Here is a 56,410-nt window from a genome sequence, read left to right as displayed (position 1 = left end):
GCTGCAGCATCGCCGGGTGGTGAGCCCGTACGGCCACACCTTCGTCACCGGCGAGCAGGGCCTGGGTCACGTGGTCCTCACCACCACCGACGACGCGCGGGCGCTGACGTTCTACCGGGACGTTCTGGGCTTCCGGCTCCGCGATTCGATGCGGCTCCCGCCGCAGGTGGTCGGGCGTCAGGAGGGTGAGGAGCCGGCGTGGCTGCGGTTCTTCGGCTGCAACCCCCGGCACCACTCGCTGGCGTTCCTGCCGATCCCGAACAGCACCGGCATCGTGCATCTGATGGTCGAGGTCGAGAACTCCGACGACGTCGGCCTGGCCCACGACCGCGCGCTGCGCAGGAAGGTGCCGATGTCGGCCACGCTCGGTCGCCACGTGAACGACCTGATGCTCTCGTTCTACATGAAGACGCCCGGCGGCTTCGACGTCGAGTTCGGTTGCGAGGGCAGGCAGGTGGACGACACCGACTGGATCGCCCGCGAATCGACGGCGGTCAGCCTCTGGGGTCACGATTTCACGATCGGTATGAAGTAGGTCCGAGCCCGTTCCGCCGGTCGAGCGAGCGGAGTGAGTCGATTGCCCACTCCGTCCGCTCGGCCCGATCATCCGGCCGCACTGCACCCGACCCACTGCATCCGACCCCACCGAAGGGAAACCGACATGACTCCGCACTCCCCGTACGGGACCGACGACTTCGACTCCCGGCAGTTCCGGACCGCGATGGGCCAGTTCTGCACCGGGGTCACGGTGATCACCACGCTCGACGAGGAGGAGAAGCCGGTCGGCTTCGCCTGTCAGTCGTTCGCGGCGCTGTCGCTGGACCCGCCGCTGGTCCTGTTCTGTCCGCAGAAGACGTCGCGAACCTGGCCGGTGATCGAGGCGCGGGGGCAGTTCTGCGTCAACGTGCTGTCGAACCGGCAGCAGGATGTCAGCGCGACCTTCGGCGCGCCGGGGGCCGACAAGTTCAAGTCGATCACCTGGGATCCGTCGCCCGCGGGGCTGCCGGTGCTGCGGCACAGTCTCACCTGGGTGGAGTGCTCGGTGGACTCGGTCACCGACGGGGGCGACCACTGGATCGTCATCGGGCGGGCTCAGATCCTCGGCGACGTGCTGCAGGACAAGCCTCTGCTGTTCTATCGCGGCGGCTACCTGTCCACCGAGCATCCGCGGGTGACGCCGGCTCAGGCCGAACTCGACAACTTCCTCACCTGGACCGGAGGCGACACGTGGCTGTGACCGAGCCCGCGGAGTCGGTCACCGGGCCGTTCACCGCGGCGATCGCCGAAGCCGAGGCGCTGGTGCGCAGTGCGGACTTCGCCGAGACCGACGCCGAGCGCGCGGAGGGTCTCGACTATCTGGCGGGCGGCATCTCGTCGATTCTCCAGGTGGCACGCGCGGGGGAGAAGACGCATCCCTATTTCGTGACTTCCACGGGGCCGTACTCCAAGATGGGGCTCGACAACCCGGACACGCTCTATTACCACGCGACGGTGGTCCCCGAGGCCACGTACGTGGTGCGGGGCGTGCGTGGCACCACCGCTGATCTGGCCTTTCAGGTGATCCGGGGCAATTACACGGCGGATGAGGTCCCCGGCGGAGAGACCGCCTTCGACGATCGCGTGATCCCGATCGCCGACGACGGGAGTTTCGAGATCACGTTCGGGCCGGAGCGGCCGGGAGTGCCCGACGGCACCCACTTCGTGCTGGGTGAGGGCGCGACCATGCTCTCGGTCCGGGAGGTGTACAGCGACTGGGCCGCCGAGCAGAAGGGTTCGATCACCATTGAGCGGGTGGACACCGTCGGACTTCCACCCGCGGAACTCTCCACCGACCGGATCGCCAAGCGCTACGCCGTGGCGGCGAAGATGCTGACCTCGCGCGTGAACACATGGTTCAACTTCCCCAAGTGGTTCTACCTCGATGAGCCGGTCAACACCTTCACGGCGCCGCGCACCACGCCGGGCGGGTTGGCGACTCAGTACTCGTCGGTCGGTCACTTCGATCTGCCCGCGGGCCGGTCGATGGTGGTGACCGTGCCGTGCTCCGATGCGCCCTACCAGGGCTTTCAGCTCGGCAGCATGTGGTACATCTCGCTCGACTATGTGAATCATCAGACGTCGCTGAACTCGGCTCAGGCTCAGGTGGACCCGGACGGAATGATCCGGATGGTGATTGCGGCGAACGATCCGGGAATCGCGAACTGGGTGGAGACCACCGGCCGGCGGCGCGGCATCCTGCAGTTCCGGTGGCAGCGGACCGATGCGCCGATCACTGCCGAGCAGGGTCCCACGGCAGTGGTGGTGGACGATGCCGACGTTCCCTCGCATCTGCCGTACTACCGGGACAACCGGATCGACGCCGCCGGCTGGGCAGAGCGGATCGCGGTCCGGCAACGGGCATTCGCCCGCCGGATGCTCGGATAGACAGGCTCGGATAGACAGGACGGGTAATGGCAGGTCTTCTCGACGGAAAGATCGTCGTCGTCTCCGGAGTGGGTCCGGCGCTGGGCCGTGCGGTGTGCGTGCGTTCCGCGGCCCAGGGGGCTCGCGTGGTGCTCGCGGCACGGACCGAGTCGCGGCTCGCGGAGATCGCGGCCGAGATCCGGCAGGCGGGCGGCGAGGCGCTGACCGTCCCCACCGACATCACCGACGATTCCGCGGTGGCGAACCTCGTCGATCGCACCGTGGCCGAGTTCGGCGGGGTCGACGTCCTGGTCAACAACGCCTTCGCGGTCCCGTCGATGAAGCCGCTGGGCCGCACCGACTTCGACCAGATCACTTCCGGTCTCGACCTCACCGTGCTCGGCACACTCCGAGTCATCAAGGCGTTCACCCCCGCGTTGAGCGAGGCGAACGGGTCGATCGTGAACGTCAACTCCATGGTGATCCGGCATTCGGAGCCGCGTTACGGCAGCTACAAGATCGCTAAGTCGGCGCTGCTGTCGATGTCGCAGACACTGGCCACCGAGCTCGGCGGCGAGGGGATTCGGGTCAACAGCGTCGCGCCCGGATACATCTGGGACGACCAGCTGAAGTGGTACTTCGGCGAGGTCGCGAAGAAGTACGGGATCACCCCGGAGCAGGTCTACGAGCAGACCGCGTCGCGCAGCGATCTGAAACGGCTGCCGGAGCCCGCGGAGATCGCAGACGCGGTGCTGTTCCTCGCCTCGGACCTCGCGCGGGCGATCACCGGACACACCCTCGACGTGAACTGCGGTGAATACCATGACTGAGTCCCGAACCACTGTCGGCACGGTCGACGAACTGCACGAGGCGGCGATCCGCGCCGTCGGCCTCGAGGACTTCGGCGACACGGACTACCTCGAAGGTCTCGAGGTGCTGCTGTCGTCGTACGCGCAGTCCGCCGATCTGGAACCGTTGGGCAGCAAGATGTTCCGCTACTTCCTCAAGGGCGCGCTGATCGCACGGCTGCTCAGCGAGGCGGGGTGGAAGAACAACCCGGACTACGTGCGGGTGCCGGTGGAACGGCCGGTGTTCGTCACCGGACTGCCGCGGACCGGCACCACCGCGTTGCACAGGCTGCTGGCCGCCGACCCCGCCCATCAGGGGCTGGAGATGTGGCTGACGGAGTTCCCGCAGCCGCGGCCTCCGCGCGAGACATGGGACGCGAACCCGGTCTTTCAGCAGATAGACGCCGGGTTGTCGCAGCATCACGTGGAGAACCCGGAGTTCATGGGGCTGCACTACATGGGCGCGGCCGAGGTGGAGGAGTGCTGGCAACTGCTGAGGCAGTCGCTGATGTCGATCTCGTACGAATCGCTCGCGCACATTCCCGAGTACTCGGAGTGGCTCGCGCAGCAGGATTGGACGCCCGCCTACGAGCGCCACCGGCGCAATCTCCAGCTCATCGGCGGCAACGACGTCGATCGGCGCTGGGTGCTGAAGAACCCGAGCCATCTCTTCGCGCTCGACGCGATCATGGAGGTGTATCCCGACGCTGTCATCGTGCAGACGCATCGTGCGCCGGAGACGATCATCGGATCCATGTGCAGCCTCGCGGAGCAGGCGACGGCGGGCTACTCGCGTGCGTTCACCAGGGACCGGATCGGGCAGACGCAACTCGATCTGTGGTCGCGCGGTCTGCACGCGTTCTCTCGGGCGCGCGAGAAGTACGACCCGGCGCAGTTCGTCGACGTCGACTTCACCGATCTGAGGGCGGACCCGTTCGGAACCGTGGAGCGCGTGTACGACGCGATCGGTGCCGAGTTCACCGACGCCGCCAAAGGGGCGATGACCGCGCTCGACGAGGATTCCAAGTCGGGCGACCGCCGGCCGCAGCACAAGTACGCGCTCGAGGACTACGGGCTCACCGCAGATCAGGTGCGCAAGGCGTTCGCGTAGGAGCGGTCCACGCTCAGATCCTCGGGGCGCGCGGTGCTCCGCCGGTCAGGCGGCGATGAGGCGGGCGAGGTAGGCCTCGCCGCGGGAGTCGCCCGGTGCGGGCGGGGCGTGCGGACCCTGATCGGGCAGGAGTTCGGCGTGGTGGATCTGGTTGACCCTCCACCCTTTCCGAGGGTACCGAGCAGCGACGGGTCGCCACGCGATGCGCCCGGCGTGTGGACCGTCGATGAGAAGCATCGTCTCCCAGTCGCCGAGGGCCTTGCCCACTGAGCGATTGTGACGGCCGCACGCGGCCCCGAGGTGGTCGACATCGGTGGGGCCGCCGTCCGCGTAATCGGGGAAGTGGTGGGCCTGGGTGCGGGAGAACGGGGCTGCGCAGCCGGGGGCGGTGCAGCCGCGGTCGCGGGCGAAGAGCATCAGCCGCTGGGCTTTCGACGCGAGGCGTCGTCCCCGACCCAGGTAGAGGGCCTGGCCGGTGTGGTGAGAGAACACCGCCAAATGCGGAGTCGCGTCGGCAGCGACTTCGATCAACTCAGCGACGGGCAGCCGAGTACCCGTCGCGGTCAAGGCGACACCCGCGTGCTCGCGCAGTTCTTTGTCTGTGACGGTGACGACGATCTGCGACGACAGCCGGCCGTTCCCGGTGGTTGCGGCGGCGGTCAGTGCGCGTTCGGCGTCGAGCAGCGCGACGAGGGCGTCGTGGCCGCGTTGTCCGGCGGTGCGGTCGTCGCGCTCGGCCGCAGCGGCGACCGCGGCGGGGTCGGCGACTTCGCACGCCCCGCGTGGAGACTCCGGATCTGCCGGGTTGTTCATGCCGGGTGCGGCCCACGAACCCAACAGGAGTTCGAAGCGGGCCCGCAGCGCCGGGGTCAGGGACGCAGTCACTTTGCTCATCAGCCGCCGGTCCTGCGGCATCAAGGCGAACTTGCGGTGCCGCTTGCGGTCCCGCTCGTCGGTCAGTGATCCGTCGGGGTCCAGGTGCGCTAGCAGCCGGATCCCGGCGGCTCGGACGCCGTCCGGGGTCAGCTCCCGCGCCACAGCAGCCAACTGGGCCTCGGCCTGTTCACGCGTCAGTGGGTCGACGGCGGCCGGGATCCTGTCCATGATCGCATCGATCTCCCGGACGTGGGCCGCACCGATGACCCCGTCGGTGACCGCATCGGCGGTGGCCGGGCGCGACGGTGGGAGGGTTTGGCCCTGTAGTCCGGTGAAGCGGCCGATCGCGGCAACGCTGGTCCGTCGGCGGCGGGCCTCACCGTCGCCCAGACGCAGTCCCGAGGACAGGTACTGATGCAGTGACAGGTAGCCGTCCTTGCGGTAGGCGCCGCGGTCGGAGACCTCCACCAGCAGCGCGGCGTCGACGGCGTCGAGCCGGCGGTGCACTCGCTCGAGAACCTCGGCGATCTCGAGGAGCTGTTCCTCGGTGGCGGCGGTGAACCGGGCAGCGGCGAGTGCAACCGTCGCCCCCTCGATCATGGCGACCAGGGCGGCCGGATCTGTTGGCAGCGCCGTTGACGGCTCGGCTTCCGTCTGATCTGCATCCATCCGACTCACCCCCTATCCGTGTCGTCGATCACTCACTATCCGATTGTATGTACGAAGCCTATCGCGGGGGTACGACAAGGCCTGGGTTACAAACCGCTACGGTCCAGGAATCCCTCGATCGCCGCGGCGAAGACCTCGTTGTCGTCTCCGGCAACCATGTGGCCTGCGCCGCTGACGTCGGCGGTCTCCGCGTGGGGGATCAATGCGCGCATGTGGTGCACGCCGGCGTCGCTCACAACATCCGACTTCCCGCCGCGGACGATGAGCGTCGGAACGGTGACGTTCCGGGCGGCCTCGGCCAGGCGTTCGGGATCGGTGTGCCGGCGCGGTTCGTCGCCGTCGCCCGATCGGATGAACTGCGGGTCCCAGTGCCAGTACCAGCGTCCGTCGTCGCGGCGTCGCACGTTCTTGCGCAGTCCGTCCAGGGTCGCCGGACGTGTTCGTGCCGGGTTGTACGCCGCCACCGCGTCGGCCACCTCCTCCAGGCTCGCGAATCCGTCGACGTGATCGGTCATGAACGCCTTGATGCGGTCGATGCCCGTCTGCTCCACGTTCACCACGATGTCCACCAGCACGAGCGCCGCCGCGGCCGACTGGTCCTCGCCCGCGGTGCAGAGGCCGGTGATGCCGCCGAGTGACGCACCGACGATCACGGGGGCGCCAGACAGTGTCGGCAACACGCCGCGCAGGTCGGAGACGAACGCCTCCAACCCGTAGTCGTGGTCACGCGCCCAGTCGCTGTCGCCGTGTCCGCGCAGATCGATGGTGTAGACATCGCGTCCGCGCGAGACCAGGGCGGAGGCGGTGCGGTCCCACGAATGGCGGGTCTGCCCTCCGCCGTGCAGCAGCAGCGCGGGAGCGGCCGCGGGGCCGGAACCGTTCGCGCGCCAGTGGTCGCCGCGCAGTGTGAGGTCGCCGATTTCGACAGCGAAGGACTGCGGGACTGTGACGGTCATGATGGCGGCCTTCCGATGCAACGATTTCCTCTCTTGTGGGTACTACATATCGGAATCGTCCGCGTGGGTGGGGTGTCGTGCGCGCCGGAATCGAGCAGGTGACGACGTCATTGGTGAGCATCCGCACATTAGAGTTCGGTTGACCGAATTATTGCTGAACGCCTAGCCTCATTACATGCTTCGCACAAGGGGTTCGGGGACTCGTCTGCGCGCCGTGGGCCTGCTGGGACCGGCGTTCGTCGCGGCGATCGCCTACGTCGATCCCGGCAATGTCGCGGCCAACATCACCGCCGGCGCGAAGTACGGGTATCTCCTCGTCTGGGTACTGGTCGTCGCCAACGTGATGGCGGTGATGGTGCAGTATCAGTCGGCCAAACTCGGGGTGGTGACCGGGAAGACGCTGCCCGAGACGTTGGGGCGGCGCCTGTCGCGGCGGTCGCGTCTGCTGTTCTGGGCCCAGGCCGAACTCGTGGCGGGAGCCACCGACATCGCCGAGGTGATCGGCGGTGCGATCGCCCTCAACCTGCTCTTCGGACTGCCGTTGCCGATCGGCGGAGTGATCGTCGGCCTGGTGTCGATGGCGATCCTCTCGATGGCCGATCGACGCCGACAGCGGCGATTCGAAACTGCGATCGTGGCGCTGTTGGCCGTGATCGTCTTCGGTTTCCTGGCCGGACTGCTCGTGAATCCGCCCGACGCCGGCGGGATCATCAACGGCATGGTTCCCCGGCTCGACGGCGCCGAGACTGTGCTGCTCGCGGCATCGATGCTGGGGGCGACGGTGATGCCCCACGCGATCTATCTGCATTCGTCCCTGGTGATCGACCGGCATGGTCAGCCGATCGGCGCCGGCCGCACGCGCAGGCTGCTCGCGATCACGCGGATCGACGTCGTCATCGCGCTCGTGATCGCGGGCACTGTGAACATCGCGCTCCTGGTCCTCGCTGCGTCGAGTCTGTATGGACGCGAGGGCACCGACAGCATCGAGGGGGCGCACGATGCGGTACGCGATGCGCTCGGGCCGGTGGTGGCGGCGGTGTTCGCCGTCGGTCTGCTCGCGTCCGGTATCGCTTCGACGTCGGTCGGCGCGTACGCCGGTGGCGCGATCATGGGAGGGCTGCTCAAGCGGCGGATTCCGATTCTCGTACGCCGCGCGGTGACGCTGATCCCGGCGGTCGTCGTCCTGGCGCTGGGTGTGAATCCGACGATGGCGCTGGTCATCTCGCAGGTGGTGCTCAGCTTCGGGATCCCGTTCGCGATCGTTCCCCTGCGTCGCTACACCGCGGACCGGGCCTTGATGGGCGAGTTCGCCGACGGCCGCCCGTTGCGCTGGGCCTCCGCTGTCGCCGCAGTCGCCATCGTCGTGCTCAACGTGGTGCTGATCGGTCTGACGTTCGTGTAGGTGCGCTGTCTGGGCGGGTCTGCGCGCGGTGGTTGGGGACGCTCGCCGTCGTCCCCAGGCTCGTCGAGTAGGAGTGTGAGCGTAGCGAGCGCGTCGTATCGAGACATGGTGCGCGCGGTTGGTTTCGACTCGCTTCGCTCGCTCAACGAGCCTGGAGGGGGCGCTCGCCGTCGTTCCGAGGTTTGTCGAGTAGGCGTGTGAGCGTAGCGAGCGCGTCGTGTCGAGACATGGTGTGCGTTGTGGTTTCGACTCGCTTCGCTCGCTCAACGAGCCTGGGGGGGCTCGCTCAACCGGCCTGGAGGGGGCGCTCGCCTTCGTTCCGAGGTTTGTCGAGTAGGCGTGTGAGCGTAGCGAGTGCGGCGTATCGAGACATGGTGTGTGCGGTTGGTTTCGTCTCGCTTCGCTCGCTCAACGAGCCTGGGGGGTCGCTCAACGAGCCTGAGAGGGGCGCTCGTCGTCGTTCCGAGGTTTGTCGAGTAGGCGTGTGAGCGTAGCGAGCGCGTCGTATCGAGACATGGTGTGTGCGTTGTGGTTTCGACTCGCTTCGCTCGCTCAACGAGCCTGGGGGCTCGCTCAACCAGCCTGGGGAGGTGCCTCAACCGGCCTGGGAAGGTTCGCTCAGACTCACCCGGGCCAGCGCGTGATGCGGCTGGCCGAACAGCTGTGCGTCGGCCTGGGCACGTTTGAAGAACATGCCGATGTCGTGTTCCCAGGTGATGCCGATGCCGCCGTGCAACTGGACGGCGGAGCCGGTGACCGACATGTAACCCTCCGAGCAGTAGACGTGAGCGGCGGCGGCGAGTTCGGCCGCGTCGTCGCGTCCCTGGACGAGGGCATCGATCGCCGCGGCGGACATCGACCGCATCGCCTCCACCTTCACGTACATGTCGGCCATCGCGTGCTTGAGCGCCTGGAACGAGGCGAGCGCCCGCCCGAACTGCTTGCGCGAGGTGGTGTGCTCCACCGTCAGTTCGAGGGCCCGGGCGGCGCCGCCAACCTGCTCGGCCGACAACATCGCCCAAGCCAGGGTGCGGATACGCTCGGCGACGTCCGGTGGCGACGCGAGGGTCGTAGACGACACCTCGTCGAAACTGACGCGAGCCAGCGGTCGCGTGGGATCGAGCAGCGGCAGCGGGGTGACGGTGACGCCCTCGGTATTCGCGTCCACCTCGTGCAGTGTCTGCGCGGCCCCGGCCTCGCCCGGCCGACCGGCCACCACCAGGAAGACATCGGCCGACTCGCCGTCGATCACGTATTCGGCGGTCCCACTGAGCAGGCCCGCCTCGGCGACCACACCGGGCGTCGACCACCCTGCGGCGTCGGCCCAGCACAGGGCGCCGATGCGTTCGCCCGAAGCCAATCCAGGTAGCAGCCGGGCGGCTGCGTCGTCGTCGCCGGAGGCGAGGACGGCACCCGCGGCCAGAACCGCGGACGAGAACACGGGCACCGGAGCGAGTGCGGCGCCCACCTCCTCGACGGCCAAGGCGGTCTCGGTGAGGGCGGCGCCGGCACCGTCGTACTGCTCGGGGACGGCGAGGGCCGCGACTCCCACCTCGGTGCAGAGTGTCTCCCACACGGCGCGGTCCATGCGGCCCTGCGTGCGGATGGCGGCGCGGACCGAGGCGGAATCGGATCGGCGGCGCAGCACGTCGCGGATCGACTCGGCCAAGGCTGCGCGGTCTTCGGCGCTGATGCTCTCGTGAGTGCTCACAGGGTCTCCAGGATCAGGGCGCGGTGCTCGGCGGGAGTGCCCCACGCCGACACGAGCGCACGGGTCTTGGTCAGGTACAGCGAGAGATCGTGCTCGGCGGTGTATCCGATGGCGCCGAGCACCTGCAGACTCCGGCGTGAGGCGAGGTACGCTGCATCCGCCGCGGCGACCTTCGCAGCGGAGACGTCGCGCGCCACATCGGTGTCCGCCGGCGCGTTTCCATCGAGACCCACCGCTGCACCGTGGACCAGGGGCCGGGCCATCTCGATGGCGATGGCGACGTCGGCCAGGTGGTGTTTGACGGCCTGGTACGAGCCGATGGCGCGGTTGAACTGTTTGCGCGCCTTGGCGTATTCCGAAGCGATGTCGAGCATCGCACCGCCCAGTCCGATCAGCTGCGCGGCCGTCGCCAGCGCGCCGAGATGCGCGACCGCCCTCTCGTCCGCGGTCCCGAGCGCGGCTCCGGCTTCGACGTCGGCCACCGTCCGGGTCGGATCGACCGACGGGTGCTCGGCGACGACGGTCCCCGAAGAGAGGGCCCCGTCGCGCAGGACGTAGACGTCCGCGTCGACCGGCGCGGCGGCGCGACGGGCGGTGGCCGACGTCGCGATGGTGGCCGGACGGCCGTTCAGCAGCGCCGCCAGCGCATCGGACGCGCCCGCGGCCGCGAGCGCGCAGGGGACGGCGGCGAAGGTCTCGGCGACCGGGCCGGGCAGCGCGAACCGGCCGATCTGCTCTGCGGCGACCACCATCTCAGTGGCACCGGCACCCGAGCCGCCCAGATCGTCGTCGACGAGCAGACCGGTGATTCCGGCCTCGGCGAGCCGGCCGTAGACGGTGAGGGCGGGGGTGCGGTCGCCCTCCGACCATGCGCGTGCGACCGCTGCTCCGCCTGCCTTCTCGCCGATGGCGGCGACGGTCGACGCGAGGTCGGTGTGGATGTCGTTGAGGAGGAAGTCCATGGTCTATCGGTCTCCGCGGGGCAGGCCGAGGAGTCGCTCGGCGATCACGTTTCGCTGGATCTCGTTGGTGCCGGCGTAAATCGGTCCCGACAGCGAGAAGAGGTAGCCGTCCATCCAGGGGTCGGCGAGTTCGGCGTCGGCGCCCTGCAGGTCGAGTGCGGTCTCGTGGGCGGCGATGTCCCACTGCGACCAGAACACCTTGTTGATCGACGACTCCATGCCGAGCTGTCCGCCGGCCGCCAGCCGGCTGACCGTCTGATACGTCGACAGTTCGTAGGCGCGTGCGCCGATCCAGGCGTCGGCGACGCCCTTGTCGGTGGCGGCGGTCGACGGTGCGTCGGCGCCGCGTTCCTTCCACAGTCTCACCAGACGATCGGTGGCAGCGAGGAACCGGCCCGGCGACCGCAACGACAGTCCGCGTTCGTTGGCCGCGGTGCTCATCGCGACCTTCCACCCGTTGTTCACCTGGCCGATGACGCCCGAGTGGGCTGGGTCGTCGGGGTCGTCGGGCACGAAGACGTTCTCCAGGAAGAGTTCGGCGAACCCCGCCTCGCCGTCGAGCTGAGCGATCGGGCGCACGGTCACGCCCTCGCTGCGCAGGTCGAACATGAAGTACGTGATGTTCCTGTGCCGGCCCGATTTCGCCCCGCTCGCTTCGCTCCCGGCGGCGGGCGCCTCCGGGTCGGTGCGGAACAATCCGAACCCCCAGTCGGCGAAACTCGACCGGGAGCTCCAGGTCTTCTGCCCGTTCAGCAGCCAGCCGCCGTCGGTGCGGGTGGCGGTGGACCGCAGCGACGCGAGGTCGGACCCGGCCTCCGGCTCACTCCATGCCTGCCCCCAGATGTCGTCCGCACGCGCCATGCGCGGCATGATGCGGGCGAGCTGTTCCGGACTCGCGTGCTCGAAGAGGGTCGGGGCGAGCAGGAAGATGCCGTTCTGACTCACACGGCCAGGCGCCCCCGATCGGTAGTACTCCTCTTCGAAGATCAGCCAGTGCAGCAGCGGCTCGTCGCGCCCGCCGAATTCCTCGGGCCAACTGACCACCGACATCCGGTCGGCCGCCATCTCGGCCTCCCACGCGCGGTGCGCTTCGAAACCTTCGGCGGTGTCCATCGAAGGCAGCGGGTCGGCGGGCACGTGCTCGGCCAGCCAGGCGCGGACCTCGGCGCGGAACCTCTGGGCGGCGTCGTCGAACAGCAGGTCCATCAGGCCTCACCCTTCTGCGCGGCGTCGCGCATGCTGCGCGCGTCCATGCCGCCGAGCGAGTCCCCCGAATCGGCGTCGTTGGCCGCGTGTGCGAAGTGATGCCAGCCGAACACCGAGTCCATGGCATTGCGCATCCCCATCTGGTCTTCGCAGATGTTGACGGCCTTTTTGCTCAGGAACAGTCCCTGCATCGGCATCTCGGTCATCTGCGCGCAGAGCTCGTCGACCTTGGCGCTCAGACCCTCGCGCGGAACGACGTGGTTCACCATTCCCCAGTCCAGCGCCTGTGCCGCGGTGAAGCGCTGGCCGGTGAACAGGATCTCCTTGGCACGCCGCGCCCCGAGGACGTACGCGTGCGCGAAGTACTCGACGCCGGGAATGCCCATCCGGGCGACGGGGTCGGAGAAGAAGGCGTCGTCGGAGGCGACGATGAAGTCGGCCGACCACGCGAGCATCAGGCCTCCGGCGATGCACGCGCCGTGCACCTGAGCGATGACGGGCTTCGGGATCTCCCGCCAGCGGCGGCACATCCCCATGTACACCTCGATCTCGCGGGCCAGTCGCTGGTTGCTGTCGAGCGGCTCGCCGTCGCCGCGCGTGTGATCCCAGTGCAGCGTCGCCACATTGGGATAGAACGTGTCGAAGTCGCGTTCGGGGGTGCCGATGTCGTGGCCCGCGGAGAAGTGCTTTCCGTTGGCGCGCAGCACGATCACCTTGATCTCGGTGTCGTCGACGGCTTTCCGGAACGCCGCGTCCAGCGAGTACGTCATCACCGAGTTCTGCGCGTTGCGGTAATCGGGACGGTTCAGCGTGACATAGGCGACGGCGCCGGCGGTCTCGTATGCGACGGGCGACGTGTCGGGGCCGAGGTCGTCGGGCCCCAACGGGGGAGGGATGACGGCGTTGCTCATACCTACAGACTCTAACCTAGCAAGTGCTTGGTTGGTAGGCCGGGCGCCGGCGCGGGCCGTCAGCGGGAGGCGAGAACCATCCCGATGGGCACGCTCACGATGAGGACGGTCAGGACCGCGAGGTAGGCGTACGCCGCCGGCGCCTTCGACCCCAGAAGGCGCAGGCCGGCCCGCCACGTGGCGGCCAGGACGACGAGCAGCAGGATCGACCCGACGTCGACCACGGCCGGTGTGTCGGTCAGCGAGCCGGCGATCACCAGGGCGTTCGCCGCGATCCACCCCGTCAGCTGTGATGCGTGGAAGCGCGCGCTCATCGGCTGCGGGGCACGTTGCTGTGCGATGCCGATCGCGATGAGGGCGACGCCGCAGACGAGCACCAGGTAGGCCGCCAGCCAACTGCCCTTCGCCAGATCGAGCGGGCGCGCCACGGCGGCCACCAAGCCGCCGGCGATGACAGCGGCCGACCCCGTCGCAGTGAAGAGGTCGATCTCCACGCTCAACCGGCTCACTGGCGGCCTCCCGCCAGGACCGCCAAGCAGTGGTCGCCGTCGACGAAGGCGTCCAGCCGCTCGAGGCGGAGGTCGGTGTGGTGCCTGCTGAGCACGCCCTGCACTATGCCCCGGTGCACCGAGCAGGTCAGCGCCGGCTGTCGTCGGGCGAGTTCGAGGAACGGGCAGCGGTTCAGGCGGATCCGGTCGCCCGCCGCTTCGGGTGCGAAACCGAGATCGTCGAGTACGGCGACCAGATCTTCGACCGGTTCGTCGGAACCCGAGCTGCCGGCCGCCCCCCATTCGCGACCGGCGGCCACCGCACGCGCGGGCGCGTCCGGCGTGTCGGCCAGTGTTCGGAGCAACACATCGGCCAGGACCCCGTAATTGCGAGGGCCGGACGGGTCCATCGCGGGGCGCGCCCGATAGAGGAGCCGAGGCCGCCCCGGCCCGTCGTGGGCGGCGGTGTCGACGACGATCAGCCCGTCCGCGGTGAGTGCGCGCAGATGAAAGCGGACGGTGGTCTGCGGAATGTCGGTCGCCTCCGCCACTTCGGCGACGGTCATCGGCGCGGCCGCCGCGCGGAGGGTGTCCAGGATCGTGGTGCGCATGGCGGTCAGTGGTCGGTGCCCTGCGGCGGGAGGGAGGCCACCAGCGGTGCGTCGGCCCCGGTGGGCCCGAGCTTCATCGCGCCGCCGGGTGAGCCCAGCGGTGCGTCGCGGCCGGGCAGGGTCTCGACGAAGAAGTCCGCGTTGTCGGTGATGTACGGCGTCCATTCGTCGGGGACGTCGTCCTCGTAGAAGATGGCCTCCACCGGGCACACCGGCTCGCAGGCGCCGCAGTCGACGCATTCGTCGGGGTGGATGTAGAGGCTGCGGCCGCCTTCGTAGATGCAGTCGACGGGACATTCCTCCACGCACGCCCGGTCCATCACATCGACGCAGGGGAGCGCGATCACGTAGGCCACGACGTCACCGCCCGGTGCCGAGCGGCTCGATCGTGAGCGTGGGCTCGCGGTGGGTGTGGACGGTGAGATAGCTCAGCCCGTCGGGACCGGCGGTGAACGATCGCTCCGACCGCCGCGGCAACCAGAGCAGATCGCCCGCGGACACCGCCACATCGCCGGTCTCGGTGCCGACGGTGCCCGACCCCGCGACCACGTGGATCAGGACGTCCACCTCCGCTCCCCGGTGCGTGTCGATACCGCCGCCCGGGGCCAGCCGGATCAGGTTGGAATCGAGCCCGCGGCCGTCGAAGTCGAGCTTCCACGCCACACCGGCGGCGTCGACCGGTCCGTCGGTGAGTTCGGCGGTGTTGCCGAGCAGGCGGGGCGGCGGGGCCGCGGTTGTCTTGCTGATGCGGATGCGGTAGTCGCGCTTCTCGCGCACCAGATAGTCCCAGCCGTATCCGCCGGGCAGTCGCTCGTCGAACTCGTCGTGCAGATGCCGCGGATCGTGGTCGTTGATCAGGATGATCGCCTCGCCGACGTCGAGTGAGTCGAAGATGCCGAAGATCTTGGGGTGGCGCTGGGGCTTGGGGATCTCGCGGACATCCAGGGTGACGTCGGGCATGACCAGTCCTCCTAATAAAAACAATGAAGTCTTGTAAAAAATCTAGCGCGATTCGTGACGTGGGGCAACGCCTGGGTTCAGCGGCGGACGGCGGCGCTCACCGCGTCGGCGGCCGCACGGGTCGCGGTACCGAGCCCTGCGACCTCGTCCGCGGGCATCGTCGAATCGGGGCAGGAGACGATCGCGCCGATCGCGGTTCCGTCGGCGTCGAAGATGGGGGCGCCGACGCTCACCGCACCCACCTCGCCGGTCAATTCCGCGGGCAGGTAATCGATCGCCGACAGTTCCGACACGAGTTCCGACATCCGCGATCGCAACTGGGCGGGCATTTCGTCGAGATTGCCCAGGGTGTCGATGATGGCGCGGTGGTGTCCGGTGATCCGCTCGATCGAATAGCCCCGATCGCGGATCGCGTCGAGGACGGCGGCGAGGCGGGCGCGCTGGTCCGCGGACGCCTCGGCCAGCCAGTCGGTGCGCTCGGGCTCGTCCGACCATGCGATGAACTCGCGGCACAGCGGCGGTCGGAGGTGGACGCGGCGCAACGGCGGCACCCAGGAATCGGGAGCGGTCTGCGGGACGACCTGATCGGCCACGGTCACCAGATCGCCGGTGCGGCGCGCGAGGAACGCCGGCACTCCGGTCTCTTCGACGAGGGTCTGCATCGCGGGGATCGCGCTCGCCGCCACCAGGTCCAGACGTGCGGCGCGCCGGGACACGGTGAGGAACTCGGGGCCGAGTGAGAAGGAGTTGTCCCGCCGCCTGGACAGCCAGCCGAGTTCGCACAGCTGAGTGGCGATCGCGTGTGCGGTCCCGCGGGGGATGCCGGTCACTCGCACGACCTCCGCGAGCGTGAGGGAATCGCCCGCGCGCTCGACGAGGAGCGACATCACGTCCACCACGCGGCGCGTCGGCGGGGACGATTGACGCTCGGGGCGTCCGTCACCTACCGTTGCTGTCATATTGCCAACACTAAGTGTCGAATATTCGACAAGTCAAGGAAAGTGGCGTCGATGATCACATCGCCCGACGGGACCCGTCCGGCCGCCCCGGCCGGAACCGGCCGACGGTACGAGCTGACGACTCTCGAGGAACTGGAGGCCGAGTCCGTCCACATCTTCCGCGAAGTGGGCGCCACTTTCGAGCGCCCCGCCATGCTCTTCTCCGGGGGCAAGGACTCGGTGGTGATGTTCCATCTGGCGCGCAAGGCGTTCTGGCCGGCGCCGGTCCCATTTCCGCTCATGCACGTCGACACCGGACACAACTTCGACGAAGTGATCGAGTACCGCGACCGGGTGGTCGAGCAGACCGGGGTGTCGCTGATCGTCAGCAGCGTGCAGGACGACATCGACGCCGGCCGGGTGGTCGAGCAGACCGGGCCGGGCACATCGCGCAATCGGCTGCAGACAGCGGCGCTGCTGAGGGGGATCGCGGAGCATCGGTTCGACGCGGTGTTCGGCGGTGCGCGACGTGACGAGGAGAAGGCACGCGCCAAGGAACGGTTCTTCAGTTTCCGCGACTCGTTCGGAGCATGGGACCCGCGCAACCAGCGGCCCGAACTGTGGAACCTGTACAACGGCCACTGCGCGCGGGGTGAGCACATCCGAGTGTTCCCGTTGAGCAACTGGACCGAGCTCGACATCTGGAACTACATCGCCCAGGAGGGCATCGAACTCCCGTCGATCTACTACGCGCACGAGCGTGAGGTGGTGCCCCGTGACGGCATGCTCCTGGCGAAGACGCGCTTCCTGGAGACCTATCCGGGTGAGACCGCACACGTCGAGCGCGTTCGTTTCCGCACGGTCGGCGATGCCACCTGCACCGGTTGTGTCCGAAGCGAGGCCGACACCCCGGAGAAGGTGATCGCCGAAGTCGCCGCCACTCGGGTCACCGAGCGGGGCGCCACGCGAGCGGACGACCGGATCTCCGAAGCCGGCATGGAAGACCGCAAGAAAGAGGGCTACTTCTGATGCGCACCGACAACCGTGCGGCCGGCCCGGCCGACACCGAGGTGATCGCTCCGGCGGAACTGCTCAGGATCGCCACCGCGGGCAGCGTGGACGACGGCAAGTCGACTCTGATCGGCCGGCTCCTCTACGACTCGAAGTCGATCCTCACCGACCAGCTCGAAGCGATCGAGCGCACCAGCGCCCAGCGCGGAGACGAGTACGCCGATCTGGCGCTGCTCACCGACGGGCTGCGCGCCGAGCGCGAGCAGGGGATCACCATCGACGTGGCGTACCGCTACTTCGCGACCCAGAACCGGAAGTTCATCATCGCGGATTCGCCGGGACACGTGCAGTACACCCGCAACATGGTCACCGGCGCGTCCACCGCCGACCTCGCGATCATCCTGATCGACGCTCGCAAGGGCGTGGTCGAGCAGACTCGCCGCCATGCCTTCCTATCGTCGCTCCTGGGGATCCCGCACTTGACGGTCTGCGTCAACAAGATGGATCTCGTCGACTACTCGCGGGAGCGGTTCGAGGAGATCTGCGACGAAGTGGTCGCGTTCGCGGCCAAGCTCAACGTCGGCGACATGAGTTTCATCCCGATCTCGGCTCTGCGCGGTGACAATGTCGTCGACCGGTCCGAGGCGATGCCCTGGTACACCGGCCGACCGCTGCTCAGCCATCTGGAGAACGTGTACATCGCCTCCGACCGCAACCTGCGCGACGCGCGGTTCCCGGTGCAGTATGTGATCCGACCGCAGCGCAGCGACGGCCTCGACCACCGCGCCTTCGCCGGCACCGTCGCCGGAGGGACGTTCGCGGTGGGCGACAAGGTCGTCGCGCTGCCCGGCGGATTCGGGACCACGGTGAAGCAGATCTGGGGACCCGGCGGCGTCGAACTCCAGGAGGCGTTCGCCTCCCAGGCGGTCTCGATCGCGTTGGACGACGAGATCGACATCGTGCGCGGCGACATGCTGGTGCGGCCCAACAATCGCCCGCACGTGGGACGTGAACTGGACGCGATGGTCTGCTGGTTCTCCGCGAGCACCGCTCTCGCTCCAGGCAACACCTACGTGATGCTCTGCGGAACCCGGGAGACGCGCGTGCGCGTGCAGGGACTCAACTACCGGCTCGACGTCAACACTCTCCATCGGGACGAGGACGCGACGGCCCTCACGCTCAACGAGATCGGCCGGCTGTCGTTGCACGCGCAGCATCCGGTGATGTTCGACGAGTACCGCCGCAACCGCGCCACCGGCAGTTTCATTCTGATCGACGAGACCACCAACGCGACAGTGGCCGCGGGCATGATCAGTGCACCGCTCGCACACGACAGCCACGTGGTGTGGCAGTCGAGCAAGGTGACGCGCGCAGGACGGTCGCATCGCGGCGCGACCGTATGGCTCACCGGGCTCTCGGGGTCCGGTAAATCGACCATCGCCACCGAGTTGGAGCGGCGGATCGTCGCCGAAGGCAGGCCCGCCTACCTGCTCGACGGCGACAATCTGCGTCACGGGCTCAACGGCGACCTCGGCTTCAGCGACGACGACCGGCGCGAGAACATCCGCCGGACCGCGGAGGTCGCGTCGCTGTTCGCCGATTCCGGAGCGATCGCGTTGGTGTCGCTGATCAGCCCGTTCGCCGCAGAGCGGCAGCGGGCCAGGGAGATTCACGAAGCGGCTGATCTGCCGTTCTATGAGATCTTCGTCGACACTCCGCTCGACGACTGCGAGGCACGTGACCCCAAAGGCCTCTACGCGAAAGCCCGGGCCGGCGAGATCACCCAGTTCACCGGCATCGACTCTCCGTACGAAGTGCCCGAGAGCCCAGACCTGGTGGTGCGCCCGGGCGATGGGTCACCGAAGCAGATCGTCGACCGGATCATGCGCGAACTGGGGCTGTAGCCGGTGCGAGCAGCCCCAGCGCCGCTCCGTACAATTTCAGCCGGCGGGAGATTACGCAGTCCGTAACCAGGGGGAGTCGGCGAATGCGCGGTCAGCGACCACACCAGACGATGTCTGGGCACGATACGGCGGTCTGGCACACCGTACGGATCAACGATCTCATCGATCGTGGGAACATCGATGAATGCCCGCGGGTGACAACGACATTCGCGCCGATGGATGCGAGCGAACACGTCTTCGCTCAAGGCCCGTTCGGATTGTTCAACTTCGAAGCGATGGGTGACGGTTCGTACGTCCACAGCAGCGGCGCGGTTTTCGCGACGGGTGGAGCCGCTGCGGCTTTCGCCGGCGCATTCACCATCGCGCAGGCGCTGGGGAACAGACAGCGGAAGCGCGTGGTCAGAGCGGCCGCCCAGCCGCGTTGGAGACAGATCGACGCGGGTTCGTTGTGGGTCAGCAGTCATGGCGTGCATTTCGCCACTGCGATGAAGTACTACTCCTGGGCGTACTCGGCGATCGATGCCTTGGAACTCATTTCTCCCGGGACCATCCGTTTCGAAGGCAGGTCTCTCAACGGACCGATCTCATGGGTTCTCGAGTCAGATTGGGCTGAACTCGCTTTTACGTTGTGGGCGAGGTCCAGACACCCGAATCATCCCCAGTTCGTCAGTCGGGCATGGGTGCCGGCGGGTTGGCGGGAGCGAGTCATCGCAGGCGGATACGCTCTCCCCTGATTTGGATTCGGGGCTGTGAGCGTACTTCGTCGCGGCCTGGTCATTCGGGCCTGCCTCGGTGCAACTGGGAGATCGCCGCGCGGACATCGGCGCCGGTCACGGTCATCAGATCCGATTCGGTCAGCATCGCGAGCTCGGCGGTCCGGGCGAGCCGCAGCTCGCGTTCCTCCTCGGCGGCTTCGACGACGTTGCGCACGAAACGGGCGTTGCCCGCGGTATCGGATGCGCGGCGGCCCTCACGGATCAGGCCGTAGAGGTCGGCGAACTCTGTTTCGAGCATCGCCGTCGCCTCCGCCGACAGCCGGGCGTCCCGGTGCTGAGCGATCGATTCGGCGATCCGGATCAGCTCACCCGGTGTGTACGAGGTGAATCGGATCCGGCGGGCGAAGCGGGACGCCAGACCCTCGTTCGCGGCCAGGAGTCGGTCGATGTCGTCGTCGTAGCCTGCGATGATCACGACCAGGCGGTCCCGGTCGTTCTCCATGCGAGCGAGCAGCGTGTCGACGGCTTCGCGGCCGAAGGCGTCGCCGCCGGCGAGCCCCTCCTGAACGAGGGTGTACGCCTCGTCGATGAACAGCACACCGTCGAGGGCGGAGTCCACGACCGCTGACGTCTTCGGTGCCGTGGCGCCCAGGTGCTGTCCGACGAGGTCTTTTCGACTGACTTCGACGACCGTGTCCGTCGACAGCAGACCGAGCGCACGGTACAGCCGCGCGACCAGACGAGCGATCGTGGTCTTACCGGTCCCAGGCGGTCCGGTGAAGGCGAGGTGCAGACTGCGCGACTGTGTGCGCAGTCCCTTCTCCGATCGCAACTGTGCGAGGGTGACCGCCGCGCGCAGCCGCTCGACTTGTTCTTTGACCGGCGCCAGCCCGATCTGAGCGGCGAGTTCCTCGGACACCTCCCGCAGGGCGAGTTCGTCGACGCCGCGCCCCCGTTCGGCGCGAGGGCCGCCGGCGGGTTCGACCGCGCGATCGACCGTCAGCTGCAGCGACGGATCGGCGAGCGCGCGGGCGGCGTCGGTGAGCCGTGAGTCCAGGGCGTAGGCCTCTTCGAACGCAGACCGGGCAGCGGACTCGTCGCCCTGTGCGCGCAGGGCCAGCCCCATCGTGAAGAGGGCCTGCGGCCGGCAATTGGTGAGCACCGAGTCCCCGGCGCTCGACAGTCTGCGCAGCCCCTCCTCGAACAGGCCCAACTGCACACAGGCCGTTCCGATCATGAAGTCGGCTGCGGCGCAGAGATACTCGTCGTTCCACGTGCTTGAGACGGAGAGTGTCCGCAGGACATCGCGCCAACGGCGCTTGCGTAGCTCGACAATGCCGCGGCAGAAGTCGGCGGTCGAGCCGGCGTGCTCGATCTCGGCCAGTACGCCCTCGGCGCCGGCCACGTCTCCGCCGGCCAGCAGGGACGCCGCATATGCCGCGGCGGCGTCCGCCGGTCCGGTGATCGGCAGGTCGATGAACATCCCGCTCGGCAGATGCCCGGCCAGCACACCGGTCGGAAGTCCCAAGCGGCGTTGCTCGGCGCCGATCGAATCGCGCGCTCGGTACAGCCCCAGCAGCACCGGACCCGATCGATCGCCGACGGCGACCCGTCCCAGCCAGGCGTCGCCGAGTGCGCCGTCGAGCTCGGTGGCGCGGGTGAAGGCCGCCTCGGCTCGTTTCGGATCGGGCGGCCCGCCGCCGGTCAGGAATCCGGCAGCCGTGAGCCCGGCGATGAAGTACTCGCGGGCAGGCGACTTGCCGTCTGCCGCTCCGCGCGTGGATAGAGCGCGCGTGGATAGAATCTGCCCCTCGGCCATGTGGTCCCCCCGAACCTGGTGTGCGCAAACTGTATCCATACCCTCCGACAAGCGGGGCCGGACCGCGCGAACTCCCAGCAGAGGGCACCCGCGCGCCGCATCCCGGTGGTGCTCGCGCACCCCGGCCGGAGGCGTGGCCGTCCACCCACGTGACCTCGCATAGAATGGTCGCCGTGAGCGCCCAGGTCGATACCGTTTCCCACGCCGCTGATACCCCCGATCAGCCGCAGCCCTATGCCGAGCTCGGTCTCAAGGACGACGAATACGCCCGGATCCGGGAGATCCTCGGCCGCCGTCCCACCGACGCCGAACTCGCCATGTACTCGGTGATGTGGTCTGAACACTGCAGCTACAAGTCGTCGAAGGTGCACCTGCGCTACTTCGGCGAGACGACCACCGAGGAGATGCGGGCGGGAATGCTCGCCGGCATCGGCGAGAACGCGGGCGTGGTCGATGTCGGCGACGGATGGGCCGTCACGTTCAAGGTCGAGTCGCACAACCACCCGAGCTACGTCGAGCCCTACCAGGGCGCGGCGACCGGCGTCGGCGGCATCGTCCGCGACATCATGGCGATGGGCGCGCGGCCGATCGCGGTCATGGACCAGCTCCGATTCGGTGCGGCCGATGCGCCCGACACCCGGCGCGTGGTCGACGGCGTGGTCCGCGGCATCGGCGGCTACGGCAACTCCCTCGGCCTGCCCAACATCGGCGGCGAGACGGTGTTCGACCCCAGCTACCAGGGCAATCCGCTGGTGAACGCGCTGTGCGCCGGCGTGCTGCGCGTGGAGGACCTGCATCTGGCATTCGCATCGGGCACGGGCAACAAGATCATCCTGTTCGGCGCCCGCACCGGACTCGACGGTATCGGCGGCGTCTCGGTCCTGGCGTCGGAGACCTTCGACGACGACGGCGGCAACGGCCCGAGCCGCAAGAAGCTGCCGAGCGTGCAGGTCGGCGACCCGTTCACCGAGAAGGTGCTGATCGAGTGCTGCCTGGACCTGTACAAGGCAGGTCTCGTCGTCGGCATCCAGGACCTGGGCGGTGCCGGACTCTCCTGTGCCACCAGCGAATTGGCAGCGGCAGGCGACGGCGGCATGCACATCGAGCTCGAGAAGGTGCCGATGCGAGCCGAGGGCATGACCCCGGCGGAGGTGCTCTCGTCGGAGTCGCAGGAGCGCATGTGCGCGGTCGTGACCCCGGAGAACGTCGACGCCTTCATGGAGGTGTGCCGCAAATGGGACGTCCTCGCCACGGTGATCGGCGAGGTCACCGACGGCGAGCACCTGGAGGTGACGTGGCACGGTGAGACCGTGGTCGACGTGCCGCCGCGCACCGTCGCCCACGAGGGACCGGTTTACGAACGACCCGTCGCACGCCCCGACTGGCAGGACGACGTGGTCGCCTCGACCACCGAGGGTCTGGCGCGCCCGCAGACCTCCGACGAACTGCGCGCCACGTTCCTCAAGTTGCTCGCGAGCCCGGCGCTGTGCAGCCGAAAGTTCATCACCGAGCAGTACGACCGCTACGTGCGCGGCAACACCGTCCTGGCCGAGCACGCGGACTCGGGCATGATCCGGATCGACGAGGAGACCGGTCGCGGCATCGCGATCGCCACCGACACGTCGGGTCGCTACACCTATCTCGATCCCTACGCCGGCGCCCAGCTGGCACTGGCCGAGGCCTACCGCAACGTGGTGGTCTCCGGTGCCGGCCCGCGCGCCGTCACCAACTGTCTCAACTTCGGTTCTCCCGAGGACCCCGCCGTGATGTGGCAGTTCAGCCAGGCCGTTCGCGGTCTCGCAGACGGCTGTGCGCAGCTCGGCATCCCGGTGACCGGAGGCAACGTCAGCTTCTACAACCAGACCGGTTCCACCGCGATCCTCCCGACACCGGTCGTCGGCGTGCTCGGTGTGATCGACGACGTCCGCCGGCGCATCCCGACCGACATCGGCACCGAGCCGGGCGAGACGTTGATCCTGCTCGGCGACACCCGTGACGAGTTCGACGGCTCGATCTGGGCACAGGTGGAGCACGATCATCTCGGCGGCGTGCCGCCGAAGGTCGACCTCGAACGCGAGCGTCTGCTCGGCGAGATCCTGGTCGCCGCATCGCGTGACGGTCTCGTCTCCGCAGCGCACGACGTCTCCGAGGGCGGTCTGATCCAGACCGTCGCCGAAGCCGCACTGGCGGGCGAGACCGGCTGCCGCATTCTGCTGCCCGAGGGCGCCGACCCGTTCGTGACGCTGTTCTCGGAATCGGCGGGGCGCGTCCTGGTGGCCGTGCCGCGCACCGAGGAGTCGAGGTTCTGCGCGATGCTCGACGCCCGGCAGATGCCGTGGACGCGCATCGGTGTCGTGGATCAGGGCAGCGACGCGCTGGAGGTCCAGGATCACTTCGAGGTCAAGCTCGACGAACTGCGCGAGGTGCACGAGGGAACGCTGCCCCGGTTGTTCGGGTAGCCGTTGGGTCACGATGAGCGACTGACGAAGGCGGCGCCGCGGAGAACTCCGCGCGCCGCCGTTCGTCATTCGTCGATGTGGTTCGGATCGGCGGTGACCCGGACGATGCGGGTACTACGCATCGACGCGCCGGGGCTGGCGATCGGGACCGTCTTCTACATCTGGTCGCTGACGCCCTCGCTGCTTCCTCGGCTCTGGGCGTTTCAGGGTCTCATCGGCGGAATCGCCGCGGCGACCGGCTACGCGGTCGGCTCGCTGCTGGCCTTCGCGATCGGGCGGCTGGTTCTCTCACGCGTCGCCTGGTGGCCGCCGCCGGCCCGCGTTCGTCGCGTTTTGCGCATCGGCGTCCCCATCCTGTGCGCGGTGGCCTCGACGGTCGCTCTGTACTACGGCGTGCGGTCGCAGGCCCAGCTCGCCGACCTGATGGGAACCGACCCTCCGTCGTACCTCGGCTATCTGCGGGCGATGGCGTTGAGCCTGGTGATCGCGGTCGCGATCGTCGCGGTGTTCCGGGTGCTTCGGGACGTCGGCCGGTGGCTGGCGCGCACCATCAACCGGATCTTCCGCATCCCGCGGCGGGTGGCGGGGGTGATCTCGCTCATCGTGATGCTGGTCGTGACGTACACGCTGATCGACGGCGTCGCGCTGCGCGGCAGTTACGCGGCGATGAACGCCGTCTTCAGCGCCACCAACGACACCACGCGCGACGGCGCGGTGCAGCCCGCCCTGGCCGAGAAGTCGGGAAGCCCTCAGTCCGCGGCACGGTGGGAGACCCTCGGATTCGAGGGCCGGAACTTCGTCTCCGGAGGCATTCGAGCGGCCGAACTGGCGAAGTACAACGGCCGGCCCGCGAAGGAGCCGATCCGCGTCTACGCCGGTCTGGAGTCGGCGGACGGCCCGGACGCGCAGATGAAGCTGGTAGTCGACGAATTGGAGCGGACCGGCGCCTTCGATCGTCAGACGCTCGTGATCATTCCGACCACCGGCACCGGCTGGGTCAATCCGACCGCCGCGCAGACTTTCGAACTCGTCGCGAACGGCGACAGTGCGTTGGTCGCGGCACAGTACTCGTACCTGCCGAGCTGGGTCTCGTTCCTCGCCGACCGCGAGAAAGCCGCGGAGGCCGGACGCCGCCTGGTGACGGCGGTGCACGACAGGTGGCTGACCAAGCCGCCCGGTCACCGGCCGAAACTGTTCGTCTACGGCGAGAGCCTCGGCACGCAGGCGGGTGAGGGGGCGTTCGACGATCTGAATGCGATCCGCTCGACGGTCGACGGTGTGCTGTGGGTCGGGCCGCCCGACTCGAATCCGTTGTGGCGCGCGCTCGTCGACCGTCGTGACCCGGGCACCCCGGAGGCGGAGCCGACTTACGCGAACGGGCTGGTGGTCCGCTTCGCCAACGACGCGGCGGCCATCGGCCGCAATCCGGATCCCTGGCTCGCGCCGCGGGTGCTGTACATCCAGCACCCGTCCGATCCCGTGGTCTGGTGGTCGCCCGAGTTGCTCTACCAGAAGCCGGACTGGCTTTCCGAGCCCGCCGCCGGCGACCGCAGTCCCGCGATGCGGTGGTACCCGATTGTCACGTTCTGGCAGGTCAGCGCGGACCTGGGCAATGCAGCCGGAGTACCCGACGGACACGGACACAATTACGGCACCGTCATCCTCGACGGTTGGATCGCAGTGACCCAGCCCGCGGGCTGGACCGATGCGGACACCGCGCGGGTGCGGTCCGCGCTGCTCGATCTGCGAGGCCACGACGGTCCGGAGAAGTGAAGGCGGACAGGCGAGTCGGGCGATTACGGCAGTAGGTCGTTCGGTCGACACGGTTGTGTTGTGGTCGTACCGCCGGGCTATCGTTCGGTGATCGAAAATCCACTGAGAGGAAGCGCGACCACATGACGAACCCGAACGAGTCCCCCGACAACAATGCCGGTGGGCAACCCTTCGGTGCGCCGCAGTATGGGAACGACCCTCAGTACCCGGCGAATCCCCAGTACGGCGCTTCCCAGTACGGATCGCCCCAGTACGGATCGGCCCAGTACGGATCGCCCCAGTACGGCGCCGCACCCGGGTACGGCGCGCCCCAGTACGGGTACCAGGGCGGCGCACCGGGTGTGGAGCCGGACAACAACCTGGTCTGGGCGATTCTCAGCACGGTGCTGTGCTGTCTGCCCCTCGGCATCGTCTCGATCGTCAAGGCGACCTCGGTCAGCAAGCTGTGGGCGATCGGTGACTACGCCGGCGCGCAGCGGGCGGCCGACGATGCGAAGAAGTTCGCGATCTGGAGCGCCGTCGCCTCGGTCGTCGTCTGGGTGATCCTCGTGATCGTGTACGTCGTGATCATCGCCGCCGCCGTCAGCACGTCGACGACGACCACTCCCTAGGCCGCGATCCGCGCACCGACTCGATGAACAAGCGATGACTCGGATCGACACCGACAGCGCGACGTCGACGCCCGCCCACAGGTGGGCGTCGACGGTCGTGCGGCATCGTGTCTATACGCCGCTCGCCGCTCTCACCGGCGCGGCGGCGGTGTGCGTCGCGGTCTGGTTCGGTGATCCCACCACGCCCGGCGGGTATCTGCCTCCGTGCCCGACCAAACTGCTGCTCCACATCGACTGTCCGGGATGCGGTTCCACACGCGCGCTGTACTGCCTGCTGCATGGCGACATACCTGCGGCGTTGCATTACAACGCCGTCGGCGTCCTCGCTTTCGTGCTCATCGCGGCAGCGTTCGTCAGTTACACGATCGGGTTGTGGAAGGGCAGACGCATCCGCAGCTGGCAGCACTGGAGGTACGCGCCGGTGGTGACGCTGGTCGTCGTGGCCGCGTGGTTCGTCGTCCGCAACATTCCGATCGCCCCGTTCGACAGTCTGAAAGTGTGAGGCCCGGCAGTGACCGATGCGCAGAAACCGGAACCGACCCCCGAGGCGGACGGAACCACGCCGATAGAGAACCCGACGACGCCGATCGCCGACGACGAATGGTCGGCGTACGCCCAGACGCAGATTCGTGGCGTGGCACCCCACCCGGCCGAGAACCCTTTCGAACACGGTGCCTTCCCGGCGCAGCCGCCGTACGAGAACGCGGCTCCGCCGCCTCAGCCGTCACCGGTTCAGCCGGCGCAGGCATACGGCTACGGGTACGGATACGGGTATCCGGTGGCCGGTGGGGCGCCGGCTTCTCCGCAGTACCCCGCCGTGCCCGGCTACCAGTCCCCGTATACGCAGGGGCCGCCGCCGGAGTCGAGCGCCACATCGGCGATCCTCGCCACCGTGTTCGCCGGCCTCTTGCTCGTGAGTTGCTATGGATCTCTCATCGGCATCGCTCCGCTGATCTTCGGAATCATCGGCATCAACAAGAGCAACGCGGTGGCCAAGCACTGGTACGTGGGTCAGCGCGAGGCCGCCTACGCGGCTGTCGAATCCGCCCGCAAGATGTCGATGTGGGCCTGGATCAGCATGGGAATCGGATTCCTGGTCGAACTCGTCGCGGTCCTGGTGATCGTCGCAGTAGCTGTCAATGCCGGCTGACGAGGGCCTCGCCCGGCGTCGCGGTGAACCCGCGCCGCAGACGATGTCCCCCGATCGTCCGCTTGGGGCAGATTGTGACATGATCGCCGGATGACGGGTTTCGGGAGTGAGTCACAGTACGGGCACGGCGCGCAGGGCTATCCGCCCCATATGGGCGCCGCACCGCAAGTGAATCCGTATGCGGGGGCTCCGCAGGCGCCGTACCAGCAGGGATGGTACCCGCAGCCCGGCCCGTACCCCGGCGCTCCGGGCGGACCCGTCTCGCCGCAGATGATGCCGCACGATCAGCGAATGAATCCGGTCGTGCCTGCGATGTTCGTCGGTGGTGCGCCCTACGGGATCGATCCCGCGACGGGGATCCCGTACTCCGACAAGTCGAAGGTGGCTGCCGGGCTGCTGCAGTTGTTCTTGGGCGGGTTCGGCATCGGACGCTGGTACATCGGCACCCACGGCGTCGCCGCGGGACAACTCGTGCTGTGGTTCCTGGCGTTTGTGACGTCATTCATCTTCGGTATCGGACTGGTGCTCTTCGTCGGTCTCGGAATCTGGGTGTTGGTCGACGCGATCATGATCTTCACCGGGTCCGTTCGCGACGGCGACGGGCGAGTGCTCCGATAGCGGAAGCCCCATTTCGGCGCGCAGCCGCCGTTCCTTCCGCGGTCAGCCGTCGGCCATCCGCGCCATCGCGGCGTCCAACGCCCGCTCGGCCTCTTCCCGCGGCGTCCCGCCACCCACGGCGAGCGAGATCAGCGCGCCTCGGGCGACGAGATCGTGCGCGCCGGTCAGGTGCCCGGCGATCGACAACATCGCGAGGCCGTGCACGGTGCTCCAGGCGACGCCGGATCGGATGAGAAGCGCGGCGTCGTCGGTCTCCGGGGTCGCGACCCGCCGGATCGTCTCGGCCATCACCCCGAATGCCGCGCGCCCCATCGGGGAGTCGGTTGGATTCCCGTGCTGCAGCAGCGCCTTCCGTTGCGAGGCCGCCCACTCGGGCGAGGAGTACTGGAACATCAGGGTGTAGAGCAGCGGATGGTCGGTGGCGAACTGCAAATAGGCCAGACCTTGGCACATGAGGTCGGTCAGCGGTTCGTCGGTGCGGCCGGCGGCCGAGAGCGCATCGCCGAACTCCGCGAATCCGCGCTCGCAGACCTCGGCGGCGACGGCCCCGATGCTGCCGAACCGCGAGTACACGGCCATCGTCGAGGTGCCTGCCTCCTGGGCGAGTCTGCGCACGGTCAAGGCTTCGACACCCTGTTCTGTCACCAGTCGGTAGGCGGCCGCGGACAGAGTCTCGCGCACGGGATCGGGACGTGCCTCTTCACTATTGCTCATAACAGCGTTATTATCGCCGTATAACAATGTTATAGGCAACCTGGAGGTGACGGGAATGACCACGAACCGATTTCTCGACGGCGAGTACGCACCGGTCCGCGCCGAGCTGACCGAGCACGCGCTCCCGGTGACGGGAACGCTGCCGGACTGGCTCGACGGCCGGTACCTGCGCAACGGTCCCAACCCGATCGCGGACGTCGACCCCGACACGTACAACTGGTTCACCGGTGACGGAATGGTGCACGGCGTCCGGCTCAGCGGCGGCGACGCTCTCTGGTACCGGAACCGCTGGGTCGATTCGCCCGCCACCGAACGCAGACTGAGCAGGCCCGCACCCGACTCGGCCGGCCGGGCCTTTCTGCACGGCCTCGGCGCGAACACCAACGTGATCGGGTTTCAGGGGCACACCCTGGCGCTCGTGGAGGCGGGGCTGCCGTGCGCGGAACTGTCCGAAGAACTCGACACTCTCGGTGTCTGGGACTTCGACGGCACGGTCCGCAGCGGCTACACCGCGCACCCGCTCGAAGATCCGGCGACCGGAGAACTGCATTCGGTCAGCTATCACTTCGGGCTCGGGAACAAGGTCCGATACTCGGTGATCGGGGTCGACGGTCGCGAACGCCGCCGCGTCGACATCACCGTCGGCGGCAGCCCGATGATGCACGCGTTCTCGTTGACCGAGTCGACGGTGGTGATCTACGACCTTCCGGTCACCTTCGACGTGGAGACGGCGGCCTCGTCCGCCGTTCCGCGCAGGCTCCGGCCGATCGCCGAACTCGCGATGTCGGCAGTCGTGGGGCGAGTGCCGATGCCCCACCTGCTGTCGGAGCGTCTGCCGCGGAATCGGGCAGGGTCTCTGCCGTACAGCTGGGACCCCGACTACCGACCTCGGGTAGGGCTGATGCCGCGCGAGGGCGGCGACGCCGACGTCGTCTGGATCGACGTCGACCCGTGCTTCGTGTATCACCCCATGAACGCGCACGAGGAGAACGGTGCCGTGGTGATCGACCTCGCGGTGCACGACCGCACCTTCGATCGGGACCGCACCGGGCCCATCGACGGCGGGCACCGCATGGAGCGGTGGACCCTCGACCCGCTGCGCCGGACCTGCCGTCGGGAGCAGCTGTGGGACGCCGCCGTCGAGTTCCCCCGAGTGGACGACCGCTTCGTGGGCCGGGCCCACGACTGCGGGTGGGTCGTCGGAGACGAGGGCGGCGGGCTCTTCGGTTCGCTGTTGGCCCGGATGGGCGGCAGGCTCGGCGAGCCCGTCGTGCGCAGGTTCGGCGACGGCGTGTTCGCCGGCGAATTCACCTTCGTGCCCCGGAGTTCCGACGCCGCACAGGGCGACGGTGCCGTCATCGGACTGGTGACCGACATGGCGAACGAATCGACACGGCTCGCCGTCCTCGACGCGCAGACACTCGAGGACATCGCGTACGTGGACCTGCCGCAACGCGTGCCCGCGGGCTTCCACGGGAACTGGCTGCCCACCGCGTCTTCCTGAACGGGGTCCGCGCGGCCGGGCCGCCGCCTATCCTGGCGCGCATGGCATTGCGAGTCGTGGAATGGTCGACCGGAACCGTGGGCAGGCACGCGATCGCCGGCATCGACGCGCATCCGGACCTGGAACTGGTAGGTGTGTGGGTGTCGGACCCGGCCAAGGTCGGAGTGGACGCCGGGCGGCTGGCCGGTCTCGACCGCGACCTCGGAGTCGTCGCGACCTCGGATCGTGACGCGCTGCTGGCGCTGCGTCCCGATGCGATCGTCCATACGGCGATGACCGACGATCGGGTGGCCGAGGCGATCGCCGACCTCACCGCCTTCGTGGCCGCCGGAATCAACGTCGTCTCCTCCGGGCCGGTGATCCTGCAGTACCCGTACGGTGTCCTGCCCGATGCGATGGTGCAGTCGGTGGTCGACGCCGCCCGGACCGGCGGCGCGAGCCTGCACGTCAACGGCATCGATCCCGGATTCGCGAACGACGTCCTGCCGCTGTCACTCACCAGTCTGTCGCAGGAGATCGACGAAGTCCGATGCCTGGAGATCGCCGACTACTCCACGTACCGGCAGCCGGTGGTGATGGGGGAGTTGTTCGGCTTCGGCAAGCCGATGGACGATCAGCCGATGCTGTTGACGCCCGGAGTGCTGTCCCTCGGCTGGGGCAGCGTGGTCCGGCAGATCGCCGCGGGCCTGGGACTGACGCTCGACGAGCCGCTCGTCGAACGCCATGAGCGGATCGCCGCCGACCGAGACTACGAGACGGTGTCGGTGCCGATTCCGGCGGGCACGATGGCCGCCCTGCACTTCGAGGTGATCGGTCAGGTGGACGGCGTCGACCGAGTCGTCCTCGAGCACTACACGCGCACGCATCCCGAACAGTGTCCGGACTGGCCGCGTCCGGCCGACGGCGACGGCTGCTACCGCATCGTGGTGAGCGGCGAGCCGGAGATGAGGGTGGAAGTCGCGCATCACGCGCGCCACGGCGACCACAACGTCTCCGGCATGATCGTGACCGCCATGCGGTTGGTGAACTCGGTACCCGCCGTGGTGGCCGCCGAGCCGGGGCTCGTCACGGCGCTCGACATGCCGCTGGTGACCGGACGAGGGCTGGTGAGCCGGGGCTGAGCGGGCGTCACACCGGCCAGTTGTGCACCGGCTCGCCCTCGTGCATCAGCGTCGCGTAGTCGCGGACCATTCCGCGCAGAGCGGCCGAGCGCGACTCGCCGGCGTCCTCGCGGGCCCGGACCGCCGCTCGTTGCCAGACCGATCCGGACTGACGTGTGGCGGCGCGCCCCTCGATCACTCCCAGATAGCGTCGCCTGGCCCGATCGGAGACCCCGTAGGCGATGAGTCCGCGTTCCGCGATCGGCAACAGGCGACGCAGGACCAGTTCGTCGGGTCGTACCCATCCGATGTTCGGCCAGTACAGCTGTGCGCCCAATCCCCAACGCGCTCCGGCCGCGAGGTTCTCCCTGGCGGCGTCGAAGGACATCTGTGACCACACCGGCAGTTCGCTCTCGACGAGTCCGCGCACCAGACCGTAGTAGAACGCGGCGTTGGCCATCACGTCGACGACGGTCGGACCGGCCGGCAGCACCCGGTTCTCGACGCGTAGGTGCGCGCGGCCGTCGATGACGTCGTAGACCGGCCGGTTCCAGCGGTACACGGTGCCGTTGTGCAGGCGGAGCTCCTCGAGTTCCGGAATGCGGCCGGCGTCGAGTTCGACGAGCGGATCGACGTCGGTGGACACCGGGAGCAGAGCGGGGAAGTATCTCGTGTTCTCGGCGAACAGGTCGAAGATGGTGTTGATCCAGCGTTCTCCGAACCACACCCGCGGCCGGACCCCCTGGTTCCTGAGTTCGAGGGGCCGGGTGTCGGTCGCCTGCTCGAAGACCGGGATGCGCGTCTCGTGCCAGAGCGCCTTCCCGTCGAGGAACGGTGCGTTGCCCGCGATCGCCACCTGCACGCCCGCGATCGCCTGCGCGGCGTTCCAATGGGTGGCGAAGTCCTCGGGCGCCACCCGCAGGTGCAGTTGCAGAGAAGTGCACGCGGCCTCGGGGAGGATCGAGTCGCTGGTGGTGGCCAGGCGTTCGGCGGGTCCGCCGATCACCATCGGGACGCCGGTGATGTCGAGCTCCAGATCCTCTCCGCGTGCGGCGAAGATCTGCTCGTTCAGCAGGCTGTAGCGCGGGTTGGTGGAGATCCACTGGTGCGCGAAGTGCTCGCGGCCGAGAGTCGGCAGCATGCCGACCATCAGGAGATGATTGCCGGTCGAGGCCGCGCGTGCCTCCGCGCGGTTCAGCGATGCGCGCAGCCCCTGCTCCAGCCCCACCGTGTCGGCGCCGACGAAGGGCCGGGGCGAGACGTTGATCTCGATGTTGAACTGGCCGAGTTCGGTCTGATAATCCGGATCGGCGATCGCATCGAGCACCTCGGCGTTCGCCATCGCGGGCTCGGCGTTCTCGTCGATCAGATTGAGCTCCACCTCCATGCCGAGCAGCGGCTCGGGTGGCCGGCCGTGATCGGTGAACAATCCGTCGGTCAGCATCCGCGCGATGGCCTCGGTCCCCCGGGACACCTGCGACCGGAAGCGCACGCGATCGGCTCCACTGAACTTCTGATGGCTCACTTCGGCGCCCATGCGGCAATCGTGCCGGAGACGGCCCCGGTGCGCGAGGGTTCGGGCCATTCGACCGCTGACTACAGTGTTCGCATGGCACCCGAGATGACCGCCGACCTGCACACCCACACCGCGTTCTCCGACGGCACCGACACTCCGGAGGAACTGCTCGCGGCCGCACGGGAGGCGGGCCTGCGGACGATCGCACTGACCGACCACGACACGGCGGCCGGCTGGGACGAGATCGCGGCCCGGGTTCGGTCGGGGATGCGCGTGCTGCCGGGCGCGGAGTTCTCGACCAAGCATCCGCGCGAGGACGGGAGCCTGGTGTCGGTGCATCTGCTCGGCTACCTCTTCGATCGCGACGACGCGGGGGTCGCCGGCGAGTGGCAGCGGATGAAGGACGAGCGCGCGGGCCGCGGTGCGCGGATCGTGGAGAACCTCGTGACCGCCGGTTACCCCATCACGCTGGCGCGCGTGCGGGAGATCGCCGGAGTCGGCAGTATCAGCCGCCCGCACATCGCGAGGGCGTTGATGGAGGCGGGAGTCGTCGCGTCGGTCGGGGAGGCCTTCGATGAACTCCTGCACGACGGCAGTCCGCACTACACCGCGCTGCGGTCGACCTCCCTGGTGGAGGGAGTCGAGATGATCGCCGCGGCGGGCGGTGTCCCGGTGATCGCTCATCCGCGTGCCCGGGCCGCGGCGACGGTGTTGACCGCCGACGTGATCGAGTCGCTGGTCGCGGTCGGACTCGCCGGCCTCGAGGTCCGCCATCCCGACCACGACGATGCGGCGCGCGCCGAACTGGCCGACATCGCGTCGAACCTGGGACTGCTGGCGACGGGCTCGAGCGACTACCACGGCGCCAACAAGACCCTGCGGATCGGTCAGGAGCGGACCGACGACGAGGTGGTGGAGCAGATCGTGGAGCGCGGAACGGTGGCACCCTTCACCGCGTGACGGCGCCGTTCACCGTGTGACGGGGGCCGCGGGCGGGCGGTCCGGGGAATGGTCGCCGGCTCGTCGGCGTTGGTGATGCCGTGGCACCACGAGACAGAGCTGATCCGGCGCAGACACGCGCGGCCGTCCTCGCCGTCGCGGACTGGCTGCGCGACGAGACCGCGCCCGCGCCGGGGCGGTCGGCGCTGGCCGCGGCCGTGCGGCTCACTGCGAGGACCGTCGCGCAGGAGGCTCCCGGCAACTCGGTGGAACTGCGCGTTCCTCCGTTCGTCGCGGTCCAGTGCATCGAAGGGGTGCGGCACACCCGCGGCACCCCGCCGAACGTGGTCGAGTCGTCGCCGCGCGAATGGCTGCTGCTGGCCACCGGACTCCTCGACTTCGACGACGCGCTCGCCGCGCACCGGATCAGCGTCTCCGGACACCGCGCCGGCGACGTCGCGAGCAGACTGCCGGTGGTCCCGCTGAACTAGCGGCTCCCAGCGCGGCGCTGCAGCGCGCGCCGCGCTGGATTTCGAGTTGTCCCGAGCGAAGCCGTAGACTGTGGTAACGGTAACGCCCGCCCAGCCCACGAAACCGGAGCGTATTACGTGACCGAGATGTCGATTCACTCTCCGAACCTGCTGAATCAGACCGGATGTGGCGGACCGTCGCACCCGAGCCCCGATGCGGATCAGCCCGAGAACGAGCCCCGCGAGGAATGCGGTGTCTTCGGTGTCTGGGCACCCGGGGAAGACGTCGCGAAGCTGACGTACTACGGCCTCTACGCTCTTCAGCACCGCGGTCAGGAAGCAGCCGGCATCTCCGTCGGAGACGGCTCGCAGGTACTGGTCTTCAAAGACCTCGGGCTGGTGAGTCAGGTCTTCGACGAGCAGACCCTTGCCTCGATGGTCGGTCACGTCGCCGTCGGTCACTGTCGGTACTCGACCACCGGATCGACGACGTGGGAGAACTCCCAGCCGATCTTCCGCAACACCGCGGCCGGCAGTGCCGTGGCGCTCGGTCACAACGGCAACCTCGTGAACACGGCCGAACTCGCCGAACGGGCACGGGAGTTCGGCATCTACGGCAGCGGGCCGCACGGCACGGCCACCTCCGACTCCGACATCCTCGGCGCATTGCTCGCGCACGGCGCGACCGACAAGACGCTCGAGCAGTCGGCGATGGAACTGCTGCCGACTGTCAAGGGCGCGTTCTGCCTCACCTTCCAGGACGAGAACACGCTGTACGCGGCACGCGACCCGCACGGGGTGCGGCCGCTCTCGCTCGGCCGCCTCGACCGCGGGTGGGTCGTCGCCTCCGAAACCGCGGCGCTGGACATCGTGGGAGCTTCCTTCGTCCGCGACATCGAGCCGGGCGAACTCCTGGCCATCGACGCCGACGGCGTCCGCAGCCGGCGCTTCGCAGAGCCGACCCCTGCCGGATGCGTTTTCGAGTACGTCTACCTGGCCCGGCCCGACAGCGTCATCCACGGACGTTCGGTGCATTCGACGCGAGTGGAGATCGGACGCCGGCTGGCCCGGGAACGTCCGGCCGAGGGCGACCTGGTAATCCCGGTCCCCGAGTCGGGTACGCCCGCGGCCGTCGGTTACGCGCAGGAGTCGGGCATCCCCTACGGGCAGGGCCTGATGAAGAACGCCTACGTGGGACGCACCTTCATCCAGCCCTCGCAGACCATCCGCCAGCTGGGCATCCGCCTGAAGCTGAACCCGTTGCGCGAAGTGATCCGGGGTAAGCGGCTCGTCGTGGTCGACGATTCGATCGTGCGCGGCAACACCCAGCGCGCGCTCATCCGGATGCTGCGCGAGGCCGGCGCCGCCGAAGTCCACGTGCGCATCGCCTCTGCGCCGGTCAAATGGCCGTGCTTCTACGGGATCGACTTCGCCTCGCCCGCGGAACTGATCGCCAACGGCTCGGACTCCAAGGAAGCGATGGTCGAGAGCGTCCGCCAGGCCATCGACGCCGACTCGCTCGGGTACATCAGCATCGACGAGATGATCAACGCCACGGAACAGCCGCGTGCCCAGCTCTGCGCCGCGTGTTTCGACGGCCGCTACCCGATCGCGCTGCCGCAGGAGACGACGATGGGCAAGGCCGTGCTGGAGAGCATGCTCAAGGGCTCGATGAACGGCGCCGATCCGCTGACGGCGTCGAATGACAACGTCAGCGCAGTGATGCGGCCCTGACCTTCGGCGCCTCGCAGCGCTCCCGGATCCCCTCTGCACTCAGGTACCGTGAGTGCGTCCCACCGCCCGAACGGCTGACTGTCAGCTGCAGAATTTCAGGAGAATCAAGAATATGACCGACGGGTCTGTCGACAAGCCGACGGCCGGCGCATCTTATGCGGCAGCGGGCGTGGACATCGATGCCGGCGAACGCGCCGTCGAACTCTTCGCACCTCACGCGAAGCGCGCGACCCGTCCCGAGGTCCTCGGCGGGCTGGGCGGCTTCGCCGGCCTGTTCTCCCTGAAGGGCGACTACCGCGAGCCCGTTCTCGCGGCCTCGAGCGACGGCGTGGGGACCAAGCTGGTCATCGCACAGGCCATGGACAAGCACGACACCGTCGGGCGCGATCTGGTCGCGATGGTCGTCGACGACCTCGTGGTCTGCGGCGCCGAACCGCTGTTCCTGCAGGACTACATCGCCGTCGGCAAGGTGATCCCCGAGATGGTCGCCGACATCGTCAAGGGCATCGCCGACGGCTGCGTCGACGCCGGATGTGCGCTGCTCGGCGGCGAGACCGCGGAGCACCCGGGTGTGATGGAGGACGGTCACTACGACATCTCCGCCACCGGCGTCGGTGTGGTCGAGGCCGATTCCATCCTGGGGCCGGATCGTGTCCGCGCGGGTGACGTGGTGATCGCGATGGGTTCGTCCGGCCTGCACTCGAACGGCTATTCGCTGGCGCGGAAGGTGCTGCTCGACTGGGGGCACATGGATCTGGCCGGTCACGTCGAGGAGTTCGGTCGGAGTCTCGGTGACGAATTGCTCGAGCCGACCCGCATCTACGCCAAGGACTGCCTGGCACTGGCTGCCGAGAGCGACGTCCGCACGTTCGCGCACGTCACCGGCGGCGGCCTCGCCGACAATCTGGCACGCGTGCTTCCGGCGGGCCTGTCCGCTGAGCTGGAGCGCAACACGTGGAGCCCGGCCCCGATCTTCTCGTTGATCGCCCAGCGCGGCCGAGTGGAGCGGGCCGAGATGGAACGCACCTTCAACATGGGCGTCGGCATGGTCGCCATCGTCGCTCCCGAGGACACCGACCGTGCGCAGGCGATCCTCACCGCACGTCATGTGGACAACTGGGTGCTCGGCACCGTCAAGCGCGGCGAACCCGGGGCTCGCGGCTCGGTGGCTCTGGTCGGCGATCACCCGAGGTTCTGAACCCGGCGCCGGTCCGGCGGATGGTTGTGAGGAACGGCACTTCATATGTTGACGCCGTTAACCTAGCGGGTTAGTCTCGCGTTGTCAGTGTAAACATCTTCTGGTGTTCCCCCGTGCCGTCGGTGTCGATCGCAGGCGGTGCTGCGCTGACGGGATCCGCACGCACTCGACCGTCAACAGATGGAGATCGACGATGCCCGACCTTCCCCAGAACCGCCGATTCGACCTGGTGCTCTTCGGCGCCACCGGATTCACCGGTGAACTCACCGCGGAGTACCTCGCGGAGCATCTGCCGGACGGGGCGCGGTGGGCGCTCGCCGGCCGGAACCGGGACAGACTCGATGCCGTCCGAACCCGCTTGGCGGCGATCGCTCCCGCGGCCGCCGAGCTCGAACTGCTCATCGCCGACACCACCGACCCCGAATCGTTGCGCGCGGTGGCCGAATCGGCTCGGGTCGTCATCACCACCGTCGGCCCCTACCTCCAGCACGGTGCGCCGCTCGTCGCAGCGTGCGCGGCCGCCGGTACCGACTACGTCGACCTCGCCGGTGAATCCGAATTCCTCGATCGGATGTACATCGCTCATCACGCCACGGCGGTCCGGACCGGTGCCCGTCTGGTGCACGCCTGCGGATTCGACTCCATCCCGCACGATCTCGGTGCATTCTTCACGGCCAAGCAACTGCCCGACTCCGCGCCCGCGGCCGTCCGCGGTGTGGTCCGCAGCAATGCGATGATCTCCGGCGGGACGCTGCACTCCGGACTCGGTCAGATCGCGCGGCCGCGGCAGATCCGTCGGGCCGCGGCCGACCGTGCCAGGCTAGAACCGCCGACGGTCGGGCGCCGCGCACGGGTGCGGGCCGGCGCTCCCCGCAGGGACGGCGTGCTCGGCCTCTGGCTCCTGCCACTCCCGACGATCGATCCCCAGATCGTCAAGCGTTCGGCCGGTGCGCGCGATGAATACGGGCCCGACTTCACGTACTCTCACTACGCGGGTTTCCGCAGGCTGGTGATGCTCGCGGCCGCGGCCCTCGGCGTCGCGACAGTCGCCGTCGCCGCGCAGATCCCGCCGCTGCGCCGCCTCATCGGCGCCTGCCTTCCCCAGGGCAGCGGACCGTCGCCGGCTCGCCGCGCACGCTCCTGGTTCTCCGTCGACTTCATCGGTGAAGGCGGTGGCCGGACGGTTCACACGCAGGTGCGGGGCGGCGACCCCGGCTACGGTGAGACCGCGAAGATGCTGGCCGAATCGGCCATGTGCCTGGCCTTCGACGACAATCCGAAGGTGAGCGGCCAGGTCACCACGGCCGCGGCGATGGGCGACAACTTGGTGCGGCGCCTGACCGATGCCGGGATGACCTTCGCCGTTCTGGACACCGACGGCGCACCGGTCGACGGGGTGCGATCGTGAGCTGGTCGACCGCGGACATCCCGTCTCAGTCCGGTCGGGTCGCGGTGATCACCGGGGCCAACGGCGGACTCGGGCTGGCCACCGCTCGAGCGCTGGCCGGGAAGGGCGCCCATATCGTGATGGCAGCCCGCAACCAGAGCAAGGCGCGCGACGCCGAGGAGACGATCCGGCGAGCCGCACCCGGTGCGTCGGTGGAGATCGTTCCCCTCGACCTCGCGTCGCAGGCGTCGGTGAAGCAAGCCGCCGAGACGGTCCTGGCCGGTCACGACCGCATCGATCTGTTGATCAACAACGCCGGAGTGATGGCGACACCGGAAGGCCGGACGGCCGACGGTTTCGAGACCCAGCTGGGCACGAATCATCTCGGACACTGGACGTGGACCGCGCTTCTGCTCCCCGCGGTGCGCCAGGCTCCGGCCGGGCGGGTCGTGACGCTCACCAGCATCGCCCAGCACCAGGGCGGCAACCTGGACCCGGCCGATCCGCATCTGCACCGCCGCTACCGTCCGTGGAAGGCGTACGGCAACTCCAAGCTTGCGAATCTGCACTTCGCGATCGGCCTCGACCGCAGGCTGCGCGCCTCCGGCGACCGGGCAATCGCGCTGTCGGCGCATCCGGGTCTCACCGACTCCGAACTGCAGTCCACCACCCATGCCTCGGGAGGCGGGGGAATCGCTGGGTGGCTCGGTGATGTGGGAGCCGACCTGGTCGGGATGACGACCGACCGCGGTGCGCTCAGTCAGTTGCGGGCCGCCACCGATCCGACGGCGCGCGGCGGAACCCTCTACGGTCCGGCCTTCGTCTCCTTCGGTCCGCCCGTGCGCAAACCGCTCTTCCCGTTCGGCGTCGACGCCGGGATCCGCGCACTGTGGGAGATCTCGGAACGCGAGACCGGGGTGCCGATCCGGCTGTGAGGCCGGTCGACACTCCGGCGGGTCCACTCACACCGGTCGCCGTGACCGAGGGTCTGCGCCGACGGTCAGCCCCATCTCGGCTCCCGCGGCGAGGATCGTCTCGAGGCCGAATGCTTCGACCGGTCCGACGACGCCCGGCTGCTCGCCGTGGCCCGAAGCGAGACGGTCGGCCGCCCACGCCATCAGCTCAGCGGTGAGGTCGTAGACGTTCGGGCCAGTGGCGTGGACCTCGGCCAGCACGGCGCCGCCGCGGTCGCGCGCCACCGCGACGGTGTGCGCGCCGCTGCGGGAACGCTCGGCGGCGTCCGGACCGCCGGGCGCTCCGCCGGAGCGGCCGGTCACGGCGGCGACGAGTCGTCGGCCGGGTTCGATGCGGACCGCGGTGTTCACGACGGCGGACAGCAGGCTCATGGCCCGGCTGAGCTCGGGGAACCAGCCGTTGTACACCTCGACGGATTCGAGGTGCGGAAACGCCGGAGGCAGGAACAGCACCTCGGTGCCGGTGGCGAGCATCGCCGCCTTGCGGCGAGCGCCGGCGTCGAAGGTCAGCACCCGGCTCGCGGCCCGCTGGTCCTCCAGCCGCCCGTTCTTCCAGACGGTGACCGGCAGCGTGATGGCGTCCGACATCGTGGCGCGGGTGCCGGAACTGAGACCGCGCCCGCGGCGCAGTGAGCCGTCGACGAAGTAGCCGATGTCGAGCGACCGCGCGGAGTCGCCGGCCTCCCGGGCGGCGACGGCTCCGGCCAGGACCCCCGGTACGTAGTCGTTGCCGAAGGCCGGAACCATGACGGCGCCGGTCTTGCGGGCCACGGCGTCGTGACGTTCGTGGATCGCGCGCACGAATCCCACTTCGCCAGTGGAGTCGACGTAGTGGGCACCCTGCTCGGCTGCCGCACGTGCGGCAGCGAATCCGAGCCGCTCGAACGGTCCGACGGTGGTCACGAGCACGTCACCCGGTTCCACCAGAGCCCGCACGCTGTCGAAGTCGGTGACGTCGGCGACCTGGGTGTCGAGTCCGCCGAAGCGTTCGGCGGTGGCGGCCAGCGCCTGCGGCCGCAGGCCGGCGATCACGGGTCGGGCGCCGCGGCGGACGAGCGCCTCCACCGCCAGCCCGCCGGCATAGCCGGTGGCGCCGAGTACAACGATTCTTCCGGTCATGTGAGCCCTCCTCGGGGGGATGGTAGGTCGCGGTCATCCGCCGGCGCGGGTGAACCGGTCAACGAACGCCGATTCTCTTGAGGGTCTTCAGTGCGACCGTCAGCATCGTCGCCCACGCCCGGTGAGAGATGCCACGCGGGGGAGTGAAACCCAGAACTCGCTGGTGAGCGATGGTTTGCGCTTCGGTGTACTTGAGCAGGCCCTCGGATCCGTGCCTGCGCCCTACGCCGGAGTCACCCATGCCGCCCATCGGCGAGTCGATGCTTCCCCATGCCGCGGCGAAGGCATCGTTGACGTTCACGGTGCCGGCGTGCAGGCGTGACGCGACGGCATGGCCGCGGGCCGCATCGCGGCTCCAAACGCTGGCGTTGAGTCCGTACGGTGTGGCGTTCGCGCGCGCGATCGCCTCCTCGACGTCGCTGAAGGAGTAGATCGAGACGACCGGACCGAAGGTCTCGTGATCGTAGAGCGTCATCTCCGAGGTGACGTCGGTCAGAATAGTCGGCTCGTAGAACAGCGGTCCGAGATCCGGGCGGGCCCGGCCGCCGGCGAGGACCGTCGCGCCTTTCGCGACCGCGTCTTCGACGTGCGTTGCGACGGTCTCGAGCTGCGACTGCGTGGTGAGGCAGCCGACGTCGCTCCGGAAGTCGTAGTGTCCGCTGAGTTGCAGTGCGCGGGTGCGCTCGACGAATGCGGCGACGAATTCGTCGCGGACGCTTTCGGCGACGTAGAGGCGTTCCACCGACACGCACAGCTGACCCGTGGATGGGAAGCAGGCGCTGACGGCACCGTCGGCGGCACGGGCGATGTCGGCGTCGTCGAGCACGAGCATCGCGTTCTTCCCGCCGAGTTCCAGCGACGCTCCGATCAGTCGCTCGCCGGCCTCTCGCGCGATGTGCCGGCCTGCGGCGGTGGAACCGGTGAACATCATGTAGTCGGCGTTGCGCATCAGTGAGTCGCCGATGGAGCTGCCGCGTCCGACCACCATCTGCCAGAGGTCGTCGGGCAAGCCGGCCTGATGCATCAGATCGAGGGCCCACAGCGCCGTGAGCGCTGTCTGGGTGTCCGGCTTCTGCACGACGGCGTTGCCTGCGAGCAGTGCCGGGATCGCGTCTCCCGCGGCCATGCTGAGCGGGTAGTTCCAGGGCGAGATGATGGTGACCACGCCCTTGGGATGGCGGAGTTCGGTGGTCCGGGTCAGCAGGGGGATCGCGCCACGACGACGCGCGGGTGCGAGCAGTCGGCTCGCGCTTCGCGCGTAGTACCGGGCGGCGATGGCGATGTCGGTGACTTCGAGGAAGGCGTCGCGCCTGGTCTTGCCGCTCTCGGCTTGGATGAGGTCCATGACCTCGTTCCGACGGTCGAGGACGAGGTCATGGAAGCGCAGGAGAATTCGCTTGCGTTCGCTGACGGGAGTCGCGGCCCACGATGCCTGGGCGTGCCGGCCGCGGGTGAAGGCCTCGTCGACATCGGACGGCGTGGAGACCGGCAGGTCGGCGAGGGGCGCGCCGGTGTAGGGGATCGTCGTACCGACGCGCGCGGCTGTCGGAGCCGCCGCGATACGGCTCGTCAGGTGCGCGATGCGGGGCGGCGTCAGCGATGCGGGCAGTCCGGAACTGCGGGTTCGGACGTCGAAGGGGAAGATGAACGGACTGTCATCGGTGGGCTCCCATGAAGGTTATCGGTGTTAACATACGAGGGTAGCGATGGATGTTAGCACTGTCAACAAGGAGGGTGGGGCTGTGGCTGCTCCGGCGTGGAGAAGTCTGCGGCGCGGCACGTCGGGCGGCGTCGCGAGTCTGGTGGAACTCGGTGAGGGTCATGGGCTCGATCCGGCTGACTGTCTGCAGGGAAGCGGACTGCGAGAGAGTGACCTGCGTGTCGACGGGGCGGTGGTCCTGGCGGAGCAGGAACTGGCAGTGATCGCCAACATCGTCTCGCTGCTGAACGACCCGCCCGGTCTCGGCATCGAGGCCGGGCGGATGGTGAATCTGGGAAATCTCGGCATCTTCGTGTTCGCGATGCTCTCCAGCGAGACGCTCGGGGACGCGGTGGAGGTGGCGACGAGGTTCGCGAGTCTGACCAATACCTACTCCGACCTGTCGGTGACCTACGACGAGAGCGGCTCGGACGTCCGGCTCGAATGCTCGTTCGGCGACGTGCACGACGACGTCCGGCCCTTCATCCTCGAGCGTGATCTGACGGTCATCGCCGGTCTGGTGCCGATGGTGCTCGGCGACGTCGTCCTGCCGCGGGTGGAGGCGGAGGTCGATCGGGCGCGTGGGGCTCTCCTCGCCTCGGTGCTGCCGACGGAGGAACTCGTCTGCGACGCGGGACGCACGGCGCTCGTCGTGCCGCGCGAATGGATGAGCCGCGGCCTTCCCCACGCGGACGCCGAGACCGCACGCCGGTGCATCGCCCAGTGCGAGCAACAGCTCGAGCAGCGCCGCCTCGGTGCGCGATCGCTCGTGTGGGCGAGGCTGCACGCCAGTGACGAGCCGGTGCAGTCGCTGACCCGACTGGCCGGCGAACTGCACGTCGATCGCCGGACCCTGCAGCGCCGTCTCGCTCGCGAGGGCACCACGTTCCGGGCGTTGCTCGAGGAGTCCAGACGGATCCGCGCCGCCGAGGCGTTGACCGGCACCGACCGTCCGGTGGCGGAGATCGCGGCTGGGCTCGGAGACGCCGAGACCGCGGCCTTCACCCGCGCCTTCACCCGGTGGTACGGCGTCACGCCGACCCGCTACCGGGCGCGGAACGCGTGAGCTCGCCCGCGGAACCTGCGGGCCGGACCGCGGTGTGACGATCGGGGAGCACTTCGCGGACCATGAAGAACGCCGCCCGGACCACGGCTCGCATCGTCGTCGTCACGACGGGCCGCGGCTTCGGCAGGCCGAGCGCCTCGAGTACGTGGTCGTCGTGCAGAGAAAGAATGAGAGGCTTTGCGAGCCAACGGAACCCGCGCGGGAAGACCCGTTCGCCGAACTGTGCGACGAGGGTCTCGCTCACCCGGTGGCCGGCTTCGGAGGGAGCGAACCAGGCGGGGTCGGCCTCGTAGGCCCGCATCGCCCGGATCATGCCGTCCCATGTCTCGGGCATGTCTCGGACGCCCAGATACTCGCCGATCGTCCGCCAATGCCGCACCTGAGCTTCCTTCTCCACGTCGGTGAACCCGGGCGCGCCGACGATCTCGGTGAGGCATTCGATCTGCACGGTGAAGTAGGCGATGGTGTGGATGAAGGTCTCGTTCGACATCGAGTAGTGCCGCGCGTAGCTGTCGTGGATGCGCTTGATCTCGGCGGCGGAGCTGCGGGCCTGCGGGCTCCCCGCACCGTCGTACATCCATCCGGTGAGATAGCGGATGGTGTCGTCGGTGCGCCGGTCGCCGTGGTGATAGACCTTTCCCTTCCCGTCGCGATCGACGGCGGCGGCTCCTTCGAGCTCACCCATCACCCGCATGAGGGACACGGTGAACAGCAATTCGAGGAAGACCCGTTCACCGACGGGCGGAAGCAGCGACTCGAGCGTCAGTCGGACGATCCGTTCGCTGTCGGCGACCGGGTCGAGGGTCGCGATCTCGCGGCGTATCCATTTGCGGGGAACTGCTCGGCGGGTGTTCGTCATGTCAGTCGACGCTAGTGGCGGCCGGGGCGGCACTGAAGGCTGCGAGGCGACCGATATTTGATACTTTGCGACACTTCGTGACGCTCGCGGCGGTGCCACGGCCTGCGGTGGCCGGGTCAGGCACAGACGAGTCGAGACCGCGGCGATTGTTAGGGTTGTTGACTGTGCCGACCTCGTACCACCACGGTGACCTGCCCGCAGCGCTCGTCCGGGCGGCGGTGGAGATTCTGGAGGAGGGCGGTGCAGGCGACCTCTCGCTCCGCGCGGCGGCACGGCGCGCCGGCGTGTCGAACGCGGCACCGTACCGTCATTTCGCCGATCGGCGCGCCCTTCTGTCCGCCGTGGCCGCGGTGGGATACCGGGACCTGGCGATCGAACTGGCCGCAGTTCATCCCGCGCCCGCATCCGCGGACGATCTGGCCGACGTCGGGATCGCATACGTACGGTTCGCGCTGTCGCGGCCGGGCCTGTTCCGGGTGATGTTCGCCGAGCCGTGCGACCCGGCCGATGAGGAACGGACCTCGGCCGCCGAGACCATCAACGCGTACGTCGAATCCATCGTGGCGCGGGTCTTCCCCGATGCCGAGCCTGAGCCGATGGCCGTCGCAGTGTGGGCGCTCGTGCACGGCCTGGCGTTCCTGTATCTCGACGGCAAGTTCGATTCCGGAACGCCGGGCGACGTGGACGAGCGAGTGCGCGCGGCGGTTCACGCGGTGCTCTCGGCGACCCCGCGGACATGACGACCGCGCGGGTCGGCGCGACGCGAGAAACCCCGCGTCGCAGGACGACGCGGGGCTCTACGAATGTCAGGCCATCAGTCTGGGCATGAGCGCCCGGGCTGACCGCCCGTACGAGCGGGTGCGTGCGACAGCGCCGTCAGGCGTGTCGCCACTCCTCTTCACTGTTCCAGCTCTCGCTGTCCGACCACGAGTCGTGGGACTCTTTCCTGCCACCAGAGAGTTCACGCTGGAGACTATCGAAGTCGGTACTCGGAGCGGAGTACTTCAGCTGACGTGCAACCTTCGTCTGCTTTGCCTTTGCCCGGCCGCGGCCCATGTGGGACCCCCTCGCACAGTGACGGGGCGGCCATCGGTGTGGCGGCCCCGTTCTATTCGTTAATAGTTTTCGTACCGACAGTCTAGCGCGGAGTACGGATTAAGTCTCATCGCCTGACCGTCGAACATCGAAAACGCTCGAACCAGCGGCTTCCCGTGGCCGCACGTGTCAGCCGCGGCCCCGCAGACGGTCGACGGCGGCGCGGCCGGGCGGCACTTGGTCGTCGGGCGTGTACAGCACGGGGTCGATGCGGGCGGTCGCGGAGGTGTCGGGCGAGGCGGCATCGCCGACGACGAGTTCGGCGTCGGCCGGAACGTTGCGCTTCACCAGCGCGAGCGCGATGGGACCGTTCTCGAAGTGATCGACGACGGTGCCGACCCGGCCCACGGTCCGGCCGCCGGCGCTGACCTGATCGCCCGTCGCCGGGCGGTACGCGGAGCTGCCGTCCAGATGCAGCAGCACCAGCCGCCGCGGCGGGCGTCCCAGGTTGGCGACGCGGGCGACCGTCTCCTGACCGCGGTAACAGCCTTTGTCCAGATGCACGGCGCCGGCCTCGTCGGGGCCGCCGATCCAGTCCACCTCATGCGGAATCGTCCGCTCGTCGGTGTCGATGTGCAGGCGCGGTCGCAGGGCGTTCACCCGCAGCGCTTCGTAGGCCCACATGCCGGCCGGCGCGGCGCCCGCCTCGGTCAGCAGTCGCCACCACTCTCGGAGATCGGGTTCGGGGACGATGAGATCGACCACAGGTGTCGAGCCGTTCTCGCCGATCCGCGGCATCACGCGCCAGAAGCCGAGCGGCTCGTCGTCGTGACGGAGCTCGGGCAGGTCGCCGGCCTGGTAACGCTCGGCGTCGGGCGGGAGCGCGATCGCCTCGGCGACCGGGCCGGTGAGGATGTCGGGACCCAGCAGGGTCAGCACCGCCATGTCGGGGCGCGCCGTCGGCGTCACCTTGGCCCAGAAGACCATTCTGGTCAGGAATTCGGTGAGCGCCTGACCTCGCGCGGCCTCGGTGTCGATCCATGTGGTCTCGTCGATGTCGGTGAGGACGAAGTGGTCCTCCACCCGTCCGTTGCCGTCGAGCGAGAGGTCCTCGGCACTGCGCCGATCGCCGAGCGCGGTCAGATGCTGCGAGGAGATGGTGTGCAGCCAGGTGAGCCGCTCCGGGCCCGACAGTTCGATCACGGCGCGATCGGAGCGGTCGACAATGGCCGCGCCGCGTGTCGCCGCCCGTTGCTCGCCCAGCGGGTCGCCGTAGTGCCAGGCCACGCCGGGACTCGGGTCTCCCTCCGGAGTGGGGACGGCACTGGGATGCGAATTGAGGATCGGCGACACGGAGGTCATGTCCCGAGTGTACGAGGCCGCCCGCTGGTTCAGTCGATGACGGCAGAGGAGAATTCGGGTGGGTCGCCGAGGAAGGGCCGATGCGACGGGGGAGTGCTGCCATCGACGTCGGTGATCCCGTACTCCTGCGCGAGCTCCGCAGCCACCAGCACCCGCCCCGAGTACTTCATCCGGTCCCGATCGCGGGACAGTGCGTCGATCACGCGTCCCGGGAACTCCACCGACTCGGCGGTCGCGACCAGCCCGTCGTAGAGGTCGGGCCGGGCACTGAAGGCGGCCATGTTCACCTCGGTCTTGAGCAGCCCCATCCACAGCGAGACGACGGCGACGTCGAAGGGCTTGAAGTCGACAGCCATGTCGTGCGCCATCTTGTCGACGGCGGCCTTCCCGGAACCGTAGGCCGGACCGTGCATGTAGCAGGTGCCGCCGAACGAGGAGGTGTTGACGACGAGCCCGCCGCCGGACTCGGTGAGGAGCGGCGCCGCGTAGTAGGTGGCGACATAGGTGGAGCGCAGGCCGACGCCGTGCAGGCTCAGGAGGTCGAGTCCCTTGGTCCAGAACGGTCCCTTGTCGGTGAGCCCGGCGGGCAGGGCGATGGCATTGTTGACCAGGACGTCGAGCCGTCCGTGGTCGTTGCCGATCCGGTCGAAGAGGGCTTGGACCCGAGTGTCGTCGTCGTGGTCGACGGCCACCGCGATTCCCGTCCCGCCGCGCTCATCGATCTCAGCCGCGGTCTGGGTGATGGTGCCCGGCAGACTGGTCTGCCCGGCGGCCGTGGTGCGTCCGGTCACGTAGACGGTGGTACCCGGCTGTGCGAGCGCGAGGGCGATTCCCTTGCCCGCTCCCCGGCTGGCGCCGGTGACGACGACGATCCGTTCATTGCTCATCTGTCGGTGGTACCCGGTGTCGGACGCATTCGCCAAGGGATTCTCCCGATGAGCGGAATGTCGGCACGCAGATTCCGGCGCGCGGAATTCAGCCGGCCGCACGCCGTTCCATGACATCGTTGTCGCATGCAAGTCGTCCTTGTGTCGCCTGAGGGCGAGGTCGCTGACCCGGATTCACCCGTCCTGCACGCGGACGATCTCGGAATCGTGCACGGCGACGGGCTCTTCGAGACCATGCTCGTGCGCGAAGGGCGAGTCTGCGGGCTCGACCGGCATCTCGCGCGGCTCACGGCGGCCGCGCCCGTCGCCGGCCTGCCCGCGCCGGATCCGGGGCGAATCGAGGCGATGGTGCGCACGGGCGTCCGCGAGTGGCGGTCGGTCCATGCCGGTGAGGGCATGCTGCGGCTGGTGTACACGCGTGGACGCGAACACGATCCGTCGGGTGATCCGACCCTGTACCTGACGATCGCGCCCGTCCCGGACCGCGTCGAGTCCGCTCGGCGGCACGGCGTCCGCGCGCTGACGCTGCCGACCGCGTATCAACCCGGGCTCGCCGCCACGTCGCCGTGGCTGCTCTCCGGGGTCAAGTCGCTCAGCTACGCCGCCAACATCGCGGCCCTGCGTCACGTCCGCGGACTGGGCGTCGACGACGCGATCTTCGTCTCGGCGTCGGGCACGGTGCTGGAGGGTCCGCGCAGCACGGTGGTCGCGGTGATCGACGGCGCACTCGTGACGCCGCCGCGCGACGACGGCGTGCTGCCCGGAACCACACAGGACGCACTGTTCGAACTCGCCGAGAGCGAAGGGATCGGGACGGACCAGCGGCCGTTGACCGTCACGGAGGTGTACTCCGCCGACGAGGTGTGGCTGCTGTCGTCGGTCACCCTCGCCGCGCGTGTGCGCGAACTGGACGGGCGGGCCTGCGGAGCCGGATCGGTGATCGACGTCGCTGATCTGGTGCACAGGTCAGCGGGGTCATAGGCCCAAAGGCCGTTGCCTGCATCACGCACGCTTTACAACTGAACAAGGGCTACTACCGTGTGTAGTAACGCCCATCCTCGGGACGAATTGAGGTCGCAGTGAGTGTTGTAGACATATCCAGATGGCAGTTCGGTATCACCACCGTCTACCACTTCATTCTGGTGCCGCTGACGATCGGCCTCGCGCCGCTCATCGCGATCATGCAGACGGTGTGGCACCGCACCGGCAACGAGCAGTGGCTCCGGGCCACCAAGTTCTTCGGCAAGATCTTCCTCATCAACTTCGCCCTCGGCGTCGCGACCGGCATCGTGCAGGAATTCCAGTTCGGCATGAACTGGAGCGAGTACAGCCGGTATGTGGCCGACGTCTTCGGCGCACCGCTCGCCCTCGAAGGGCTGATGGCCTTCTTCCTCGAGTCCACGTTCATCGGTCTGTGGATGTTCGGCTGGGGACGGCTCTCGCGCCGGCTCCATCTGGCGTGCATCTGGCTCGTCGCGATCGGTGTCAACGCCTCCGCCTACTTCATCATCGCGGCCAACTCGTGGATGCAGCACCCGGTCGGCGTCGAGTGGGATCCCGAACGCGGACGGCCCGCGATGAACAACTTCATCGCAGTGATCACCAACAACACCACGCTCGTCGCGTTCCCGCACGTCATCATGGGCGCCCTGCTGACGGCGTCGACGGTGGTCGCCGTGGTCGGTCTCTGGTGGATGGCGCGCAACACCTACCGCGCGTCGAAGATCGAGGAAGCCGCCAAGATCGGTGACGAGTCGATCATCCCGGCGACCACGTCGCCGAGCCAGGTCGGTGCGTCGCCGGAGAAGCTCCGCCACGACAACGCCACCCTGTGGAGACCGGTGAGCATCTTCGCACTCTGGGTGATCATCGGCTCGGGACTGGGATTGTTCATCACCGGCGACATGCAGGGCCAGCTCATGTTCAAACAGCAGCCGATGAAGATGGCCGCGGCCGAGTCGCTCTGCGAGACCGAGACCGGAGCGTCCTTCTCCGTGCTCAGCATCGGACGGCAGAACAACTGCGACAACATCGAGCACATCATCACCATTCCGAACATGCTGTCGTTCCTGTCCGACCACAGCTTCGACTCCGAGGTGAAGGGCGTCAACGAGCTGCAGAAGCAGTACCAGGAAGCGCTGAACATGCCGGGCCAGAACTTCGCGCCCAACCTGTTCGTCACGTACTGGAGCTTCCGCGCCATGATCACCTGGGCGCTCGGCTCAGTGGTCGTCGCCTTCGGCGGACTGTGGTTCCTGCGGAAGAAGCGCACGGAGGTTCCGAGGTGGTTCGGGCGTCTGGCGCTGTGGACGCTGCCGACTCCGTTCCTGGCGAATGCGTCCGGCTGGATCTTCACCGAGATGGGCAGGCAGCCGTGGGTGGTCGTCCCCAACTGGGCCGACGCCGACGGAGATCCGCTCAGGATCCACATGCTGGTGCAGGACGGTGTCTCGAACCACACACCGCCCATGGTGTGGGCCACGCTGATCGGGTTCACGCTGCTGTACGGCGCGCTCGGGGTGGTCTGGTTCTACCTCGAACGGCGCTACGTGATCGAAGGTCCCAGCGACAAGGACGCCGCAGCGCCCGACGTCGGCTCGGACGACGACGAATCCGCCGAACTCTCGTTCGCGTACTAAGAGGAGCATCCGATGAGTCTTGAGAACTTCTGGTTTCTGGTCATCGCGGTCCTGTTCACGATGTACTTCGTCCTCGAGGGCTTCGACTTCGGCGTCGGCATGCTGATGTCCTTCCTCGGACGACGCTCCGAGCCGGACGGCGACAAGCGCAGGCGAGTGCTGCTGAACACCATCGGACCGGTGTGGGACGGCAACGAGGTGTGGCTGCTCACCGGCGGCGGCGCGCTGTTCGCGGCCTTCGGCGGCTGGTACGCGACGATGTTCTCCGCGTTCTACCTGCCGCTCTTCCTGATCCTGATCGGCCTGATCGTGCGCGTGGTGGCCATCGAGTGGCGGGGCAAGATCAACGACCCGCGCTGGCGCTGGTGGTGCGACTTCGGCATCGGACTCGGATCGTGGATCCCGGCGATCCTGTGGGGCGTGGCATTCGCGAACGTGGTGCGCGGACTGCCGATCGACGCCGACCACCAGTACACGGGCGGCTTCTTCAACCTGCTGAACCCGTACGCGTTGCTCGGCGGCGCGACCACCCTGCTGGCCTTCCTCACTCACGGTGCGGTCTTCGTCGCGCTCAAGACCGCCGGGCAGATGCGTGACGATGCGCAGACCTTCGCGGCCCGGCTCGCCGTGCCGACCGCCGTGGTCGCAGCGGTGTTCCTGATCTGGACGCAGCTGGCGTACGGGCACGCCTGGACCTGGGCGATCGTCGTGGTGGCCGCTGTCGCGGCGGTGGGCATGGTGATCGCGACGGCCGCACGGCGCGAGGGCTGGGCGTTCGTCGCCACCTGCATCGCCATCGCCGGAACCGTGGCGATGCTCTTCGCGTCGCTGTTCCCCGCGGTCCTGCCGTCCACCACGGACGCCGCGTACGACCTGACGATCGCGAACACGTCGTCGAGCCACTACACGCTGGTCATCATGACGTGGGCCGCGGCGATCATGACACCGGTGGTCATCGCCTACCAGGCCTACAGCTACTGGGTCTTCCGCAAACGGCTGTCGGTGGACCAGATCCCGCCGTCGGTGGGCCTGCCGCTGCAGAGCTCCGGTAAGTGACCGAGCCCCGGACCACGTCTCGTCGCCGCCCGCCGCTCGACCCGCGACTGCTCCGCGCGTCGCGGTCGGCGCGGCGGTACGTCGTGGCCTCGGCGGCGTTCGCGATCGGCAACGTCGTCGCGGTGGTCGCCTCGGCCATCGCCCTGGCCGGCCTGCTGTCGGAGGTGATCACCGATCCGGCGGCGCGCGGGTTCGCTGCTCAGTCGGTGCACCTCACGGTGCTCGCGGTGGCACTGACCGCCCGCGGCGCGATGAGCTACTTCGGTGATCGGGTGAGCCGGCGCGCCGCTCACGCGACCATCGACGAACTGCGCGTCGCAGCGCTCGACACTCTCACCGATCCCGGGCAGACGAGTCCGCGGCGGTTGCTCGACGAGCGCGAGCACGCGCTGACGGTGGTGCTGCGCGGACTCGACCGGCTCTCCGACTACCTGTCGGGGTATCTGCCGGCCCTGCTGTCGACGGTCGTCATCACCCCGCTCATCGTGGTGGTGGAACTGTGGACCGACCCGATCTCCGGCGTCATCATCATCGTGACCCTGCCGCTCATCCCGGTGTTCATGGTGCTCATCGGACTGGTCACACGAGACCGCACCCGGCGGAAGCTGGCGGCGATGAGCCGGCAGAACGCACAGCTGGTGGACCTCATGACCGGATTGCCGACGCTGCGTGCGCTCGGTCGTGCACAGGGGCCGGCGGGGCAGGTCGCCGAGCTGGGGGAGCGTCTGCACCGCAGCACGATGGGTTCGCTGCGGATCGCCTTCCTCTCCGGGGCCGTCCTGGAACTTCTCGCCACTCTCAGCGTGGCCCTGGTCGCCGTCAGTATCGGATTGCGGCTCGTCTTCGGTGAGATGAGCCTGTACGCGGGAGTGCTCGCATTGGTGCTGGCGCCCGAGGCCTACCTGCCTCTGCGCCAGATCGGCGCGCAGTTCCACAACGCCGAGGACGGTGTCGCGGCGGCGGATGACGTTCTCGATCTCATCGAGTCCGGACGCGCTGCTTCGCGTGGAACAGCGCGCGCAGCCGCGAGCGGCGAGGCCGAGGCGAGCAGTCGGCCCGGTGAGGTCGGCGTCACGGTAGAACTCGATCGGCTCGGCATCCGCGGCCGCGACGGCTGGGCGCCGCGGGGCTTGTCGGCGACGGCGCGGCCCGGAGAACTCACCGTCTTCACCGGCCCCAACGGCGCGGGCAAGTCGACCGTGCTGGCCGCGGTGCTCGGACTTCACACGCCCGACGAGGGGCGGGTGCTGATAGCCGGTCGCGACCTCGCCTCGCTCGATCGGGACGCCCACTACGGTCGGCTGGTGTGGCTGCCGCAGCATCCGGTGATCGTCCCCGGAACCGTGGCCGAGAACCTGGATCTGTTCGGCGAGCTGCCGAAGGAAGCCGTCGCCGAAGCGATGCGCGCCTCGGCCTTCGACGAGGTCCTCGCCGATCTGCCCGACGGAATGGACTCGGTGCTCGGCTCCGGCGGCGCCGGACTGTCGGCGGGCCAGCGACAGCGACTGGCGCTGACCCGAACGCTGGCCTCACCCGCGCCGCTGCTGTTGCTCGACGAGCCGACGGCGCATCTCGACGAGGGCACCGCCGGCCGGGTGATCGCCGCACTCGTCGACCGCGCGAGAGCAGGCGACACGGTGATCGTCGTCTCGCATCAGAAAGGCGTTCTGTCGGCGGCCGACGCGGTGGTCGACTTCGCGAAGGAGCTCTCCGATGGCCGCTGACCGCTCGCGCGATCCGATGCTCGCCGCCCTCGCCTTCACCGGGATGCGCGGGCGCGTTCTGGTGATCCCGATCCTGCTCGGCGCCGCCGGAGCGCTCTCGGCGCTCGGGCTGGCGGCACTGTCCGCCTGGCTGATCACGCGCGCGTGGCAGATGCCACCGGTGCTCTACCTCTCTGTCGCGGTCACCGGGGTCCGGGCGCTCGGCATCTCACGCGGCGTGTTCCGCTACGTCGAACGGCTCGCCACGCACGACGTGGCACTGGCGGCGATGGCCGACGCACGCACACGGATGTACCGGGCGCTGGCGCAGGGCTCGCCGGGCTACACCGTCGGCCTCCGGCAGTCGGAGCTGATGGCGCGTACCGCCGACGACGTCGATGAGATCGGCAGTGCGGTGATCCGCGGGCTCGTCCCGATGGCGGTCGGGGCGGTGACATCGGTGTCGGCCGTGGCGATCATGGCCTTCGTCTCGATTCCCGCCGCGATCGTGCTCGCGGTCGCATTGCTGGTGAGCGGTGTGCTCGCGCCTTGGCTGGCCGCGCGCGGGGCGGCCGATAAAGTCGCTGCCGCGGCGCGCGCCCGCGACGATGTGGTCGAAGCCACGTCGTCACTGCTGTGGCACGGCCCGGAACTGGCGGTCGCGGGGGTGCGCCGATCCGTGCTGGGGACGGTCGCCGCAGCCGATCGCCGTGCCGCGGACGCCGAGAACGCCGGTATGCGCCGGCAGGCGGCGGCCCAGGCGGTGACGCCGATCTCGATGGGCGTGAGCGTGGTCGCTGCGGCGATCATCTCGGTGCAGCTGGCGTCCGGGCTTCCCGGATCGCTGGCCGACGTCGCGTCGGGCACGGGTGTGACGCCGATGGTCTTCGGCATCCTGTTGCTTCTGCCGTTGTCGTCGTTCGAGACGACCGCACCGCTCACCGAAGCCGGCATGGCGTGGGAGAGCGGCCGCCAGGCCGCTCGGCGGGTGCTGGCACTCGTCGACGGGGCATCCGACGGTGACCGCGAGGCCGCCGACCCGGTCGTCGACCCGCGTCCGGTGACTCTGGCCGCGGAGTCACTGCAGTGGGGATGGACCACCCCGCTGGGGGAGACGGACGACTTCCGCGTGGGCCCCGGGGAGCGTCGGGTGGTCGTCGGACCGAGCGGTGTCGGCAAGTCGACGCTGCTGATGACCTTGGCGGGGCTGCTCCCGCCGCTGTCCGGGACGGTGAGCGCCGGCCCCGGGGAACTACGCGAGCACGTCTGCTACTTCGCCGACGACGCGCACGTCTTCTCCACCACCGTCCGGGAGAACCTCCATGTGGCACGCGGCGACGTCTCCGACGACGAGATGCGCGCAGCGCTCGAGAGGGTGGGGCTGGGTGAGTGGCTCGGCGGTCTGCCAGACGGGTTGGGAGAGAAGCTGACCGGTGGGGGCGGAGCGTTGTCGGGCGGTCAGCGGCGCCGACTGCTGCTGGCGCGGGCCCTGCTGCACCCGGCTCCGGTGGTGCTGCTCGACGAACCGACCGAACACCTGGATGCGGGCGATGCGGAGCGACTGCTGTCGCTCATCTGCGGTGATCTCTTCGGCGAGCGCGCCGTGGTGGTGGTGACGCACCAGGACGTGTCACGGATCGACGTGCCGGTGGTGCGGTTGTGAGACCCGAGGGTCAGCCGACGACGCGGCGGAGCTTCGCGGACAGTCGCGGCGTCAGTTCGCCCTCGGCGTCGACGCGCTCCTCCACGTAGGCGAGGTCGCCGTCGGGGACCAACCCGAACAAGCGCTTCGCTCCGCCGGTGTGCGACCCGGTCTCGGAGCGGATGGTGACGTCGGTGGTGAGATTCCACGACGTCTGAGTGAGCGGACGGCCGTAGTAGAGCTCGATGGAGCCCTCGGCATGGGTCAGCAGCAATTCGATCTCGTCGTCCTCGCTGATCCGCCAGAAGCCGGACTCCCGGAGGTCGGGCCGCACGTACGCGCCGTCGTCGTCGATGACCCAGGATCGGGCCTGCCAGACGAGGTAATTGCCGCCGTCGTGCGAGACGATGATCTGCTGACCGAACTGATAGTCGTCGCCGGTCACCGGATCGTGCCCTTCGCCCTGTCCCTCCCAGACACCGACCATCGGCAGGAGAGCGAGCAGGCCGGAATGGAGATCGGGACCCTCGCGGAGGTTGGCGGTGTCCGGAGGAACGGGCAGATCGCCGACCGGCGTCAGGTTCTTACCTGCGGTCTGCTGAGCGCGTTGCTCGGCGTCGGAGATCGCTTCGTTCCCGGAGCGCGTCATGACTCGTCGTTGACCAGTCGGTAGACGGTGTACAGCGCGAACCAGATGATCAGCAGCGAGGCCAATCCGAGCAGGATTTCAAAGAAGAGGACCACGCTGCCGATAGTACCGCGCGCCGGTGGCGTCACCGAAACGAGTCGTCCGACTGCTTCCTAGATCACAGTGGTCGCCACGCTCGCCGAATAGTGAAATCCATCAGGTATCAATAGTGCCTCAATGAGTAATTGCCAGTCTGAATCGGGAGGCATAGCGTCGTAGGGGTAGCACTCGGACCGCCGGAACGGAACGCGTCCCGACGGCCGACCGACCGAGGAGGGCACCAGTGAGCGCCACCGTCTTCTGCGGAGACGTCGACGAAGCCGTGGCCGGCATCGCCGACGGGTCCACCGTTCTGATCGGCGGATTCGGACTGGCGGGTATGCCGTTCGATCTGATCGACGCGCTGATCCGGCAGGGGGCCACAGACTTGACGGTGGTGAGCAACAATGCGGGCAACGGCGACCACGGACTCGCCGCGCTGCTCGCGGCCGGCCGGGTCAGGAAGATCCTCTGTTCCTTTCCCCGGCAGTCGGACTCCTGGGTCTTCGACCGCCTGTACCGCGCGGGCGAGATCGAGCTCGAAGTGGTGCCGCAGGGCAACCTCGCCGAACGGATGCGGGCGGCCGGTGCGGGTATCGGTGCGTTCTACTGCCCGACGGCGGTCGGCACTCCGATCGCCGAGGGCCGGGAGACCCGCGAGATCGACGGTCGGACGTATCTGCTGGAGTACCCGATCAAGGGCGACGTCGCTCTGATCGGCGCGCACCGCAGCGACCGCGCGGGCAACCTCGTCTACCGGAAGACCGCACGCAACTTCGGGCCGGTCATGGCCGCGGCCGCCGCGACCACCGTCGTCCAGGTGGACGAGGTGGTGCCGGTCGGCGGCATCGATCCGGAAACCGTCGTGACGCCCGGCATCTACGTCGACCGGGTGGTCGCGACTCCCACTCGCCGATTCGCCGTGGAGGGCGCACGATGACCGATCGACTGATTCACGCTTCCGGGG

At 68.6% G+C, this 56,410-nt stretch carries 52 protein-coding genes (1 of these 52 running past the window's edge); 31 read left to right on the top strand and 21 right to left on the bottom strand.

Going from position 1 to position 56,410, the window contains the following annotated elements:
- From hsaC to P5P27_RS15765, 5 genes are all read left to right on the top strand, one after another.
- On the top strand, positions 1 to 535 hold the 3' portion of the coding sequence (hsaC, locus tag P5P27_RS15785) for an iron-dependent extradiol dioxygenase HsaC (protein ID WP_062366003.1). Its footprint begins 380 nt before the window's first position; 535 of the gene's 915 nt are visible here — the last part of the coding sequence; its start codon lies beyond the left edge, outside the window; its stop codon occupies positions 533 to 535.
- A 126-nt stretch (positions 536 to 661) separates the two neighbouring features.
- Positions 662 to 1,237 (top strand): 3-hydroxy-9,10-secoandrosta-1,3,5(10)-triene-9,17-dione monooxygenase reductase subunit, encoded by a 576-nt coding sequence (gene hsaB, locus P5P27_RS15780; protein WP_006897258.1) that lies wholly within the window; start codon positions 662 to 664, stop codon positions 1,235 to 1,237.
- The gene (locus P5P27_RS15775) at positions 1,228 to 2,424 is read left to right on the top strand and encodes a hypothetical protein (protein ID WP_278124923.1); all 1,197 of its coding nucleotides are present in this window, start codon (positions 1,228 to 1,230) and stop codon (positions 2,422 to 2,424) included. The genes hsaB and P5P27_RS15775 overlap by 10 nt, the downstream gene beginning before the upstream one ends.
- A 26-nt stretch (positions 2,425 to 2,450) precedes the next feature.
- Positions 2,451 to 3,233 (top strand): SDR family oxidoreductase, encoded by a 783-nt coding sequence (locus P5P27_RS15770; protein WP_062366001.1) that lies wholly within the window; start codon positions 2,451 to 2,453, stop codon positions 3,231 to 3,233.
- A complete protein-coding gene (locus P5P27_RS15765) occupies positions 3,226 to 4,362 on the top strand; it encodes a sulfotransferase family protein (RefSeq protein WP_006897255.1) in 1,137 nt (378 codons plus the stop codon). The genes P5P27_RS15770 and P5P27_RS15765 overlap by 8 nt, the downstream gene beginning before the upstream one ends.
- A gap of 45 nt (positions 4,363 to 4,407) precedes the next feature.
- On the opposite strand, the gene P5P27_RS15760 is transcribed toward P5P27_RS15765, so the two are convergent.
- The gene (locus tag P5P27_RS15760; protein ID WP_278124921.1) at positions 4,408 to 5,907 is read right to left on the bottom strand and encodes an HNH endonuclease signature motif containing protein; all 1,500 of its coding nucleotides are present in this window, start codon (positions 5,905 to 5,907) and stop codon (positions 4,408 to 4,410) included.
- An 86-nt stretch (positions 5,908 to 5,993) separates the two neighbouring features.
- The gene (locus P5P27_RS15755) at positions 5,994 to 6,863 is read right to left on the bottom strand and encodes an alpha/beta fold hydrolase (protein WP_278124920.1); all 870 of its coding nucleotides are present in this window, start codon (positions 6,861 to 6,863) and stop codon (positions 5,994 to 5,996) included.
- 175 nt (positions 6,864 to 7,038) lie between these two features.
- On the opposite strand from P5P27_RS15755, the gene P5P27_RS15750 reads away from it, so the two are divergent.
- Positions 7,039 to 8,265, top strand: a complete 1,227-nt coding sequence (locus P5P27_RS15750; RefSeq protein WP_278124919.1) for an Nramp family divalent metal transporter — start codon at positions 7,039 to 7,041, stop codon at positions 8,263 to 8,265.
- A 595-nt stretch (positions 8,266 to 8,860) separates the two neighbouring features.
- On the opposite strand, the gene P5P27_RS15745 is transcribed toward P5P27_RS15750, so the two are convergent.
- The 9 genes from P5P27_RS15745 to P5P27_RS15705 form a co-directional block, all read right to left on the bottom strand.
- The gene (locus P5P27_RS15745; RefSeq protein ID WP_278124918.1) at positions 8,861 to 9,976 is read right to left on the bottom strand and encodes an acyl-CoA dehydrogenase family protein; all 1,116 of its coding nucleotides are present in this window, start codon (positions 9,974 to 9,976) and stop codon (positions 8,861 to 8,863) included.
- A complete protein-coding gene (locus P5P27_RS15740; RefSeq protein WP_278124917.1) occupies positions 9,973 to 10,938 on the bottom strand; it encodes an acyl-CoA dehydrogenase family protein in 966 nt (321 codons plus the stop codon). Before P5P27_RS15740 ends, P5P27_RS15745 begins: the two co-directional genes overlap by 4 nt.
- A 3-nt stretch (positions 10,939 to 10,941) precedes the next feature.
- Positions 10,942 to 12,144 carry an acyl-CoA dehydrogenase family protein gene (locus P5P27_RS15735; RefSeq protein ID WP_278124916.1) on the bottom strand — a complete coding sequence of 401 codons (1,203 nt, stop codon included), beginning with the start codon at positions 12,142 to 12,144 and terminating at the stop codon, positions 10,942 to 10,944.
- Complete coding sequence (locus P5P27_RS15730) at positions 12,144 to 13,055, bottom strand: enoyl-CoA hydratase (protein WP_006895760.1); 912 nt, start codon at positions 13,053 to 13,055, stop codon at positions 12,144 to 12,146. The genes P5P27_RS15735 and P5P27_RS15730 overlap by 1 nt, the downstream gene beginning before the upstream one ends.
- Positions 13,056 to 13,114: 59 nt before the next feature.
- On the bottom strand, positions 13,115 to 13,564 hold the full coding sequence (locus tag P5P27_RS15725) for a hypothetical protein (protein ID WP_006895758.1): 450 nt from the start codon (positions 13,562 to 13,564) through the stop codon (positions 13,115 to 13,117).
- Entirely contained in the window at positions 13,561 to 14,154 is a 594-nt protein-coding gene (locus P5P27_RS15720; RefSeq protein WP_278124915.1) for a helix-turn-helix transcriptional regulator, read from the bottom strand. Before P5P27_RS15720 ends, P5P27_RS15725 begins: the two co-directional genes overlap by 4 nt.
- A gap of 5 nt (positions 14,155 to 14,159) precedes the next feature.
- Complete coding sequence (gene fdxA / locus P5P27_RS15715; RefSeq protein WP_006895755.1) at positions 14,160 to 14,510, bottom strand: ferredoxin; 351 nt, start codon at positions 14,508 to 14,510, stop codon at positions 14,160 to 14,162.
- Positions 14,511 to 14,514: 4 nt separating this feature from the next.
- Positions 14,515 to 15,114: a DUF2249 domain-containing protein gene (locus tag P5P27_RS15710; RefSeq protein ID WP_006895753.1), complete on the bottom strand. Its 600-nt coding sequence runs from the start codon at positions 15,112 to 15,114 to the stop codon at positions 14,515 to 14,517.
- Between the two features lie 77 nt (positions 15,115 to 15,191).
- Positions 15,192 to 16,073, bottom strand: a complete 882-nt coding sequence (locus P5P27_RS15705) for an IclR family transcriptional regulator (protein ID WP_278124914.1) — start codon at positions 16,071 to 16,073, stop codon at positions 15,192 to 15,194.
- A gap of 51 nt (positions 16,074 to 16,124) precedes the next feature.
- Here P5P27_RS15705 and cysD point away from each other — a divergent pair, with 51 nt between their 5' ends.
- From cysD to P5P27_RS15690, 3 genes are all read left to right on the top strand, one after another.
- Positions 16,125 to 17,081 (top strand): sulfate adenylyltransferase subunit CysD, encoded by a 957-nt coding sequence (cysD, locus tag P5P27_RS15700; protein ID WP_006895750.1) that lies wholly within the window; start codon positions 16,125 to 16,127, stop codon positions 17,079 to 17,081.
- Entirely contained in the window at positions 17,081 to 18,967 is a 1,887-nt protein-coding gene (gene cysC / locus P5P27_RS15695; protein WP_278124913.1) for an adenylyl-sulfate kinase, read from the top strand. The genes cysD and cysC overlap by 1 nt, the downstream gene beginning before the upstream one ends.
- A gap of 215 nt (positions 18,968 to 19,182) precedes the next feature.
- The gene (locus tag P5P27_RS15690; protein ID WP_278124912.1) at positions 19,183 to 19,701 is read left to right on the top strand and encodes a hypothetical protein; all 519 of its coding nucleotides are present in this window, start codon (positions 19,183 to 19,185) and stop codon (positions 19,699 to 19,701) included.
- A gap of 40 nt (positions 19,702 to 19,741) precedes the next feature.
- Here the strand turns inward: P5P27_RS15690 and eccA are convergent, their stop codons facing one another.
- The gene (gene eccA / locus P5P27_RS15685; protein WP_278124910.1) at positions 19,742 to 21,502 is read right to left on the bottom strand and encodes a type VII secretion AAA-ATPase EccA; all 1,761 of its coding nucleotides are present in this window, start codon (positions 21,500 to 21,502) and stop codon (positions 19,742 to 19,744) included.
- A gap of 164 nt (positions 21,503 to 21,666) precedes the next feature.
- Between eccA and purL the strand changes: the two genes are divergently transcribed.
- The 6 genes from purL to P5P27_RS15655 all read left to right on the top strand — a co-directional run bounded on the left by purL (position 21,667) and on the right by P5P27_RS15655 (position 28,113).
- Positions 21,667 to 23,961, top strand: coding sequence for a phosphoribosylformylglycinamidine synthase subunit PurL (gene purL, locus P5P27_RS15680; RefSeq protein WP_045539527.1), 2,295 nt, complete (start codon positions 21,667 to 21,669; stop codon positions 23,959 to 23,961).
- A gap of 75 nt (positions 23,962 to 24,036) precedes the next feature.
- On the top strand, positions 24,037 to 25,734 hold the full coding sequence (locus P5P27_RS15675) for an alpha/beta hydrolase (protein WP_278124907.1): 1,698 nt from the start codon (positions 24,037 to 24,039) through the stop codon (positions 25,732 to 25,734).
- A gap of 122 nt (positions 25,735 to 25,856) precedes the next feature.
- Complete coding sequence (locus tag P5P27_RS15670) at positions 25,857 to 26,345, top strand: CD225/dispanin family protein (RefSeq protein WP_278124905.1); 489 nt, start codon at positions 25,857 to 25,859, stop codon at positions 26,343 to 26,345.
- 34 nt (positions 26,346 to 26,379) lie between these two features.
- The gene (locus P5P27_RS15665; RefSeq protein WP_278124903.1) at positions 26,380 to 26,847 is read left to right on the top strand and encodes a DUF2752 domain-containing protein; all 468 of its coding nucleotides are present in this window, start codon (positions 26,380 to 26,382) and stop codon (positions 26,845 to 26,847) included.
- 9 nt (positions 26,848 to 26,856) lie between these two features.
- Positions 26,857 to 27,495 (top strand): CD225/dispanin family protein, encoded by a 639-nt coding sequence (locus tag P5P27_RS15660; RefSeq protein ID WP_278124901.1) that lies wholly within the window; start codon positions 26,857 to 26,859, stop codon positions 27,493 to 27,495.
- A 90-nt stretch (positions 27,496 to 27,585) separates the two neighbouring features.
- Positions 27,586 to 28,113: a TM2 domain-containing protein gene (locus P5P27_RS15655; protein WP_278124900.1), complete on the top strand. Its 528-nt coding sequence runs from the start codon at positions 27,586 to 27,588 to the stop codon at positions 28,111 to 28,113.
- A 42-nt stretch (positions 28,114 to 28,155) separates the two neighbouring features.
- Here the strand turns inward: P5P27_RS15655 and P5P27_RS15650 are convergent, their stop codons facing one another.
- Positions 28,156 to 28,827 (bottom strand): TetR/AcrR family transcriptional regulator, encoded by a 672-nt coding sequence (locus P5P27_RS15650; protein WP_062365982.1) that lies wholly within the window; start codon positions 28,825 to 28,827, stop codon positions 28,156 to 28,158.
- A 55-nt stretch (positions 28,828 to 28,882) separates the two neighbouring features.
- Between P5P27_RS15650 and P5P27_RS15645 the strand changes: the two genes are divergently transcribed.
- Together P5P27_RS15645 and P5P27_RS15640 are read left to right on the top strand one after the other, a co-directional pair.
- Positions 28,883 to 30,331, top strand: coding sequence for a carotenoid oxygenase family protein (locus tag P5P27_RS15645; protein ID WP_278124898.1), 1,449 nt, complete (start codon positions 28,883 to 28,885; stop codon positions 30,329 to 30,331).
- Between the two features lie 41 nt (positions 30,332 to 30,372).
- Positions 30,373 to 31,452: an NAD(P)H-dependent amine dehydrogenase family protein gene (locus tag P5P27_RS15640; protein ID WP_039867120.1), complete on the top strand. Its 1,080-nt coding sequence runs from the start codon at positions 30,373 to 30,375 to the stop codon at positions 31,450 to 31,452.
- Positions 31,453 to 31,459: 7 nt separating this feature from the next.
- On the opposite strand, the gene P5P27_RS15635 is transcribed toward P5P27_RS15640, so the two are convergent.
- The gene (locus P5P27_RS15635) at positions 31,460 to 32,968 is read right to left on the bottom strand and encodes a glutamate-cysteine ligase family protein (RefSeq protein WP_278124896.1); all 1,509 of its coding nucleotides are present in this window, start codon (positions 32,966 to 32,968) and stop codon (positions 31,460 to 31,462) included.
- Between the two features lie 72 nt (positions 32,969 to 33,040).
- Between P5P27_RS15635 and P5P27_RS15630 the strand changes: the two genes are divergently transcribed.
- From P5P27_RS15630 to P5P27_RS15605, 6 genes are all read left to right on the top strand, one after another.
- A complete protein-coding gene (locus P5P27_RS15630) occupies positions 33,041 to 33,907 on the top strand; it encodes a PHP domain-containing protein (RefSeq protein WP_101841659.1) in 867 nt (288 codons plus the stop codon).
- Between the two features lie 80 nt (positions 33,908 to 33,987).
- Complete coding sequence (locus P5P27_RS15625) at positions 33,988 to 34,377, top strand: sterol carrier family protein (RefSeq protein ID WP_006895739.1); 390 nt, start codon at positions 33,988 to 33,990, stop codon at positions 34,375 to 34,377.
- 126 nt (positions 34,378 to 34,503) lie between these two features.
- Positions 34,504 to 36,090: an amidophosphoribosyltransferase gene (gene purF, locus P5P27_RS15620; protein WP_375003669.1), complete on the top strand. Its 1,587-nt coding sequence runs from the start codon at positions 34,504 to 34,506 to the stop codon at positions 36,088 to 36,090.
- A gap of 112 nt (positions 36,091 to 36,202) precedes the next feature.
- A complete protein-coding gene (gene purM, locus P5P27_RS15615; RefSeq protein ID WP_006895737.1) occupies positions 36,203 to 37,288 on the top strand; it encodes a phosphoribosylformylglycinamidine cyclo-ligase in 1,086 nt (361 codons plus the stop codon).
- Between the two features lie 193 nt (positions 37,289 to 37,481).
- Positions 37,482 to 38,696, top strand: coding sequence for a saccharopine dehydrogenase family protein (locus P5P27_RS15610; protein ID WP_006895736.1), 1,215 nt, complete (start codon positions 37,482 to 37,484; stop codon positions 38,694 to 38,696).
- Positions 38,693 to 39,610, top strand: a complete 918-nt coding sequence (locus P5P27_RS15605) for an oxidoreductase (RefSeq protein ID WP_006895735.1) — start codon at positions 38,693 to 38,695, stop codon at positions 39,608 to 39,610. The genes P5P27_RS15610 and P5P27_RS15605 overlap by 4 nt, the downstream gene beginning before the upstream one ends.
- A 27-nt stretch (positions 39,611 to 39,637) precedes the next feature.
- Here the strand turns inward: P5P27_RS15605 and P5P27_RS15600 are convergent, their stop codons facing one another.
- Positions 39,638 to 40,768 carry a saccharopine dehydrogenase family protein gene (locus P5P27_RS15600; protein WP_006895734.1) on the bottom strand — a complete coding sequence of 377 codons (1,131 nt, stop codon included), beginning with the start codon at positions 40,766 to 40,768 and terminating at the stop codon, positions 39,638 to 39,640.
- 58 nt (positions 40,769 to 40,826) lie between these two features.
- Entirely contained in the window at positions 40,827 to 42,377 is a 1,551-nt protein-coding gene (locus tag P5P27_RS15595) for a succinic semialdehyde dehydrogenase (protein ID WP_479724239.1), read from the bottom strand.
- Between the two features lie 133 nt (positions 42,378 to 42,510).
- Between P5P27_RS15595 and P5P27_RS15590 the strand changes: the two genes are divergently transcribed.
- Positions 42,511 to 43,533 (top strand): AraC family transcriptional regulator, encoded by a 1,023-nt coding sequence (locus P5P27_RS15590; RefSeq protein ID WP_278124892.1) that lies wholly within the window; start codon positions 42,511 to 42,513, stop codon positions 43,531 to 43,533.
- On the opposite strand, the gene P5P27_RS15585 is transcribed toward P5P27_RS15590, so the two are convergent.
- On the bottom strand, positions 43,499 to 44,392 hold the full coding sequence (locus tag P5P27_RS15585) for an oxygenase MpaB family protein (RefSeq protein ID WP_278124891.1): 894 nt from the start codon (positions 44,390 to 44,392) through the stop codon (positions 43,499 to 43,501). The genes P5P27_RS15590 and P5P27_RS15585 overlap by 35 nt on opposite strands.
- 164 nt (positions 44,393 to 44,556) lie before the next feature.
- Between P5P27_RS15585 and P5P27_RS15580 the strand changes: the two genes are divergently transcribed.
- Positions 44,557 to 45,132, top strand: a complete 576-nt coding sequence (locus P5P27_RS15580; protein ID WP_278124890.1) for a TetR/AcrR family transcriptional regulator — start codon at positions 44,557 to 44,559, stop codon at positions 45,130 to 45,132.
- Between the two features lie 136 nt (positions 45,133 to 45,268).
- Here the strand turns inward: P5P27_RS15580 and P5P27_RS15575 are convergent, their stop codons facing one another.
- The 3 genes from P5P27_RS15575 to P5P27_RS15565 all read right to left on the bottom strand — a co-directional run bounded on the left by P5P27_RS15575 (position 45,269) and on the right by P5P27_RS15565 (position 47,676).
- Positions 45,269 to 45,448, bottom strand: a complete 180-nt coding sequence (locus tag P5P27_RS15575; protein WP_006895729.1) for a DUF3073 domain-containing protein — start codon at positions 45,446 to 45,448, stop codon at positions 45,269 to 45,271.
- A 168-nt stretch (positions 45,449 to 45,616) separates the two neighbouring features.
- Entirely contained in the window at positions 45,617 to 46,789 is a 1,173-nt protein-coding gene (ygfZ, locus tag P5P27_RS15570) for a CAF17-like 4Fe-4S cluster assembly/insertion protein YgfZ (protein WP_278124888.1), read from the bottom strand.
- A 29-nt stretch (positions 46,790 to 46,818) separates the two neighbouring features.
- Complete coding sequence (locus tag P5P27_RS15565; protein ID WP_039867115.1) at positions 46,819 to 47,676, bottom strand: SDR family NAD(P)-dependent oxidoreductase; 858 nt, start codon at positions 47,674 to 47,676, stop codon at positions 46,819 to 46,821.
- Between the two features lie 126 nt (positions 47,677 to 47,802).
- On the opposite strand from P5P27_RS15565, the gene P5P27_RS15560 reads away from it, so the two are divergent.
- The 5 genes from P5P27_RS15560 (at position 47,803) to cydC (ending at position 54,737) form a co-directional block, all read left to right on the top strand.
- Positions 47,803 to 48,657, top strand: coding sequence for an aminodeoxychorismate lyase (locus tag P5P27_RS15560; RefSeq protein WP_006895725.1), 855 nt, complete (start codon positions 47,803 to 47,805; stop codon positions 48,655 to 48,657).
- Positions 48,658 to 48,755: 98 nt separating this feature from the next.
- Positions 48,756 to 50,315 (top strand): cytochrome ubiquinol oxidase subunit I, encoded by a 1,560-nt coding sequence (locus tag P5P27_RS15555; RefSeq protein WP_006895724.1) that lies wholly within the window; start codon positions 48,756 to 48,758, stop codon positions 50,313 to 50,315.
- A 12-nt stretch (positions 50,316 to 50,327) separates the two neighbouring features.
- Positions 50,328 to 51,371, top strand: a complete 1,044-nt coding sequence (cydB, locus tag P5P27_RS15550) for a cytochrome d ubiquinol oxidase subunit II (protein WP_278124884.1) — start codon at positions 50,328 to 50,330, stop codon at positions 51,369 to 51,371.
- Entirely contained in the window at positions 51,368 to 53,095 is a 1,728-nt protein-coding gene (cydD, locus tag P5P27_RS15545) for a thiol reductant ABC exporter subunit CydD (RefSeq protein WP_278124882.1), read from the top strand. The genes cydB and cydD overlap by 4 nt, the downstream gene beginning before the upstream one ends.
- Positions 53,085 to 54,737 (top strand): thiol reductant ABC exporter subunit CydC, encoded by a 1,653-nt coding sequence (cydC, locus tag P5P27_RS15540; RefSeq protein ID WP_278124881.1) that lies wholly within the window; start codon positions 53,085 to 53,087, stop codon positions 54,735 to 54,737. Before cydD ends, cydC begins: the two co-directional genes overlap by 11 nt.
- Positions 54,738 to 54,747: 10 nt before the next feature.
- Here the strand turns inward: cydC and P5P27_RS15535 are convergent, their stop codons facing one another.
- Positions 54,748 to 55,365, bottom strand: coding sequence for a heme-binding beta-barrel domain-containing protein (locus tag P5P27_RS15535; RefSeq protein ID WP_006895720.1), 618 nt, complete (start codon positions 55,363 to 55,365; stop codon positions 54,748 to 54,750).
- A 322-nt stretch (positions 55,366 to 55,687) separates the two neighbouring features.
- On the opposite strand from P5P27_RS15535, the gene P5P27_RS15530 reads away from it, so the two are divergent.
- Positions 55,688 to 56,383, top strand: coding sequence for a 3-oxoacid CoA-transferase subunit A (locus P5P27_RS15530; RefSeq protein ID WP_006895719.1), 696 nt, complete (start codon positions 55,688 to 55,690; stop codon positions 56,381 to 56,383).
- Positions 56,384 to 56,410 lie beyond the last annotated feature (27 nt).

The organism is Gordonia sihwensis (assembly GCF_029632925.1).
In the GTDB taxonomy this organism is placed as follows: Bacteria; Actinomycetota; Actinomycetes; order Mycobacteriales; family Mycobacteriaceae; genus Gordonia; species Gordonia sihwensis.
The sequence above is the reverse complement of the archived record's forward strand: the minus strand, read 5'-3'. Positions and strand labels throughout refer to the sequence as shown.

What these genes read in the sequence shown, in the direction of transcription:
- P5P27_RS15675 (WP_278124907.1), top strand. Translation starts at nt 24,037, where the DNA reads ATGTGGTTCGGATCGGCGGTGACCCGGACGATGCGGGTACTACGCATC.
- P5P27_RS15735 (WP_278124916.1), bottom strand. Translation starts at nt 12,144, where the DNA reads ATGGACCTGCTGTTCGACGACGCCGCCCAGAGGTTCCGCGCCGAGGTC.
- P5P27_RS15720 (WP_278124915.1), bottom strand. Translation starts at nt 14,154, where the DNA reads ATGCGCACCACGATCCTGGACACCCTCCGCGCGGCGGCCGCGCCGATG.
- purL (WP_045539527.1), top strand. Translation starts at nt 21,667, where the DNA reads ATGGTCGCCGTGAGCGCCCAGGTCGATACCGTTTCCCACGCCGCTGAT.
- cydB (WP_278124884.1), top strand. Translation starts at nt 50,328, where the DNA reads ATGAGTCTTGAGAACTTCTGGTTTCTGGTCATCGCGGTCCTGTTCACG.
- P5P27_RS15610 (WP_006895736.1), top strand. Translation starts at nt 37,482, where the DNA reads ATGCCCGACCTTCCCCAGAACCGCCGATTCGACCTGGTGCTCTTCGGC.
- P5P27_RS15565 (WP_039867115.1), bottom strand. Translation starts at nt 47,676, where the DNA reads ATGAGCAATGAACGGATCGTCGTCGTCACCGGCGCCAGCCGGGGAGCG.
- P5P27_RS15640 (WP_039867120.1), top strand. Translation starts at nt 30,373, where the DNA reads ATGGCATTGCGAGTCGTGGAATGGTCGACCGGAACCGTGGGCAGGCAC.
- P5P27_RS15760 (WP_278124921.1), bottom strand. Translation starts at nt 5,907, where the DNA reads ATGGATGCAGATCAGACGGAAGCCGAGCCGTCAACGGCGCTGCCAACA.
- purF (WP_375003669.1), top strand. Translation starts at nt 34,504, where the DNA reads ATGTCGATTCACTCTCCGAACCTGCTGAATCAGACCGGATGTGGCGGA.
- P5P27_RS15535 (WP_006895720.1), bottom strand. Translation starts at nt 55,365, where the DNA reads ATGACGCGCTCCGGGAACGAAGCGATCTCCGACGCCGAGCAACGCGCT.
- P5P27_RS15740 (WP_278124917.1), bottom strand. Translation starts at nt 10,938, where the DNA reads ATGGACTTCCTCCTCAACGACATCCACACCGACCTCGCGTCGACCGTC.
- hsaB (WP_006897258.1), top strand. Translation starts at nt 662, where the DNA reads ATGACTCCGCACTCCCCGTACGGGACCGACGACTTCGACTCCCGGCAG.
- P5P27_RS15645 (WP_278124898.1), top strand. Translation starts at nt 28,883, where the DNA reads ATGACCACGAACCGATTTCTCGACGGCGAGTACGCACCGGTCCGCGCC.
- eccA (WP_278124910.1), bottom strand. Translation starts at nt 21,502, where the DNA reads ATGGCCGAGGGGCAGATTCTATCCACGCGCGCTCTATCCACGCGCGGA.
- P5P27_RS15630 (WP_101841659.1), top strand. Translation starts at nt 33,041, where the DNA reads ATGGCACCCGAGATGACCGCCGACCTGCACACCCACACCGCGTTCTCC.
- P5P27_RS15705 (WP_278124914.1), bottom strand. Translation starts at nt 16,073, where the DNA reads ATGACAGCAACGGTAGGTGACGGACGCCCCGAGCGTCAATCGTCCCCG.
- P5P27_RS15755 (WP_278124920.1), bottom strand. Translation starts at nt 6,863, where the DNA reads ATGACCGTCACAGTCCCGCAGTCCTTCGCTGTCGAAATCGGCGACCTC.
- P5P27_RS15635 (WP_278124896.1), bottom strand. Translation starts at nt 32,968, where the DNA reads ATGGGCGCCGAAGTGAGCCATCAGAAGTTCAGTGGAGCCGATCGCGTG.
- P5P27_RS15655 (WP_278124900.1), top strand. Translation starts at nt 27,586, where the DNA reads ATGACGGGTTTCGGGAGTGAGTCACAGTACGGGCACGGCGCGCAGGGC.
- P5P27_RS15575 (WP_006895729.1), bottom strand. Translation starts at nt 45,448, where the DNA reads ATGGGCCGCGGCCGGGCAAAGGCAAAGCAGACGAAGGTTGCACGTCAG.
- P5P27_RS15585 (WP_278124891.1), bottom strand. Translation starts at nt 44,392, where the DNA reads ATGACGAACACCCGCCGAGCAGTTCCCCGCAAATGGATACGCCGCGAG.
- P5P27_RS15665 (WP_278124903.1), top strand. Translation starts at nt 26,380, where the DNA reads ATGACTCGGATCGACACCGACAGCGCGACGTCGACGCCCGCCCACAGG.
- cysD (WP_006895750.1), top strand. Translation starts at nt 16,125, where the DNA reads ATGATCACATCGCCCGACGGGACCCGTCCGGCCGCCCCGGCCGGAACC.
- P5P27_RS15730 (WP_006895760.1), bottom strand. Translation starts at nt 13,055, where the DNA reads ATGAGCAACGCCGTCATCCCTCCCCCGTTGGGGCCCGACGACCTCGGC.
- P5P27_RS15750 (WP_278124919.1), top strand. Translation starts at nt 7,039, where the DNA reads ATGCTTCGCACAAGGGGTTCGGGGACTCGTCTGCGCGCCGTGGGCCTG.
- ygfZ (WP_278124888.1), bottom strand. Translation starts at nt 46,789, where the DNA reads ATGACCTCCGTGTCGCCGATCCTCAATTCGCATCCCAGTGCCGTCCCC.
- P5P27_RS15650 (WP_062365982.1), bottom strand. Translation starts at nt 28,827, where the DNA reads ATGAGCAATAGTGAAGAGGCACGTCCCGATCCCGTGCGCGAGACTCTG.
- P5P27_RS15690 (WP_278124912.1), top strand. Translation starts at nt 19,183, where the DNA reads ATGGATGCGAGCGAACACGTCTTCGCTCAAGGCCCGTTCGGATTGTTC.
- P5P27_RS15560 (WP_006895725.1), top strand. Translation starts at nt 47,803, where the DNA reads ATGCAAGTCGTCCTTGTGTCGCCTGAGGGCGAGGTCGCTGACCCGGAT.
- cydC (WP_278124881.1), top strand. Translation starts at nt 53,085, where the DNA reads ATGGCCGCTGACCGCTCGCGCGATCCGATGCTCGCCGCCCTCGCCTTC.
- P5P27_RS15600 (WP_006895734.1), bottom strand. Translation starts at nt 40,768, where the DNA reads ATGACCGGAAGAATCGTTGTACTCGGCGCCACCGGCTATGCCGGCGGG.
- purM (WP_006895737.1), top strand. Translation starts at nt 36,203, where the DNA reads ATGACCGACGGGTCTGTCGACAAGCCGACGGCCGGCGCATCTTATGCG.
- P5P27_RS15710 (WP_006895753.1), bottom strand. Translation starts at nt 15,114, where the DNA reads ATGCCCGACGTCACCCTGGATGTCCGCGAGATCCCCAAGCCCCAGCGC.
- P5P27_RS15670 (WP_278124905.1), top strand. Translation starts at nt 25,857, where the DNA reads ATGACGAACCCGAACGAGTCCCCCGACAACAATGCCGGTGGGCAACCC.
- P5P27_RS15765 (WP_006897255.1), top strand. Translation starts at nt 3,226, where the DNA reads ATGACTGAGTCCCGAACCACTGTCGGCACGGTCGACGAACTGCACGAG.
- P5P27_RS15770 (WP_062366001.1), top strand. Translation starts at nt 2,451, where the DNA reads ATGGCAGGTCTTCTCGACGGAAAGATCGTCGTCGTCTCCGGAGTGGGT.
- cysC (WP_278124913.1), top strand. Translation starts at nt 17,081, where the DNA reads ATGCGCACCGACAACCGTGCGGCCGGCCCGGCCGACACCGAGGTGATC.